At 43.4% G+C, this 45,873-nt stretch carries 42 protein-coding genes; 13 read left to right on the top strand and 29 right to left on the bottom strand.

Features of this window, described 5'->3' with window-relative positions:
* The 5 genes from PG840_RS09575 to PG840_RS09555 all read right to left on the bottom strand — a co-directional run.
* The coding region (locus tag PG840_RS09575) for a caspase family protein (RefSeq protein ID WP_270613548.1) at positions 1-858 on the bottom strand (858 nt) is incomplete at its 3' end.
* Between the two features lie 166 nt (positions 859-1,024).
* Positions 1,025-1,396 (bottom strand): TnpV protein, encoded by a 372-nt coding sequence (locus PG840_RS09570; protein WP_270205661.1) that lies wholly within the window; start codon positions 1,394-1,396, stop codon positions 1,025-1,027.
* Positions 1,397-1,427: 31 nt separating this feature from the next.
* The gene (gene rlmD, locus PG840_RS09565; protein ID WP_270205662.1) at positions 1,428-3,098 is read right to left on the bottom strand and encodes a 23S rRNA (uracil(1939)-C(5))-methyltransferase RlmD; all 1,671 of its coding nucleotides are present in this window, start codon (positions 3,096-3,098) and stop codon (positions 1,428-1,430) included.
* 31 nt (positions 3,099-3,129) lie between these two features.
* On the bottom strand, positions 3,130-4,071 hold the full coding sequence (locus tag PG840_RS09560; RefSeq protein WP_008368874.1) for a 3'-5' exoribonuclease YhaM family protein: 942 nt from the start codon (positions 4,069-4,071) through the stop codon (positions 3,130-3,132).
* 56 nt (positions 4,072-4,127) lie between these two features.
* The gene (locus PG840_RS09555; protein ID WP_270205663.1) at positions 4,128-5,411 is read right to left on the bottom strand and encodes a S1C family serine protease; all 1,284 of its coding nucleotides are present in this window, start codon (positions 5,409-5,411) and stop codon (positions 4,128-4,130) included.
* 158 nt (positions 5,412-5,569) lie between these two features.
* Between PG840_RS09555 and PG840_RS09550 the strand changes: the two genes are divergently transcribed.
* From PG840_RS09550 to PG840_RS09540, 3 genes are read left to right on the top strand one after another with little or no spacing between them, the layout of a single operon-like run.
* A complete protein-coding gene (locus PG840_RS09550; protein WP_270205664.1) occupies positions 5,570-7,945 on the top strand; it encodes an endonuclease MutS2 in 2,376 nt (791 codons plus the stop codon).
* Positions 7,946-7,962: 17 nt separating this feature from the next.
* Positions 7,963-8,664, top strand: coding sequence for a response regulator transcription factor (locus PG840_RS09545; RefSeq protein WP_008368880.1), 702 nt, complete (start codon positions 7,963-7,965; stop codon positions 8,662-8,664).
* The gene (locus PG840_RS09540; RefSeq protein ID WP_270205665.1) at positions 8,664-10,076 is read left to right on the top strand and encodes a sensor histidine kinase; all 1,413 of its coding nucleotides are present in this window, start codon (positions 8,664-8,666) and stop codon (positions 10,074-10,076) included. The genes PG840_RS09545 and PG840_RS09540 overlap by 1 nt, the downstream gene beginning before the upstream one ends.
* 106 nt (positions 10,077-10,182) lie before the next feature.
* On the opposite strand, the gene PG840_RS09535 is transcribed toward PG840_RS09540, so the two are convergent.
* Positions 10,183-11,403, bottom strand: coding sequence for a substrate-binding domain-containing protein (locus tag PG840_RS09535; RefSeq protein WP_270202944.1), 1,221 nt, complete (start codon positions 11,401-11,403; stop codon positions 10,183-10,185).
* 346 nt (positions 11,404-11,749) lie between these two features.
* Between PG840_RS09535 and PG840_RS09530 the strand changes: the two genes are divergently transcribed.
* Together PG840_RS09530 and PG840_RS09525 are read left to right on the top strand one after the other, a co-directional pair.
* Entirely contained in the window at positions 11,750-11,920 is a 171-nt protein-coding gene (locus tag PG840_RS09530; protein ID WP_008368888.1) for a DUF362 domain-containing protein, read from the top strand.
* 234 nt (positions 11,921-12,154) lie between these two features.
* Positions 12,155-12,766: a helix-turn-helix domain-containing protein gene (locus PG840_RS09525; RefSeq protein ID WP_117557964.1), complete on the top strand. Its 612-nt coding sequence runs from the start codon at positions 12,155-12,157 to the stop codon at positions 12,764-12,766.
* Between the two features lie 60 nt (positions 12,767-12,826).
* Here PG840_RS09525 and dnaB read toward each other — a convergent pair whose 3' ends face one another.
* From dnaB to srtB, 10 genes are all read right to left on the bottom strand, one after another.
* Positions 12,827-14,182, bottom strand: coding sequence for a replicative DNA helicase (gene dnaB / locus PG840_RS09520; protein WP_270205666.1), 1,356 nt, complete (start codon positions 14,180-14,182; stop codon positions 12,827-12,829).
* Between the two features lie 13 nt (positions 14,183-14,195).
* Entirely contained in the window at positions 14,196-14,642 is a 447-nt protein-coding gene (gene rplI, locus PG840_RS09515; RefSeq protein WP_008368899.1) for a 50S ribosomal protein L9, read from the bottom strand.
* A gap of 1 nt (position 14,643) precedes the next feature.
* Positions 14,644-16,692 (bottom strand): DHH family phosphoesterase, encoded by a 2,049-nt coding sequence (locus PG840_RS09510; RefSeq protein ID WP_270613547.1) that lies wholly within the window; start codon positions 16,690-16,692, stop codon positions 14,644-14,646.
* 114 nt (positions 16,693-16,806) lie between these two features.
* A complete protein-coding gene (gene galE / locus PG840_RS09505) occupies positions 16,807-17,823 on the bottom strand; it encodes a UDP-glucose 4-epimerase GalE (RefSeq protein WP_022221100.1) in 1,017 nt (338 codons plus the stop codon).
* Positions 17,824-17,965: 142 nt separating this feature from the next.
* Positions 17,966-18,889 (bottom strand): nucleotidyltransferase family protein, encoded by a 924-nt coding sequence (locus PG840_RS09500; protein ID WP_270205667.1) that lies wholly within the window; start codon positions 18,887-18,889, stop codon positions 17,966-17,968.
* 148 nt (positions 18,890-19,037) lie between these two features.
* Positions 19,038-19,301 (bottom strand): 30S ribosomal protein S18, encoded by a 264-nt coding sequence (rpsR, locus tag PG840_RS09495; protein ID WP_008368909.1) that lies wholly within the window; start codon positions 19,299-19,301, stop codon positions 19,038-19,040.
* A gap of 21 nt (positions 19,302-19,322) precedes the next feature.
* Complete coding sequence (locus tag PG840_RS09490) at positions 19,323-19,763, bottom strand: single-stranded DNA-binding protein (RefSeq protein WP_055155542.1); 441 nt, start codon at positions 19,761-19,763, stop codon at positions 19,323-19,325.
* Between the two features lie 13 nt (positions 19,764-19,776).
* Positions 19,777-20,064 (bottom strand): 30S ribosomal protein S6, encoded by a 288-nt coding sequence (gene rpsF / locus PG840_RS09485; RefSeq protein ID WP_008368913.1) that lies wholly within the window; start codon positions 20,062-20,064, stop codon positions 19,777-19,779.
* A 100-nt stretch (positions 20,065-20,164) separates the two neighbouring features.
* Positions 20,165-20,359 (bottom strand): DUF951 domain-containing protein, encoded by a 195-nt coding sequence (locus PG840_RS09480; RefSeq protein WP_022221102.1) that lies wholly within the window; start codon positions 20,357-20,359, stop codon positions 20,165-20,167.
* A 15-nt stretch (positions 20,360-20,374) separates the two neighbouring features.
* Positions 20,375-21,205 (bottom strand): class B sortase, encoded by an 831-nt coding sequence (gene srtB, locus PG840_RS09475; protein WP_117824224.1) that lies wholly within the window; start codon positions 21,203-21,205, stop codon positions 20,375-20,377.
* 221 nt (positions 21,206-21,426) lie between these two features.
* Between srtB and PG840_RS09470 the strand changes: the two genes are divergently transcribed.
* The 5 genes from PG840_RS09470 (at position 21,427) to PG840_RS09450 (ending at position 25,645) form a co-directional block, all read left to right on the top strand.
* Positions 21,427-21,822: a hypothetical protein gene (locus PG840_RS09470; protein ID WP_022221103.1), complete on the top strand. Its 396-nt coding sequence runs from the start codon at positions 21,427-21,429 to the stop codon at positions 21,820-21,822.
* 21 nt (positions 21,823-21,843) lie between these two features.
* Positions 21,844-22,563 carry a J domain-containing protein gene (locus PG840_RS09465; RefSeq protein ID WP_195502476.1) on the top strand — a complete coding sequence of 240 codons (720 nt, stop codon included), beginning with the start codon at positions 21,844-21,846 and terminating at the stop codon, positions 22,561-22,563.
* Between the two features lie 20 nt (positions 22,564-22,583).
* The gene (gene bilS, locus PG840_RS09460; protein ID WP_195502475.1) at positions 22,584-23,114 is read left to right on the top strand and encodes a flavodoxin family protein BilS; all 531 of its coding nucleotides are present in this window, start codon (positions 22,584-22,586) and stop codon (positions 23,112-23,114) included.
* Between the two features lie 181 nt (positions 23,115-23,295).
* Entirely contained in the window at positions 23,296-25,131 is a 1,836-nt protein-coding gene (locus tag PG840_RS09455) for a Na/Pi cotransporter family protein (RefSeq protein ID WP_022221105.1), read from the top strand.
* 28 nt (positions 25,132-25,159) lie between these two features.
* Positions 25,160-25,645 (top strand): gamma carbonic anhydrase family protein, encoded by a 486-nt coding sequence (locus tag PG840_RS09450; RefSeq protein ID WP_117835162.1) that lies wholly within the window; start codon positions 25,160-25,162, stop codon positions 25,643-25,645.
* A gap of 93 nt (positions 25,646-25,738) precedes the next feature.
* Here the strand turns inward: PG840_RS09450 and PG840_RS09445 are convergent, their stop codons facing one another.
* Together PG840_RS09445 and PG840_RS09440 are read right to left on the bottom strand one after the other, a co-directional pair.
* Positions 25,739-26,941 carry a class I SAM-dependent rRNA methyltransferase gene (locus PG840_RS09445; protein ID WP_173692361.1) on the bottom strand — a complete coding sequence of 401 codons (1,203 nt, stop codon included), beginning with the start codon at positions 26,939-26,941 and terminating at the stop codon, positions 25,739-25,741.
* A 42-nt stretch (positions 26,942-26,983) separates the two neighbouring features.
* Positions 26,984-27,451 (bottom strand): HAD family hydrolase, encoded by a 468-nt coding sequence (locus PG840_RS09440; RefSeq protein WP_022221108.1) that lies wholly within the window; start codon positions 27,449-27,451, stop codon positions 26,984-26,986.
* Positions 27,452-27,567: 116 nt separating this feature from the next.
* Here PG840_RS09440 and PG840_RS09435 point away from each other — a divergent pair, with 116 nt between their 5' ends.
* The gene (locus PG840_RS09435; RefSeq protein ID WP_055247917.1) at positions 27,568-28,278 is read left to right on the top strand and encodes a gamma-glutamyl-gamma-aminobutyrate hydrolase family protein; all 711 of its coding nucleotides are present in this window, start codon (positions 27,568-27,570) and stop codon (positions 28,276-28,278) included.
* A 232-nt stretch (positions 28,279-28,510) separates the two neighbouring features.
* Here the strand turns inward: PG840_RS09435 and PG840_RS09430 are convergent, their stop codons facing one another.
* Entirely contained in the window at positions 28,511-29,152 is a 642-nt protein-coding gene (locus tag PG840_RS09430) for an HAD family hydrolase (RefSeq protein WP_008368935.1), read from the bottom strand.
* A gap of 120 nt (positions 29,153-29,272) precedes the next feature.
* Positions 29,273-30,397 carry a trigger factor gene (gene tig, locus PG840_RS09425; RefSeq protein ID WP_270205668.1) on the bottom strand — a complete coding sequence of 375 codons (1,125 nt, stop codon included), beginning with the start codon at positions 30,395-30,397 and terminating at the stop codon, positions 29,273-29,275.
* Between the two features lie 237 nt (positions 30,398-30,634).
* Here tig and PG840_RS09420 point away from each other — a divergent pair, with 237 nt between their 5' ends.
* Positions 30,635-31,075: a hypothetical protein gene (locus PG840_RS09420; RefSeq protein WP_022221110.1), complete on the top strand. Its 441-nt coding sequence runs from the start codon at positions 30,635-30,637 to the stop codon at positions 31,073-31,075.
* Positions 31,076-31,126: 51 nt separating this feature from the next.
* Here the strand turns inward: PG840_RS09420 and PG840_RS09415 are convergent, their stop codons facing one another.
* The 9 genes from PG840_RS09415 to PG840_RS09375 all read right to left on the bottom strand — a co-directional run bounded on the left by PG840_RS09415 (position 31,127) and on the right by PG840_RS09375 (position 44,934).
* A complete protein-coding gene (locus PG840_RS09415) occupies positions 31,127-31,600 on the bottom strand; it encodes a DUF1934 domain-containing protein (protein WP_055247913.1) in 474 nt (157 codons plus the stop codon).
* Between the two features lie 24 nt (positions 31,601-31,624).
* Positions 31,625-32,602, bottom strand: coding sequence for a 6-phosphofructokinase (gene pfkA, locus PG840_RS09410; RefSeq protein WP_055247911.1), 978 nt, complete (start codon positions 32,600-32,602; stop codon positions 31,625-31,627).
* An 85-nt stretch (positions 32,603-32,687) separates the two neighbouring features.
* Positions 32,688-36,167, bottom strand: coding sequence for a DNA polymerase III subunit alpha (locus tag PG840_RS09405; RefSeq protein WP_195250203.1), 3,480 nt, complete (start codon positions 36,165-36,167; stop codon positions 32,688-32,690).
* 268 nt (positions 36,168-36,435) lie between these two features.
* The gene (locus PG840_RS09400; protein ID WP_270205669.1) at positions 36,436-37,839 is read right to left on the bottom strand and encodes an alanine/glycine:cation symporter family protein; all 1,404 of its coding nucleotides are present in this window, start codon (positions 37,837-37,839) and stop codon (positions 36,436-36,438) included.
* A 358-nt stretch (positions 37,840-38,197) separates the two neighbouring features.
* On the bottom strand, positions 38,198-38,842 hold the full coding sequence (pcp, locus tag PG840_RS09395; protein ID WP_270205670.1) for a pyroglutamyl-peptidase I: 645 nt from the start codon (positions 38,840-38,842) through the stop codon (positions 38,198-38,200).
* A 23-nt stretch (positions 38,843-38,865) separates the two neighbouring features.
* Positions 38,866-39,855: a peptidase gene (locus PG840_RS09390; protein WP_243002857.1), complete on the bottom strand. Its 990-nt coding sequence runs from the start codon at positions 39,853-39,855 to the stop codon at positions 38,866-38,868.
* 109 nt (positions 39,856-39,964) lie between these two features.
* Positions 39,965-40,918, bottom strand: coding sequence for a DUF979 domain-containing protein (locus PG840_RS09385; protein WP_008368959.1), 954 nt, complete (start codon positions 40,916-40,918; stop codon positions 39,965-39,967).
* A 14-nt stretch (positions 40,919-40,932) separates the two neighbouring features.
* A complete protein-coding gene (locus PG840_RS09380; protein WP_008368960.1) occupies positions 40,933-41,625 on the bottom strand; it encodes a 5-oxoproline transporter, DUF969 family subunit in 693 nt (230 codons plus the stop codon).
* 33 nt (positions 41,626-41,658) lie between these two features.
* Positions 41,659-44,934 carry a M14 family metallopeptidase gene (locus PG840_RS09375; RefSeq protein WP_243263246.1) on the bottom strand — a complete coding sequence of 1,092 codons (3,276 nt, stop codon included), beginning with the start codon at positions 44,932-44,934 and terminating at the stop codon, positions 41,659-41,661.
* Positions 44,935-45,173: 239 nt separating this feature from the next.
* Between PG840_RS09375 and PG840_RS09370 the strand changes: the two genes are divergently transcribed.
* Entirely contained in the window at positions 45,174-45,761 is a 588-nt protein-coding gene (locus PG840_RS09370) for a TetR/AcrR family transcriptional regulator (protein ID WP_195250205.1), read from the top strand.
* Positions 45,762-45,873: the final 112 nt, after the last annotated feature.

The following is a 45,873-nucleotide window of genomic DNA, read 5'->3' as shown; positions in this document are numbered from 1 at the left end:
AAGACATATATGATTTTTAATAATTGGTATATGATATTTATTATAGGCATCTATATATGGCAAACATTCAATATCATAAATATTATCCGAAGCATTCTCATAAGATTTTCGACGAGCACATATGAATTCATATATTTTCTCATCAGTAACCTGTTCATTGACTGGTTGTGGCGTAACAGAAAAATAAAAGTCTCCCACTAACGAAGAATATTCCCATGAAAGCTGTTCTTCTCCGTATTGGCTAATTGATATTTCTGACACTTTATTTCTAACAAATTTAAACATTTCTTCAATTTTCAAATTTGGAATAAGCATAGCATCTTTTAAAACTTGTGTATATAATCCATTACTACATTGTCCATCAAATGCACTACAGTCAGCGCTTGTAGAATAAGCAATCATAGTACCTTTAGGTGGATTATTAAATGGCGCAAAGCCTGTTAAAAATCCCCTCCCCATAGCAAAAGGATTATCTCGACATGCATCCAATATACATATTAATGTTTTTCCCTTATATGAAGATGCACCTTCTAACAGCGAATTTAAACAATAACAAGAGACCATTGTCTTGCTTTTATCACTTAACTTTAAATCAATAGGAACGATAAAATTTTTACCGTCGATTTGCATACCATGCCCTGCATAAAAAAATACCCCTACAGCATATTCATCTAATGCCTGTAAAAAATCATTAACAGATTTTTGAATATCTATTAAATTTGCATCCATTATTTTTGTAACATCAAAATTTAATTTATTCAAAATACTAGCAATATCGTCAGCATCATTCTTAGGATTATTCAATTTCCCTACATTTGAATAATCAGAATTACCGATTACTAATGCAATTCTATCCATTATTCTCACCTCTGAAATTATCTTACGTTTTATTTCATAATTAAAAATTTTAAATTCATTTCTTAATATAAATTTTAATCTGTTATTTTGATCATACCACCTTCTTAGCCCATTTTATATAAACTCTTACAAACACTGAAAAGCTCCCGAAGGAGCTTTCCACGCTTTAAATATACACTAATTCTTTCAACACAATCTCTTCTGCAGCATTCCGGGCATTATTTACCGCTCTAACCCATTCCATCTGGTCACGAGCTTTCAATTCTTCCGTAATGCCCTGCTTCTCCATCATCTGACTCATCAGAATATCCATTCTCTCCTGTGCTTCATCGTCCACAGTATTCAGATGTTCTGTCAGTCTGTCTTCCAGCATATACAGTGAATACATTGCCGGACGATGCTCTTTCAGATATGTTTTCCGCATCATTCCATATTTCCCATAATGCGGTTCTTCATCTGTACTGACAAGATTCGAATAGTAAATTCCGTCTGCGCCAAGTGTGTAGGTTCCACCCATTTTTCCAAATGTGCTTTTCATGTGTTATTCCTCCTTGAAATCAGCGATGTCCTTAAATCATCGCAAAATATTTCAGGGCAGCCTTGATAGCATCTTCTTTCTCTTTCGGGCATTGTGGAACTCTTGCATTTTCTGATTTTGGAAGATTATGGTTTTCTCCCACTTCAATTCCACATTTGCGTTTTACCTGAGAAATATATAAACTTGAAACCTTCAAGCCAAATTCTTTCAGCACATAATCTTTGATTTCCTGATAGGTTGCTTTCAACTCGGCACTGGTGGCATCCAGCTCGTCCAGGTCTAAGTCGATCTCTATCGTGTCATCTGGTTTTTGTTGGGACAAAAGAACAACCGTCTCAACGTGCACACTCATCGGAAACATATCAGTCGCCTTCACCTTCCTGATCTCATACCCATTCTCCCGCAGATACTTCACATCCCGAGCCAAAGTTGCTGAATCGCAGCTCACATATACGATCCTCTCTGGCTCCATCTGAACCATCGTATCCAGTACGCTTCTCTCACATCCTTTTCTCGGTGGATCGATTACGATCACATCCGCTCTCGCATGCTCTCCCGGATGCTCTTTTGCATAATCCGCATAATACTCCGGCAGCACTTCTTCTGCCTTTCCTACAAAAAACTCCGCGTTTGTAATCTCATTGATCTTAGCATTATGCTTTGCATCTTCAATTGCCTGCGGCACGATTTCCACGCCGTAAACTTTCTGTGCTTTCTGCGCAAGGAAAAGGGAAATCGTCCCGATACCACAATACACATCCCAAACCGTCTCTTTTCCAGTAAGCCCGGCGTATTCCAGTGCGGTTCCGTAAAGTACCTCTGTCTGTACCGGATTCACCTGATAGAAAGACAGCGGTGAAATCTGGTATTTGACATTACCGATATAATCGGTGATATACGTCTGTCCCCAGAGCGGACAAACCTTTGATCCCATGATCACATTCGTCTTTTCTTTATTGATATTATAAGTAATACTTGTCATTCCCGGAATCTTTGTCAGCTTTTCCAACAATTTTTCACTGCTGGGAAGCTTATCCCCGTTAATGATCAGACAAACCATGATCTCTTTTGTTGTAAATCCATACCGGACCAGGACATGGCGCACCAGCCCTTTGTGCCGTTCCTCATCATATGCAGAAATCTTCTCTTCCCGCATGTAGTCCAGAATCTGATCCAGGATCACTTTATTCTCCGGTACTCCAAGTACGCAGTCCCTGTTCGGAACCGGGATGATCTGATGGGTTCTTCCGGCATAGAATCCGGCAATCAGATTCCCTTCTTTATCCACTCCGATCGGGAACTGTGCTTTATTCCGGTAACGGAACGGTTCCTCCATTCCTGCGATCGGCTCCATAATCTGATCCAGCAATTCTTCTTCCACACTGCCAAGACGGATCAGGTTATTTCTTACTTTTGTATTTTTAAACTCCAGCTGTTTCCGGTAATCCATCTCCTGAATCTGGCATCCGCCACAGCGTCTTGCCTCCGGACAGCGTGCAGATACACGAAATGCGGATTCTTTTACAATCCGCATTAATCTCGCATATCCGTAGTTCTTTTTTGCTTTCATTACTTTTACTTCAACGGTATCTCCAATGACTGCATCCTTGATAAACAGAGTATATCCATCAACCTTTCCGATTCCTTCACCACCGATTCCGATATCTGTAACTTCTACCGTCACTACGTCATTTTTCTTCATTTTTATACTCATCTTTCTTTCAGAACTTCTCTTAGATACTGGTCTTTCTTAAGTTAGATTCAAACAGACGGTTATAACCTAACCAGTCCTTTGTATCTTTTGCCTTAAAAATCTCTGTCAGTGTCTGCATCTTTGCATCAGCATTATCTGCACAATTAAGTGCCATTGCTTCAGCAAGCGCCGGTTTCTTCGGCGAACCGTATTCGAGTTCTCCGTGATGCGCTACGATACAGTGCTTTAATTCGCTGGCAAGCTTCTTTGGGAAATCCGGGATCTCACGAATTGCATCATCCAGCATTTCCACACCGATCACAATATGACCGAGTAGCTGCCCATCATCGGTATAATCATTATCCGGGAACAGGGAAAGTTCCTGTGTCTTTCCGATATCATGACACATTGCCGCTGTATACAGAAGATCCTTATTCAGGATCGGATATGCCCCTGCCATATATTCACAGAATTTCACTACGCTTAATGTGTGCTCCAGAAGTCCTCCGGCAAATCCATGATGTACACTCTTTGCTGCAGAATGTGCCTTGAAGCTCTTGATAAACTGTTCATCATTCACAAAATAATACCGGATCACCTGCTGCAGATACGGGTTTTTCACCTGCTTTCCATAACGCATCAGTTCTTCATACATTCCATCCACACTTTTCTCGCTGGTCGGCATATAATCCGCCGGATCGTATTCTCCCTCGTCTGCTACACGGAGCTGCTTGATGTTCATCTGAAGATTGCCGTTATAGCTGATGATCTCCCCGTAAACTTCAATAAAATCTTTTTCGCTGTAATCTGCAATTCCATTTGAATTCGGATCCCAGATTTTTCCATCTAAAGTTCCTGTCTTGTCCTGAAGGATCAGGTTGTCATATGGTTTTCCGTTCCTTGTCTCCGCACTTCTTTTCCCTTTGCAAAGATACGTATTTCTGATTGTCTCGCCTTCGTGTAATGTCTCAATATATCTCATGTCATTCCTCTTCCTGCTCTATATTTTAAATTTATGGTTGCTTTTTATCTGCAAATCTATTCTTTACTTCCAACTGTCACATCAAATGTTACATCGACATAACCATCTGCGCCACGCCTCTGCCCTTTGATCCTGATCTGTGTACCGGTTCCGGCTTCTGCGATCTGTTTATGAAATCCTGCTATACCGGTGATATCTGTCTTGTTAATCTCTGTGATCACATCACCATTCTGGATCCCCGCCTGCATCGCAGGCGAATCAGCCTCTACTTCCCTGACATAAATGCCTTTCGGGATTCCCTGTTCACCGGCAAGCTTCTCCGTCACTACAACTCCGTGAACGCCAATATACGGAACTCCCTGTCCATTTGCCAGAAGTTCGATCTCTTCCTTGATATCCGAAATCGCATAAGCACTTACAAGATTTCCGTCTCTCTGCAGTTCTGACTGGTCACAGATTCCAATCACTTCACCCGCCGTGTTAAACAGAATTCCGCTCCCTTTTTCACTTCCTGCAATATCTGTATCAAGCAGCCGGTACTGCCCGTCCGCCACTGTCCGGTAATTTCTGGTGGAACTGATGATCCCATATCCGACACCACCTGCATATCCAAACTGCTCACCAAGAACGATCACGCCGTCCCCACGGTTCACTGCATTAGAATTACCAAGCATCGCCGTCTGGATCTGGTTCCTCGTACTATCCGACAGATCTGATCTCTTGATCGCAATGATCGCAAGTCCAAGATTCCGGTCCTGCTTTTTCAAAGTTGCGTTATATGTAGTATTGTCTGAAAATGTGGCTTTCAGTGCTTCTGCATCTTTTACAATTCTTGCCGGTGCCGCAATCAAAAGATCTGCTCCATTATCCCAGAAAATAACTCCCGATACAGCCTGCTCCCCTGCATTCTCCCAGCCTTCATCCCGGTGCACGGCATAGATCTCAACCACACTTTTTCCTGCTGACAATGCCACCTGGTATAATGCATGGTTCATCTCCTGATAATCTTCGACAGTCAGATCCGGATACTGAATCTCTTCCTCCTGTGCTTCCTGATCCTTGGTATCCGTCTCATTCTCAATCGGAGTTTCCTCCTGATCTAGCGGAATCGTTACCTTCTCTCCGCCCAGATGTGTCATCGCCCATGGGCGAAGGGCATAAAACGCAAGGCCTGCTGCAAGTCCAAAAATCAGTCCTCTTCCTGCAAGCCTGCACAGATTTCCCATGATTCCTTTTTTACTTCGTTGTTCATCTTTTACTGTTTCCTGCAAAAACGAATATTTTTCTTCCTCACTATCGTGCGGTTCTTCGTTATGCTTATTCTCCCGATTATCAGACATTGTGCTTCTCCTTAGGCCTCCGGAGTGCTTTCAGCCACACCTGGTTTTAGTATACATGATTCCCCGCAAATGTTCAACGAAATTTCACCTTTCCACTTTCATTTAGACGGTAAATAAGTTAGAATAGAACCAGACAAAATATGAGGTATAAATGTATTATGAATCAAAAATCTTTAACAAAATTGGAATTTCCAAAAATTATAGAGATGCTGACCGATCACGCTTCTTCCCCTGGCGGAGCTTCATTCTGCCGACGGATCAAGCCGATGACCGACCTTAACAAAATCATCACTGCACAGGAACAGACTGCCGCAGCATTTACCCGCATTGTAAAGAAGGGAATTCCTTCTTTCAGCGGCTGCTATGCTGTCTCCGACTCTCTTAAGCGCCTGGAGATCGGAAGTGCCTTAAGCGCACCGGAACTCCTCCGGATCGGCAAGCTTCTTCAGACAACCGCCCGGATCAAATCCTACGGCCGTCATGAAAATGCAGACGATCAGGCAGATTGTCTGGATGTATATTTTGAACAGCTTGCGCCGCTTACACCACTTTCTGCCGAAATTGATCGCTGTATTCTTGGTGAAGATGAGATCAGCGATGATGCCAGCAGCAAATTAAAGCAGATCCGCCGCAGTATTAACGGCATGAATGACAAGATCCATTCTACCATGACCGGACTTTTGAACGGTTCCATGCGCACCTATCTCCAGGATGCCATTATTACCATGCGTGGCGATCGTTACTGTCTCCCGGTAAAAGCCGAGTACCGCAGCCAGGTAAATGGTCTGATCCATGACCAGTCAGCAACCGGCTCCACACTTTTCATTGAGCCGATGGCCGTTGTCAAACTGAACAATGATCTGAAAGAATTATATGCCCAGGAGCAGGAAGAAATCCAGGTGATCCTTGCCCGCCTCAGTGTGAATGCAGCTGAATATATTGAAGAAATCCGTCTGAACTACAAAGCACTTGTAGAACTGGATTTTATTTTTGCAAAAGGTGCACTGGCACTGGATATGAACGCCAGCCGCCCAGTCTTTAACACCGAAGGCCGGATCCGGATCCGTGAGGGAAGACACCCTCTTCTGGACCGTAAAAAAGTTGTTCCGATCAGTCTGACACTTGGAGATACCTTTGATCTTCTCGTCATAACCGGTCCGAACACAGGTGGTAAGACCGTTTCCCTCAAAACTGTGGGACTTTTTACCCTGATGGGCCAGGCAGGTCTGCACATTCCTGCACTTGACCGTTCAGAACTTGCTGTATTTAACCAGGTTTATGCTGATATTGGTGACGAACAGAGTATTGAACAGTCTTTAAGTACCTTCTCTTCTCACATGACAAATGTGGTTTCTTTCCTAAATCATGTGGATGAGAATTCATTAGTCCTTTTCGATGAACTTGGTGCGGGAACCGATCCGACTGAGGGTGCTGCACTCGCTATCGCCATTCTGTCACATCTGCATAACCGTGGAATCCGCACTATGGCAACGACACACTACAGCGAACTGAAGGTATTTGCTCTTTCTACTCCGGGAGTAGAAAATGCCTGCTGTGAATTTGACGTGGAGACATTGAGCCCGACTTACCATCTTCTGATCGGTATTCCTGGAAAAAGTAATGCTTTCGCGATTTCCGAAAAACTCGGCCTTCCGGATTATATCATCCAGGATGCCAAAACGCATCTGACCGAGGAGGATGAATCTTTTGAAGATCTCCTTACTGATCTGGAACAGAGCCGCAAGACCATCGAGAAAGAGCGGGATGAGATTGCTTCTTACCGCCGCGAGATGGAACGTCTCAAGTCCGAACTCAAGCACCAACAGGAAAAGCTGGATACACAGCGCGACCGGATCATTCGTGAGGCAAATGCCAGAGCGACCGACATTGTTCAGGAAGCCAAAGATTTTGCAGATGAGACGATGAAGAACTTCCGCAAATTCGGCAAAGCCAGTATTTCTGCTTCCGAGATGGAAAAAGAAAGAGAACGGATCCGTAAGCAGCTTTCCAAAACTGAAAATAAAAACCGTCTGGAAAAGAAAAAACCTTCCAAAGCTTACAAGGCAAGCGATTTCCATCTGGGCGATTCTGTAAAAGTACTGAGCATGAATCTGACCGGAACGGTAAATTCACTACCGGATGCCAAAGGCAACCTGTTTGTCCAGATGGGTATTCTCCGGTCACAGGTCAATATTTCCGATCTCGAACTGATCGAAGAACCGCTTACGGTTACTGCAAAACAAATGCGCAGAACCAGCAGTGGCAAGATGAAGATGGGCAAATCCATGCATGTCAGTCCGGAGATCAATCTTCTCGGCAAGACAGTCGATGAAGCAGTTGCCGAACTTGACAAATATCTGGATGATGCCTATATCGCACACTTAAGTCCGGTACGAATTGTACACGGGAAAGGAACCGGCGCACTCAGAAACGGAATCCATCAGTATCTGCGCCGCCAGAAACACATCAAATCCTTCCGGCTGGGAGCTTTCGGGGAGGGCGATGCCGGTGTAACTATCGTAGAATTCAAATAATCATTGGGGGAACTATCATGGTGACTAAACAGAAAATCTTAATTGTAGATGACGACGAGAATATTGCAGAATTGATTTCTCTCTACCTTACAAAGGAATGCTTCGATACGATGATCGTACACGACGGGGAAGAAGCTCTTACCGCATTTGAATCCTATCAGCCAAACCTGATGCTGCTCGACCTGATGCTTCCGGGCATCGATGGCTATCAGGTCTGTCGCGAGATCCGCAGTAAGCACAATACCCCAATCATTATGCTTTCCGCAAAAGGAGAAGTATTTGACAAGGTGCTCGGTCTGGAGCTTGGTGCTGATGATTACGTCTTAAAACCATTCGATTCCAAGGAGCTTGTCGCAAGAGTAAAAGCGGTACTCAGACGCTATCAGCCTGCCAAACCAGAAACTCCTGCCGCCAGCCGCGGAAAGGTTGTTGACTATCCGGGAATCGAGATCAATCTTACCAATTACGCAGTAACCGTTGATGGTAAGAATGTAGATATGCCGCCAAAAGAACTGGAACTTTTGTATTTCCTCGCCTCTTCACCAAACCAGGTATTCACACGCGAGCAGCTCCTTGACCAGATCTGGGGCTATGAGTATGTCGGCGACACCCGTACCGTTGATGTTCATATTAAGCGTCTGCGCGAGAAGATCAAGGATCATCCTTCCTGGGGACTTAGTACCGTCTGGGGAATCGGTTACAAATTTGAGGTGAAGTAATGAAAAGTACTCTTTACCTTAAATTTATCCTCTTATATATTATTCTCGGATTTTTAAGTATTTTTACAGTGGCATCCCTGTCATCCACACTGACAACCCACTATCTGGAAAGCAGCATTTCCGGCAATATGTATCAGTCGGCGAATCTGCTTGCATCCAATTATCTGCCGGACTATTTTTCCGAAACCATTACTCTGGCAGATGTTTATACACAGCTCAATGGTATGAGCGATTATCTGAATTCAGATATCTGGTTTGTTGATAATGAGGGATCTTTGCTTGCATCTGCCAAATCCGGCGATGTATCGTATGCCCCTTCCCGAATTGAAAATTTTGATCCTGCCGAATCCGGCGGCTCCACTTATCTGACCGGTGATTATCACGGGTACTTCAACTCAGAAATGATCACCGTGATTGCTCCGGTCACAGAGAATTTTTCAACTCACGGATATCTACTTGTACATAAGCCTTACTCGCAGATCACAGACGCACATTCTGTTCTGATGCGTAACACGTATATCGTGATTCTGATCATTTATGTGCTCTCATTCATTATTTTGCTGGGTGTACATTTTCTGATCTACCGCCCGCTCGTCAAGATTACGAATGCAGCAAAGCAGTATGCTTCCGGCAATCTGGATGTTGTCATCCCGGTTAATACGCAGGATGAGATAGGATATCTTTCCGCATCTCTCAACTACATGTCTTCCCAACTGAAAGATATGGAGGATTACCAGAAGAAATTTGTGGCAAATGTATCCCATGATTTCCGTTCTCCTCTGACTTCCATCAAGGGCTATGTTGAAGCCATGGCGGATGGCACGATTCCACCTGAAATGCAGGGCAAATACTTAAATATCATCTTATTTGAAACAGAACGTCTTACTGACCTTACACGCGATCTGCTGACATTGAATGAATTTGATACGAAGGATCTTCTTCTTAATAAAACAGATTTTGATATTCACGAAGTGATCCGTAACACAGCAGCTTCTTTCGAAGGTACCTGCACTGCCAAAAAAATTTCTATCGAACTTCTTCTGGCAACTCGTACCCTGTATGTACATGCTGACCGGCACAAAATCCAACAGGTTCTATACAATCTGCTGGACAACGCGATCAAATTCAGTAATCCGGAGTCTACGATCACGATTGAAACCACACCGCGCGGTGACAAAGTATATACTTCCGTCAAAGATTATGGAATTGGCATTCCGAAATCAAGTATCAACAAAATATGGGAACGTTTTTACAAAAGCGATCTCTCCCGCGGAAAAGACAAAAAAGGAACCGGACTTGGGCTTTCGATCGTAAAAGAAATTATTCAGGCACACAATGAAAATATCAATGTGATCAGTACCGAGGGAGTTGGAACAGAATTTATCTTCTCCCTTCCACTGACGAAAAAATAGCAAAAAGAAACGGTTGTAGCCGGCATAAATAATATGTCACTCACAACCGTTTTTATATAAAAATGTCTGAAACCCATTTTCCACAGATTTCAGACATTTCTTCTTACTAATAAAGCATCTTCTTAATCGAATCTTTATTCATATTATCTTTTGTAACCCAGGTATATCCGGTACTTACCATTGCTTCATTTCCCTGACCAAGCACTGCTCTTGCGCAGGCAACAACCGTTGCATAGCCGATTCCGTATGGGTTCTGAACGATCAGTCCATCAATCTTCCCATCTTCCAGAAGCTTCATCTGATCCTCCCCGCCGTCAAAGCTCACTACCTTGATTCGGTCTTCCCCCGTTATTTTGTCCATAGAGTCCAGAACATTCACCACAAGGTCTGCTACTGTTTCATTGGTTGCAAAAATTCCTTTTACATCCGGATACTTTTCAAGAAGATACTTGATTGCATCCTGCTGTGCCGTCTGGGTATCCCGGCTATCTGCGTTCTCTTCCTCTGCTTTTTGCACATTATCTGCAGTCTCCTGGGAATTCTTTTCAGATGAATCTGCATTGATCTCTTTCGAGATCGCATCCAGATCATCCAGATGCCAGATCTCTGCAACCGTTACATTCGGATCATTCTTTTCCACTTCCTGTACAAATCCCTGCTCTCTTTCTTCAGAAGAAGTAGACTTGGAGTCATGTGCGATTACAAGGATCTGACCACTCTCACCGATACTGTTGCACAGCTTACTTGCTGCTGTTGCAGCGGCAGTTGTATTATCTGTATCAATCATGGATACAATATTCTGATAATCGGTCCCGGAATCAAATGCTACGATCGGGATCCCATTCTCTGCAGCAAGATCAAACTGAACCTCACATGCCCCTGAATCAACTGCTGCGATCCCGACCGCAACCGGATACCGTGCAAGCTCCTCATCCAGAATATTTACCTGATCATCTACATCATTCTCTGTCTCCGGCGCAGAATAAACAAGCTTTACTTTATCATTCCCTTTATATCCCAGGTTTGTATTAATATCCGCTACCGCCTGCTTTGCACCTTCCTGAACAGCTTTCCAGTATGCGGAAGAACTTCCTCTTCCTATAATAGAAATCGAGCTTCCTTTCTCCAGATTCAGTCCCTGCACATTGCCATATGCAGATGGCTGTAAAACATCCAGGTTACTCTGATGCTCATTCTCTTCCCTTGTCTCATGGCTGAATGTCTGCTCTTTTCCTGTACCTGCATCATTCTTGCTTCCAGTTCCACATCCACCAGTCAAAAGTGCCACACAAAGTACAGCCGAAAGTATACTCCACCGTTTTTTCATAAATCCACTCCACTTTCTCTATCTTAAAATCAGTTTCATTATTGGTTATAAAATGATACAGTACCCACTATACACCAAATCGCCCTGGAAAGGTAGAAAAATTTCTTAAGATTTCATAAATTCTTTTTGTTTTCATTTGTAAGTTTTATATTACTAACCTTTTGGTTTTATATTTCTAACCAAAGAAATGCCCATTTCGCGCTATTAGTTTGACATTTCTAACTCGATTGTATCTATTTTTAAGCATAAATTCCTCTTGTATATTTTCAAGTTCTGTATTAGAATAAAGTTATGCGAAAGGCATATCGATTTTAACTTTTTCATAATAATAAGGAGGATACATATCATGGCACACGTAATTTCAGACGAATGTGTAAGCTGCGGAGCTTGCGAAAGCGAATGTCCAGTAGGAGCAATCTCTATGGGTGCAGATCATATGCAGATCGATGCTTCTGCATGTGTTGACTGTGGCGCTTGCGAATCAGCATGTCCTACAGGAGCAATCAGCGCTGAGTAATCAGAACACGTAGATTGAATAAGACAGTAAGAAAGAGACGGTTTTCATCTGAAGATCGTCTCTTTTTATGTATACGTCTGAATCAAATACAGATCCAGTAAGCATCATCCTATCTGACATTCTTCCCTCTGCAACATTTGTCGAACGATTTTTCTTTCCATCTCTTCTTCTTATGCTACAATAGACTTGTACTCAATCTATATCACATACTTATTTTAATAAGGGGGTTATCGTATGGGCGACGTTCATTACATGATCTCAGAAGCTGCCAAACACGTTGGCGTAGAATCACATGTTCTTCGCTACTGGGAGGAAGAGCTTGATCTTCCGATCGGACGCACTGAGATGGGACATCGGCACTATACGGAAGAAGATATACAGCTTTTTAGCTGTATCAAAGAACTCAAAGAACAGGGACTACTCCTGAAGGAGATCAAACAGCTCCTTCCGGACATGCTTCGCACAAAAGCACTTCTGAAGGCCAGAAAATCGGATGCACCAAAGGCTGCCGCTTCGATAAACGAAGTTGCTGACCCCCAGGATCCGGCTCTTTCTGTTTATACAGCAGACAACCTTTCTCTTTCTGTTTATCAGCCTCTGCTCGAAGAGTCTCTCCGAAAAATTCTTTTGGAAAACAACCAGATCCTGGAGGGATCTCTCGGCAAATCCGTATCTGAAAAAGTAACAAAGGAAATGGATTTTCTTTTACAGGCAAAAGAACGCCTGGAAGAAGACCGTTACCGGAAGCTTGATCATTTACTTCGTCAGCAGCAGGCGCTCCGGAAAGAAGCTTCAAAATCTGGCGCCGGACATTACCTGCGGAAATTATTTGGCGAAACCACATAAAAGTCAAAAGACAGCGAACAGTTTTGATTCTGTTCCCTGTCTTTTTCATTTCATAATTTCTCATTCCCCATCCACAACTTTTCGTTCTGAATTGGCAAATTTCGTGTACTGCGGAAGCCATGTAAGCGTTACGGTTCCAATCGGACCGTTTCTCTGTTTGGCAATAATGATCTCTGCCTCATTGACATGCTCCGTATCCTTATTATAATAATCATCTCGATAAATGAACATAACCACGTCGGCATCCTGCTCGATTGCTCCGGACTCACGCAGATCAGAAAGCATCGGTCTGTGATCTGGTCTCTGCTCAACCGCACGGCTCAGCTGTGACAGCGCAATGACCGGCACACTTAATTCTCGGGCAAGCGCTTTTAAGGAACGGGAAATATCGGAAATTTCCTGTTGACGGGACTCATTACGTCCACCAACACTTCCGCTCATCAACTGCAGGTAGTCGATGATGATCAGATCAAGATTATATTCCATTTTATATTTTCTGCATTTGGAACGCATTTCCGAAATCGAAATACCCGGTGTATCATCAATGATCAGGTTCGATCTTCCAATTGTTCCGGCACCTTCGATCAGCTTTTCCCAGTCAGAATCCTTCAGATTACCGGTTCTTAAAAGCTGTGCATCTACATAGGATTCCAGCGAGAACAGACGGTTTACCAGCTGTTCCTTTGACATTTCCAGACTGAATATGGCAACTGTACGGTTCTGTTTAAACGCCACATGCTGTGCAATGTTCAGTACAAACGCCGTCTTACCCATAGAAGGACGGGCTGCGACCAGGATCAGATCGGAGGGCTGCAGACCGGATGTCTTGTAATCCAGGTCAATAAATCCAGTCGGAATTCCTGTAACAGTTCCCTTACTCTTAGATGCTTTCTCAATTTTCTCAAGGGCATTTAACACTACCTGCTTGATCGGCACGTATTCACCGTTTCCTCCGCGGTTTTGCACCAGCTCAAAAACCTGCTTCTCTGTCCTTTCAAGGATCGCCTCCAGCGGCTCCTGTCCCTGATAACATTCATCCGCAATCGCTTCATTCATCTTGATCAGATGCCTCAACGTTGCTTTTTCAGAGACGATCTCAGCATAATACTTTACATTTGCCGAGGTTGGAACTGCTGTTACCAGATCCCGGACAAATTCAAGACTACTGATCTCTTCCGGAACAGCTTTTTCACGCAGACGGTTCTGCAGTGTAATCAGGTCAACGGGTTTTCCCTCATTAAAAAGTTCTACCACTGAATCGAAAATTACACCATATGCCTTTTGATAAAAGTCGTCTCCACAAATGATCTCGGCAGCTACTGTAATCGCATCCCGGTCCATCAGCATCGCTCCGACAACAGACTGCTCTGCCTCTATGCTGTGTGGCGGTACTCTCTTAATGAGTGCTTCATCCATGTCTCAGATCCTCCTAAGCTTCCCCAACGTGCACTTTTAATTCAGCAGTCACTTTCTGGTGAAGTTTGACCGGTACAAGATGCATTCCAGGTGTACGGATCGCTTCTTTGATCTGGATCTTTTTCTTATCAAGATCATATCCAAGCTGTTCTTTTACTGCAATTGCAATTTCCTTTGAAGACACAGAACCGAATGTTCTTCCACCTTCCCCGGTCTTGATCTTGAGTTCTACTTTTGCTGCCTCTAATTTTTTTGCAAGTTCCTGCGCTGCTTCCAGATGCTCCTGTGCAACCTTTTCTTCATTCTGTTTCTGAAGCTTTAAGTCATTTAAATTCTTTCCATTTGCTTCCAGTCCAAGGTTTTTTTTGAAAATGAAGTTTCTTGCATATCCGTCACTTACATTTACAACCTCGCCTTTTTTTCCAAGGGATTTTACATCTTCCAATAAAATAACTTTCATCTTAAATATCTCCTTCTTCTATCATAATATCGATTGTCTTTTTCAGAGTTTCAATCGCTCTTTCCATATCGGAATATGGGAACTGGGCACCGGCAGTGTTGATATGACCGCCTCCGCCGAGCCGCTCCATAATGATCTGTACATTGATCTCATCAATGGAACGTGCACTGATGTAAATCTTACCATTATATTCAGTCAGTACAAAAGAAGCCTTGATCTCCTCAATATTGAGAAGCTCATTTGACGCCTGTGCTCCGATAATAGTGGGACTTTCAATTCCCAGATGTTCGCCTCGCGCGATCGCAAATACATCCCGATATACCTCAGCACTGCTGATTACTGCAGCTTTTGCCCGGTAAGATGCCATATCATCACGGAGGAGTTTTCTTACATAAGTAACATCTGCGCCACATCTTCTCAGGTACGCAGCTGCCTCAAAGGTCCGGACTCCTGTTCTGGACATGAAATTGTTGGTATCAACCAGAATACCTGCATACATACTGTTCGCTTCCATGGAATTCAAACGCAGATCATCGCCGATATACTGAAGAACCTCTGCTACCATCTCACACGCCGAAGAAGCATATGGCTCAATATACGACAGAACCGCATTCTCAATCACTTCATCACTCTGTCTGTGGTGATCCAGAACTGCAATCGTCTTCGTCAGACGAAGCAGGCGTTCACATTCTGTCATCTTTGGCTTATTGGTATCAACAACAACTACCATTGTATTGTCATCTGCCAGTTCCTCCGCCTCATGGGAAGTCACAAACAGATCATCCGGATACTTCGGATCATCAGTAAATGCTTCATAAAGCGGTCTGAGTGTCATAGAAATATCGTTCAGGACAATATTGACTTTCTTTTCCATCGCACTTGCTGCCCGGTAAATACCGATTGCCGCACCAAATGAATCCACATCTGCCATCTTATGTCCCATTACGATCACACGCTCTTTTCCGGTGATAAACTCCCGGAGTGCTTCTGCTTTTACTCTTGCTTTTACCCGGGTATTCTTAGAAGTCTGCTCACGCTTTCCGCCATAATAGCTGATTCCCTTGTTATTCTTCACAACTACCTGATCTCCGCCTCTTGCAAGTGCAAGATCGATCGCTATACGGGCATAATTATATCCTGCAGCATAGGTATCTGTACTGAGTCCAAGCCCAATACTTAGTGTAACCGGAATCTGATTGCCGATACTGACTCCTTTTACCTCATCAAGTAAAGAAAAACGGTCTTTTTCCATTCGATTGAAGCTTTCTTTTTTAATTACAACAAAATATTTGTCTTTCTCAAGCTTCTTCACAATACCGGAAAAATCCGCAATATACTGGTTGATCTTACGGTCGATCAATGCCACCAGAAGAGACTGCCTTACTTCCTCGACACTTTCCATGACCTCTTCATAGTTATCAATATAAACCAGTCCGGCCACCAGCCGCTGCTCTTCATTCGCCCGGATATACCGGTTCAGCTCTGTCACATCCTGAAGATGTATCGCAATAAAATATTCCTTTTCCTCCGGTATCTCCAGAAGCTGCTCTGTCTCACTGAAACCTTCGACCGATACGCACTGGATCTCAGCCTGATAATCTCTGTCAAGATAATTGAATTCCAGGCTTACCGATTCATTGTCTTCCTTTGGAAATACGCCCCGGTTCAACTCCGGAATATATTTACTCAGATAGGTATCCTTCCGGATAGTCGTCCCAAGGACTTCCCGGAACTGTGTGTTCGTCCAGATGATTTTTCCATCATCCAGTAAAATCGCATACGGAATCGAAAGTTCCTTCAGAAGTGTATTCTGGACAATTCCGTACTGCGCTGCAAACTCTACCATGTCTGCCAGAATCAGAGACTTGTTGTAAAAATACATAATGCCAATGACGACTGCATAAACCAACACAAACGCACTCATAAGCAGCCCGGCCTTTCGATCCATCCTGAAGATCCAGATATTCATCAGGATAAGGAAAAGAATCATAATTCCCGGCCATTGCATATACAATTTCAGTTGTCCCTTTAACTTTATATCCTTTTTCATCTTTCAGCCCTCTTAAAACCTATAGATATTTGTATTATATCACCTTTCCGGATATTAGGGAACTAAAAAATGTGCCAGGGCAACGTTCACCCTGACACATTTTTCTTTCTTTTTTTAAGCTTCGTATCCATTCGGATTCATTGTCTGCCATCTCCATGAATCCTCACACATCTTGTCGATTCCGCGTTCTGCAACCCATCCGAGCTCGTTCTTTGCTTTTTCTGCATTACAGTAGCATGTTGCGATATCTCCGGCTCTTCTTGGCTTGATCTGGTAAGGGATCTCTTTTCCACATGCTTTTTCAAATGCATGCAATACATCCAGTACTGAATATCCTACTCCGGTTCCAAGATTGTAAATGCTTACGCCTGATTTTTCCTGGATCTTCTTCAGCGCCTTTACGTGTCCAATTGCAAGGTCAACTACATGAATGTAGTCTCTCACACCTGTTCCGTCCGGTGTATCATAATCATCACCAAATACACCCAGGCATTCCAGCTTACCGATCGCAACCTGTGCAATATATGGAAGCAGGTTGTTCGGGATACCCTTCGGATCTTCTCCCATCAGTCCGCTCTCATGTGCGCCGATCGGGTTGAAGTAACGAAGAAGAACAACATTCCACTCCGGATCAGCCTTATGCAGGTCTGTCAGGATCTGCTCAAGCATCCATTTTGTCCATCCATAAGGATTCGTGCAGGTTCCCTTCGGGCATTCTTCTGTAATCGGGATAAATGCCGGATCACCATATACCGTTGCTGAAGAACTGAAGATGATGTTCTTCACATTATGGTTACGCATAACATCACAGAGTGTAAGTGTACCTGCAATATTGTTCTGATAATATTCAAGTGGCTTTGCAACAGATTCTCCGACTGCTTTAAGTCCTGCGAAATGAATGACACATTCTACACTTTCTTTGTCAAAAATCTGATCCAGTGCTTCTTTATCTCTGATATCTGCTTTATAAAATGTAACGTTCTTACCGGTGATCTTCTCTACACGTCTGATTGCTTCTTCAGAAGCATTGCAAAGATTATCTACTACAATAACTTCATATCCTGCATTCAGCATCTCTACACATGTGTGACTGCCGATAAATCCGGCTCCGCCTGTTACTAAAATTGCCATGATTTTTTCCTCCTGAAATTAGAATCATTTACTTTTCTTTACACACTATAGCACACATTCTGCCTATATGGAAGTGTTTTTACTAAATTATTTGTATTTTTTAGTAAATCAAATGAACTATTTACTAAATTTTAACACATTTCTACTCTTCCCAGAGATTTTCCGGATAAAGACCTTCTTTTTTCAGATTGCGGATCGCTTCTACGACAACCGGTTTGTCTTCTTTATAAGTTACGCCGTACCATTTATCTGCCGACGGAAGAACCGCTGCTGTTGCGCGGTCTGCCTCCAGAAGATTGCTTACGACTGCCGGCAGGAAATATTCACACTTCATCGGATTTTCAGTAAGTCCTTTCTTCAGGAACTGTGGAAATTCTGCTTTCAGCTCGTCCAGTATGCTTCTCGTAAATCCCCACATATTCATGGAAACCAGTGTATCCTCTGGTAAATTTTCCCAGGTTTCTCCATCATTTTCAGTAAATGCAATCTTACCGTCACGCTTCTCAATGCGGGTTCTTTCGGTAATATTTACCAGTTCCCCCTCTTCATTGGTCATACAGATTCCTCTTGCCACATGACCATTGTCTGTTACTGTATTCTTCAGAAGATATCCGACCATCGCATAACGATACTTATCATCATCCTCATGCTCAGACAGATAATTATAAATTGCTTCAAACGCATGTTTTCCATAATAATCATCTGCATTGATAACAGCAAATGGCCCGTCGATCTCATCAATGCAGCTGAGGACTGCATGTCCGGTTCCCCACGGTTTCACTCTGCCTTCCGGAACTTCAAAACCTTCCGGAATATTGTTGATATCCTGAAATACATAAGAAACCTCCATATATTTTGCCATACGGTTTCCTACTGCTTCTCTGAAACTGTCTTCATTTTCTTTCTTTATAATAAAAATAACCTTCTCAAATCCGGCTCTTTTTGCATCAAACAGGGAAAAATCCATAATGATGTGTCCCTCTTTATCAACTGGATCGATCTGTTTAAGTCCGCCATAACGGCTTCCCATTCCTGCTGCCATAATTACTAAAACTGGTTTTTTCATAATTGATTCTCCAATTCTTTTTTAGATTTCAAAACTTTCTCTTTCTTATTCTAACCCCAAATGACTCCTTTTTCAATCGTCTGCCAGACAGAAAAACAGTAAAAAAACAGGACTTCCAAAATGGAAATCCTGTTCTGATCATATTCGATTAATCCTGAACGTATGGCATTAAAGCGATATGTCTTGCTCTCTTGATTGCTACTGTAAGAGCTCTCTGATGTTTTGCACAGTTTCCTGTGATTCTTCTCGGAAGGATTTTTCCTCTCTCAGAAACATATTTCTTTAATTTTGCTGTATCTTTGTAATCGATTTCGTTGTTTTCTTTACCACAGAATACACAAACTTTTTTTCTTCTGCGTCCGCCTCTTCTCTTCATTGGAGAATCCGGTCTGTTTCCTTTTTCGAATGCCATTGTACACATCTCCTTTCAACCTTAATTAAACGGTAACTCCTCATCAATTCCGTCTGGAATGTTCATGAAACCGTCACCTGCATCAGCGCTTGGCGCCGGTGCCGGGGCTGCCTGATAAGACTGTGTATTAGCACTGCTAGCATTCTTACTTTCTGCGAATTCCTGTTCCTCAACAACAACTTCTGTTGTATAGACCTTTACACCATCCCTGTTGGTATAGCTTCCGGTCTGGATTCTTCCGCAAACCACTACGCGCATTCCCTGACGGAAATAACGTTCTGTAAATTCAGCACTCTTTCCGAACACAACACAGTTAATAAAATCTGCGGTCTGTTCTCCGTCACGCTTGAATCTGCGGTCTACAGCTAATGTATATCTTGCAATAGCGAGAGCGTTCTCACCTTGTGAATATCTCACTTCAGGATCTCTTGTCAGACGTCCCATTAAAACTACTTTATTCATACGTTGCCTCTTTCTAAGCTTCCTGTTTCACGCATAAATATCTGATTACACCATCCATGATACGAATTCTTTCTTCGATTTCGCCTGGTGTTGTTGTTTCAGATTCAAAGTGAATGAAGTAGTAGTAAGCTTCTTTCATCTTCTGGATTTCGTAAGCTAATCTCTTCTTTCCCCATTCGTCAACGTCAGTAATGTTACCACCGAAACGTGTAACAAGTGCTTTCACCTTTTCGATTACTTCTGCTCTGGCGTCGTCTTCGAGTTTTGCGCTGACAACAACTGCTAATTCATATTTGCTCATGTCCTGCACCTCCTTATGGTCTTTTGGCTCCCGGATCCGCCGGGAACAAGGATAAATAATATATCACAAGTTGGTATGATATCATAATTCAGGCTTTGTTTCAAGCCTTTTTCCTTATTTCTTTTGTATTTTTTTCAACCAGTCTGCGTGGTACCATTACCTGGTGTCCGCATCCCTGACATTTCAGACGAAAATCCGCCCCTACTCTCAGGATTTCCCACTCTGAGCTTCCGCACGGATGTGGTTTTTTCATCCGGATCACATCTCCGACTTCAAATTTTGCTTCTGCTGCCATCTCTTTACTCCTCTTTTATTCTCCTGCCGGCTGTACATTTACCCTGACACCGTGTACGATCGTTCTGTCATCATTTCCCTCCCGTGTACAGGTGGACAACGTCACGATCTGCGAATCATTTCCCACTTCCACACCTGTATCATACAAAGAAGACGCCTTCGTTGCTTCAAGGAAGGATGCAAACGCCGCATCATCTGCGAACTGATATGTATAGCCTTCGGAAGTATCTTTTACCACTCCAACAGAATAAATCTGATAAGTAGCCACATTGCCATCCGGTGTATAAATATAGAAGGAAGGGTATTTTTCCCAGAAACTTTTTTCGTGATACTGCTCCAGCTCATTAAACATCGTTCCATTATACATATAATGTCCGTAAATGATCGTGTTTCTGTCATTAAAATCCGCATGATTATAAGCATTTACAAAAATCGTTCCTACGGTATTGTCATATCCTTTGAATGTCTTACTCAGATATTCTGAATTATCACTTCCTTGCACAACCGGATAATTGATCACCGCCGGTTCATCAAAACGGATCCATGCAACCACATCCGGATTGATCTGTCTGAGTGCATCAAAATCCACGGAAAATCTGCTTCCATCCTGATCGTCCGTCCCGTTCTCCTGTTCCCCCTTATCTTCCGTAACCGCAAGCTTTACCAGATCATCATACTCACTTTCCCCTTTGTGATATCCGTTAAAGATTTTATACAGCTGAAAGGCAGAAAATGCAAACACACAGATTGCAACGATCAAAATGACCGTACTGATGATTCCACCTTTTTTCTTGCGCCGGTCACGCCTGGAATGCTTTCCATACCGACCATATTCTTTCCGTCCCATAATTTCCTCCTTGGCTTTTTATATATGATGTTCCCGGATTGCTCCATTGCCATGCAATCCCAGAAGTCCTATTTTCTTCCATATTTTCACGATATCAGCAGTATAACATACTTTTTAGAGTTTTTTAATAGAGAGTTTATTGATTTTTGTGTGTGCAGGCGTACAATGTGAACTATCGTATAGTATCATATTCTATAAATAAAAAAGATTGGGTGAATATTATGAAAGAAAAACTGATGCGTTTTATGTATGGAAGGTACGGAGTAGATACCTTCGGCAAATTTCTCTTATGGAGCGGCGTAATTCTGATGCTGATCACAAGCATCTTCCATTTTCGTATTTTTTATGTAATTGGGTGGGCATTCGTGATATACTCTTACTATCGCATGTTTTCACGTCAGACCTACAAGCGTGCACTGGAAAACCAGAAATTTCTCCAGCACACTTCAAAGATCCGTGGATTTTTTGCAAAACAGAAGTATATGGCAGCGCAGCGCAAGACACACCACATTTACAAGTGTCCAAACTGCAAACAGAAGATTCGTGTCCCAAAGGGAAAAGGTAAAATTGAGATCCGCTGTCCAAAATGCCAGACTACTTTTATCAAAAAAAGCTAATGATCAGGAGAATAATCAATTATGCAGGATCCTTACTCAATACTCGGCGTTTCACGGGATGCTTCCGACGAGGATATCAAGAAAGCCTACCGCAAATTAAGCCGTATTTATCATCCGGATGCCAATATCAACAATCCAAATAAAGATCAGGCAGAAGCCAAATTCAAAGAAATCCAACAGGCTTACCAGCAGATTATGAAAGAAAAAGAAATGGGTGCTTCCGGATATACCGGAACAGGCTCCGGAGGTTATGGTGATGCCGGAAGCGGATACGGAGGTTTTGGCGGTTTTGGTCCATTTGGCGGTTTCTACGGTCAGTATACCAATCAGAATCAGCAGACAACCGAGACAGAAGAAGATATTCATCTGCGTGCCGCCGCCAATTATCTGAACAGTGGCCATTATAAAGAAGCTTTAAATGTCCTTTCAGGGATCAAAGACCGTTCTGCCAGATGGTACTATTACAGCTCTATCGCCAATTCCGGCATGGGCAATAATGTCCTTGCCCTGGAGCACGCCAAAGAAGCACTTCGTCTGGAGCCGTCCAACTATCAATATCAGTCCCTTGTCAGCCGTCTTGAAAATGGCGGGAGCTGGTATCGTACACAACAGACAATGTATGGCGGTACACCAACGATCAACAATGATTTCTGCGTGAAGCTCTGCATTGCCAACCTCATGTGCAATCTCTGCTGTGGCGGCGGTGGATTCTTCTGCGGTTCTCCTTATACATACCACTAAATAACAGGAGGAAATATTATATGTTAGATTATCTTGTTGTCTATGAGAGTGAGACAGGAAATACAAAAAAAATAGCAACAGAAATTTTTGCATCTCTTCCGGGGATGTCCAAAGATCTGATAAATCTTCATGAACGTACCGATTTCCCAGAGGCCAAAATTTATTTTGTCGGTTTCTGTGTTCACCGCGGAACCTGTAGCCTCGAGATCGGCAACTTCCTTTCCGGTCTGTCGTACAAATCCGTTGCTCTCTTTGGAACCTGCGGTGCTGGAAACAGCCTGGAATACTACAAAAAGATCGCATCCAGTGTCCGGATCTGGCTTGAAGACGACAATCGTTATCTTGGTTCTTTTATCTGCCAGGGGAAAATGCCACTTGCTGTCCGTCAAAAATATGAATCCTTGCTGAATACACCAGAAGATTGCGATTGCCAGCAAATCCGCCGGCAATTACAGAATTTTGACGAAGCAATGATTCATCCGACACGCACAGATCTTGAAAATGCGGCCCTTTTTGCTACCGAATGTATAGAAAAAGTTAAGTCTATGTAAAAAAAGTGTAAAAAAATATCGTTTCAGTCTACCTATGGAAACTTTCTTGTTATATAATAAGGGTGTCGTATAGCGTCACTTTGTGTGATCTGCATGCAGACTTTTCATATTTAAAGTAGCTGTACGATATTTTTTTGCGACAAAATGTAAACTAATGCTTAAAGAAAAGGAAAACAAAATTATGGGAATTACAATGGTTTTGTCATTGCTCAGTGGGGTAGCCCTGTTTTTATACGGTATGTCACTGATGGGCGACAGTCTGAAGAAAGTTGCCGGCAATAAGCTTGAACTTATTTTATACAGGCTGACCAATACTCCTCTGAAAGGACTTCTGCTCGGTACTGTCGTAACCGCTATCATTCAGTCATCCTCTGCAACGACAGTTATGGTAGTCGGATTTGTAAACTCTGGTATGATGAAGGTCGCACAGGCAATTGGTATCATCATGGGTGCCAACATCGGAACCAGTATCACCGGATGGATCCTATGTCTCTCCTACATTGATGGTTCCAGCGGAATCGCGCAGCTTTTATCAACCGCTACAATTTCTGCAATCGTAGCAATCATCGGAATTATTTTCCGTACATTTATCAAGAAAAAACCGTATTCTGATATCGGTGACATCATGCTTGGCTTTGCGATCCTGATGATCGGAATGCAGACCATGAGCGGTGCTGTCTCTCCTCTGAAAGAGAATCCGCATTTCGTCAGACTTCTGACCATGTTCACGAATCCATTTATGGGAATCCTTGTCGGGATCGTATTTACAGCAGTTTTGCAGAGTGCTTCTGCTTCTGTAGGTATCCTCCAGGCACTGTCCATTACCGGATCGATCACCTTTGCAGCTGCACTTCCGATCACAATGGGTATCGGCGTTGGCGCCGCATGTCCGGTTCTTCTTTCCTCAATCGGAACGAACAAGAACGGAAAGCGTACTGCTCTGATCTATCTGCTGAACGATTTATTTGGTATGATTTTCTGGTCCATCGTATTCTATTCTGTAAATGCCATCGTGCATTTCCCATTTATGGGTGAAATTATGTCACCTTTCCGTGTGGCACTTTTGAATACGGTATTCCGGCTTCTGACGATCCTTGTTCTTGCTCCATTTATCGGCAAGATTGAAAAGCTTGTCTTCTTCCTTATTAAAGATACCGATGAAGACAACGAAGAGCAGGCAGATTTCGATCTTCTTGAGGAACGTTTCCTCAATTATCCGCCACTGGCAATCACACAGAGCCAGCTTGCAGTCAACGGAATGGCAAAGAAAGCATACAAAAATATCCGTCGTGCCCTTGCACTGCTGAAAGATTTTTCAGATAATAAGTTCAACAAAATTCAGGAAAAGGAAAATCTGATCGACAAATACGAAGATAAACTGGGAACCTATCTGATGCAGCTCAATATGCATGACCTGACACCGGAGCAGTCCAAACAGACCGCCAAGTTCCTTCATACGATCAGTGATTTTGAACGTCTGGGTGACCATGCAGTCAATATTTCCCGTGTTGCACAGGAACTTCATGAAAAATCACGTATTTTTTCAGATGCAGCCAAATACGAGCTTCATGTTCTTGAATCCGCATTAAAAGAGCTCCTTGATCTCACGATCAATTCATTTGTAGATGAAGACCTTGTAAATGCTGCCAAAGTAGAACCGCTTCGCGAACTGATCGGTATTTTATGCAATGATTTGAAAATGCGTCATATTAAAAGGCTCCGTAACGGGCAGTGTGATCTGAACACCGGATTTGCATTTAACGATCTGCTCACCAACTATGATCGTATTGCAGCCCACTGTTCTAACATTGCCGTTGCAATCCTGGAACTGGATTCTTCCAATTTCGATATGCACGAATACACTAAGAGTGTACGGAAATTGAAAGACAACAATTATGTATCCACCTTTGATTATTACGAGCAGAAATATAATATCAACGGTTATCAGCCGGAAGCGGAACAGGATACAAAAGCAGCCGCCAAAAACCCGGTCAAAGCTGTTGAAGCCAAAAAATAATCTTACAACGAGAAAGGAATCTGCTGTAATGTCTTCTTTAAATATTTCATCACAGGCGCACATTGCCAGTCAGTCCGTCATCCTAGGTGATGTCACCATCGGTGCAGACTCAAGTGTGTTCTATTATGCCGTTGTCCGCGGTGATGAATCGTCTATCACGATTGGCAAGCGAAGTAATATCCAGGATAACAGTACTGTCCATGTAGATTACGGTTTTCCGACCGTTATCGGTGATGATGTCACTGTTGGTCACAACTGTGTGATCCACGGCTGTACAATTGGTGACGCATCTCTAATCGGGATGGGAAGTACGATTTTAAACGGTGCAAAGATTGGAAAGCATTGCCTGATCGGTGCCGGAAGTCTGGTTACTCAGAACACAGTTATTCCGGATGGAATGCTGGTTATCGGAAGCCCGGCAAAAGTAAAAAGACCTCTTACCGAGAAAGAGATCCAGTCAATTTATAAAAATGCTGCGGATTATGTTGCATTATCGACTGAGCAGTTTGAATAGAATATCAAATCTGAAATATGTACACTAGTAAAAAAAGGTATCGAAAATCATTTATGTTTGATTTTCGATACCTTTTTTATTTACTACAACACTTTATTTTTCATCCACGATCTGGAACACATAGAATTTAAGATAATACGATTCTTCTGCAGACCACAGAATCGGATGATCCGGTGCCTGTGTCCGGTATTCTACCTGTCTGATCCTCTTATGCACATTCTGCGCTGCCTGGTGGATCGTCTTCGTAAAAAGCTCATAATCCATAAAATGCGAGCAGGAACAGGTTGCCAGATATCCGCCTGGTTTTACCAGCTTCATTCCGCGCATATTGATCTCACGATATCCCTTTGTCGCATTCTTGATCGTCTTACGGGATTTGGTAAATGCAGGTGGATCCAGGATTACCACATCATACTGCTTTCCTTCTTCTTCCAGCTTTGGAAGCAGGTCAAATACATCTGCACAGACAAATTCAACTCTATCCTCTAATCCATTGAGTCTTGCGTTCTCTCTTGCCTGTTCTATACCAAGTTCTGAAGCATCTACACCTGTCACATGCTTTGCCCCTGCAATCCCTGCATTCAGCGCAAAAGAGCCTGTGTGCGTGAAGCAGTCCAGCACCTCTGCATCCTTGCAAAGTCTCTGGATTGCCAGACGATTGTATTTCTGATCCAGGAAAAATCCTGTCTTCTGTCCGTCTTTGACATCAACCATATATCTGACACCATTTTCCACAATCTCAACTTTGGTATCAAATTCTTCACCGATAAAGCCTTTGACTCTCTCCATGCCTTCATTCTGACGAACCTTTGCATCGCTTCGTTCATACACGCCACGGATCGTAATTCCATCTTCTGAAAGTACCGCTTTCAAAATGTCCACGATTTCTTCTTTCATCCGGTCAATTCCGAGTGCAAGAGACTCTACAACCAACACATCCGAAAATTTATCAATCACCAGTCCGGGAAGAAAATCCGCTTCCCCGAAAATCACACGGCAGCTTGATGTATCTACTGTCTTTTTCCGGTATTCCCACGCATCTCTCACCCGCATTTCCAGAAATGCATGATCGATCTCCTGATCCTGCTTTCTTGTCATCATACGGATCCGGATCTTAGAATTCATATTGATAAATCCTCTTCCCATTCCGTACCCGTCAAAATCATGGACGATCACAATATCACCATTCTCAAATTCTCCCATAATCGAATCAATTTCATTATCGAATATCCAGGCGCCGCCTGATTTCAGCAGACGTCCCTCGCCCTTTTTCAATGTCACTATAGCCTGACGCATCTTTTCTCCTTCCACATACTCTTACGTATTCTTCTGCAAATATTATCCACGGAGTCCTGCAATGATCCGACCTGGATAGAGCAGAAGATCCAGTCCATCCTGCATAGATCTGACACAGAGATCCGCATTTTTCAATAATTTCCCATAGACCCCTTCCCGGTCCATAACAGCGATGGAAAGCGCCGCCTCTTTCAGCATCCACTCATCGTTTCTGCCATTACCGATTGCCACACAGCGTTTTGCACCGGTTGCTTTTACCAATTCCCTTTTATACTCCTTTGCATTACCTGTCGGAAATGTCTCCAGGATCACCGGAAGCCCTTCGCACTGCGCTTTCGCATTTCCATGCGTATCTGCAGTCAGTACATAAATTCGGAACTGCTCTGAAAGTGCGATAAGACGTTCCTTCACACTCGGCGGGATCACGCCGTCCACAGCGATCGTCCCGTTCATATCTAAAAATATCGTATCAAGTTCTAATGTTTTATATTCCGGAATAACCAGTTTCATAGGAACTCCTTTCCTGCCATCTGGCATGTTGCTTTTTCTATTATAATACATATTTCATACAGACTCCACATATTTTGTAACAACTGATTTATCTGATAAAGAGGAGGATTGTAAATATGAAACCAGTTGTTGGAATCTTATGCTGTGGCTTCGACGGCAAAAACCAGTTTGTAACCGATACCTATGTGCGGGCAGTCCGCATTTCCGGAGGAATCCCCCTACTGATACCGATTCTTCCTCAGGACTTCCCGATCAATTCTTATCTTGACATATGCGATGGATTTCTGCTCCCCGGAGGAGGTGATTTTACACCGTTTCTCTTCAATGAAGATCCACTTCCAGGTGTAGGACAGACCAATCTTTCTGTGGATCTTTTCCAGATTCATTTTGCAGAGGAAATCTTAAAACGTCATCTTCCGGTAATCGGCATCTGCCGGGGTATGCAGGTGCTCAACGCCGCCTGTGGCGGAAGTATCTACCAGGATCTTTCCTGTCAGCCCGGAGATCCTTTTCTGCATATGCAGACCTCACAGAACCGCAGCGATATGTGGCACCAGATTTTCATCACCAAAGACAGCCATCTTCATGAACTAACCGGAGACACTCTGTATACCAATAGTTTTCACCATCAGTCCGTTCATCTGCTCGGGAAAAATGTCCATGCATGTGCACACACTTCTGATGGCACAGTTGAGGCAATTGAAATCGAAGGACAGCCTTTTGCACTTGGCGTTCAGTGGCATCCGGAATCCATGTTTTTTACTTCTCCATGTATGCGGGAATTGTTTTCACTTTTCGTCCGGTCGATGCTTCCCGGAACAGACTAAATCCCTTTTGTCGGGCTGCAGACTCTGCTGTCTGCGGTCCCTTCAGAATATATGTATAATATGTTCACAAACGTTCATAATTCTTTCAAATTATAAACACACTTTTTTCACAAGATACGAGTATACTAATAATTGTCAAAAGGAAATAAACCTTTTCACATAATAAAATTTTTCTTTTTCATAAACGCCGATATTCGGGAAACCGGATATCGGCTCTCCTCATTTTCAGGGGTTATTTCAGATATTCCAGAAGTCCTCGCAGGTCTGGAACGACATGATCTGCCATCTTTTTGACCTCTTCGTCTGCAGGTGTCAGATCCGGAACCATCGTCACATGGCAGCCCGCCTGGTAAGCCGCATTTACCCCGTTTGGTGAATCTTCGACCGCCATGCACTCTTCAGGCTTCCGCCCGATCTTCTCACAGGCATAGAGATACACATCCGGTCTCGGTTTTCCCAATTTCACCATAGATGCACTGATGATCTCATCAAACAGCTCTTTAAATCCGACCATTTCCAGATAACGCACAGCCCTGTCTTCCGCTGTAGCCGTCACGACTGCCGTCTGATAACCACGTCTTTTCAGCTCCTTGATCGTCTCTTCCACATACGGTTTCTTCTCAATTCCGAAACGCGCAATGTGATCACTCATCAGTTCCTGTCTGCGCCGTCTGAGCTCATCGTATGGGAAATCCTCTCCAAAAATTCCCTTCATCTGTTCTCTTGCAAATACGGATGCACAACTGCGGAATTTGTATGCCGTTTCCAGATCCAACCGGTATCCCGCCTCCCGCATTGCCTTTTGTTTGTATACTGTCAGATATTTCTCTGTATCGATCAGGATGCCATCCATATCAAAAAGTACTGCTTTCATCTTGTCCTCCTGTAGTATATTTCATTTTGTAAAAACAATTACTTTCTATATCATACCATTCCCTTCAGGAAGAAAAAAGACGGAGATTTTATTCTCCGCCTTTTGAATGTTTGCTTATATCTATTTTGTACTTTCTGTGCTGCCGGTACTTCCTGTACTGTTTGAACCGCTTTTGCTGCTGTCAGATGAAGTACTTTTCACCTGCTTGCAGTTGTCTGCTACCCAGTCTTCTACGATATCCAGTCTTGCTGTCTTCTCCAGATTCTCCAGGTTTCCGGCATCTTCCAGTGCTTTTTTGAGTGCATCTACATCTTCGTATCCGTAAGCCTTTGCATACTCCTTATACTTCTTCTCAAGTGTCTTATCTGACACATTGATCTTTGCTTTCTCAATGATCAGATCTGCCGCAAGGTTGGCCTTTACCTGATCCTTTGCAGCCTGAGTTGCCTTTGAATTAAAAGTTTCCTCATCCATATTCATATACTGTTTAAGGAAATCTGCAAAATCAACGTTATAATAAGATGCCATATTCTTATACTGTGTCTTGATCGAACTGATCATATTCTTCAGATCCTTCTTCGGATACTTGTTCACAGTTGTGTTCTCAAGTACTGCTTTCCATGCATTTTCCTTGATTGTATTCTGCTGGTTTTCTTTGCTGTTTTTTTTCAGAGATTTTTTAATTTCCTTTTTGTACTCTTCCACCGTCTTGGAAGTATCAGAAACACTCTGTACAAATTCATCGGTAAGTTCCGGTAGATCGGTCTGGCTGATTCCCTTCAGTGTAACGGTAAATACAACTGCCTGACCTGCAAGATCTTCATTTCCATAGTTCTCCGGGAAAGTCAGATTCAGATCAAAAGTATCGCCAATATTGTGTCCGACAACGCCATCCTCAAATCCGTCAATAAACTGACCACTTCCTAATGTAAGCTGTGCATCTGTCGCTGTTCCACCATCAAATGCCACACCATCTTTCTTTCCTTCGTAGTCGATCGTTACCGTATCTCCGGTTTGTGCTGCACGGTCTGTAACTTCTGTTGTAGTTGATTTAGACTGAAGTACACTGTTGATCTGTGCTTCTACATCATTATCCGATACCGCATCCGCATCTACTTTATCAATCTCCACACCTTTATATTTTGTAATCGTAACATAATCATTGGAAATCTCACCGGAGCATCCGGTAAGAAATAATGACAATGCACAGATACCTGCTGCCAGTACTGCTAATTTCTTTTTCATTTTCTTTTACACCTCTTATATCTTCATTCTCTCTGACTGTCCGAATCACCCACATCAGAGCGCTACATATGATTATAACACATAATCCGTCATTGAAAAGGGATTTCCCAAAATTCACATTTATTTCAGATTTTCCATTACTTTCAAAAAGCCGCCAAAAACTTCAAATTACTTGCACTTGTCTACAAACAATGCTACAATAAGCTATGTGTAAATATGATTTGAGGAGGAAAACCCGTGAGTAAGATAACGATCGTATTACTGGTAATTCTTGCCGTACTGCTTATCGCCCTGGTTGTTCTGTATTTCCTCGGTAAGAAAGCGCAGAAAAAGCAGGCAGAACAGGAAGAGATGATTGCAGCTGCTGCACAGCAGGTCAACATCCTGGTTATCGACAAAGGTAAGATGAAGCTTAAAGATGCCGGTTTCCCGTCAGTTGTTCTTGAGAATACACCTAAGTATCTTCGTCGTTCAAAGGTACCTGTAGTCAAGGCAAAAGTCGGACCAAAGATCATGACTCTGATGTGTGATGCAAGCATCTATGATCTTATTCCAGTCAAAAAAGAAGTAAAAGCAACCGTAAGCGGTATTTACATCACTGCAGTAAAAGGAGTCAGAGGTTCTCTTGAGACTCCACCTAAGAAAAAAGGATTCTGGGCAAGACTGCGGAACAAGTAACAAAAAAGGGTAAATGATTCTGAGCTGATTGAATCATTTACCCTTTTTGTTTTATTTTCCTGAAATTGCTTCCTCTGCCTGTGCTTTCGGTCTTATGCTCATTGCGATCCGGCAGTCTGCCGTCGCTTCATGATTCACATCAAGCCCGTACTCCACAGCAATATCAATTCGCTCATCATCCACATTCACATCCAGCTTCCGTGTATGAATTCCGACATGAAGCTGCCCATACGGTGTATCATAATATGTGACATTCATCTGATTCTTCTCAAATACCATATGTGCATTCGTAATTCCGCTCTTCATGATCTCCATCGAATCTTCACCGGTGATCTTGATCTTATTCTTAACCACCCCCGGAATCCCTTCCATTACTTCATCATAAAGAATATAATGCTTTCCGTTCTTCCAGTAATAGCTCGCCGGAGTAATCACTTCGATCGGCTCATTCTCTTCATTTTCTTCCGGATCTGCAAATGCCATATCATGCAGTCCGGAAATCGTCAATAATACATCCTGTGTCATACACGTCATCCAATCTGTCTGTTATTAGATGGCAAGCTGTTTTGCGATATCGTACTGGTACTCCGGAATTCCTTTCTGCATTGCCAGTGCTTCGTTGATATCGAAGTCAATATACTCGCCATGTTTGTATCCTACTACACGGTTTGTTTTTCCTTCAAGAAGAAGATCTACAGCAAGAGATCCCATGATAGATGCATAAACTCTGTCTTTTGCTGTCGGGCTTCCTCCACGCTGCATATGACCAAGAATAGTAGCACGTGTCTCCATACCCGTCTCTTTTTCGATTCTCTTTGCCATATTCATAGAATCACCGATACCTTCGGCATTGATGATAATGTAATGCTTTTTACCGCGTTTTCTGCTTTCTTTGATGTCTGCAATAATCTTTGCTTCATCGTAGTCATGTTCCTCAGGAAGAAGAATCTTCTCTGCTCCATTGGCAATACCGCACCACAGTGCAAGGTATCCCGCATCACGTCCCATAACTTCGATAACACTACATCTTTCATGTGATGTAGATGTATCACGTACTTTGTCAATTGCTTCCATCGCTGTATTAACCGCTGTATCGAATCCGATTGTGTATTCTGTACATGCGATATCAAGATCGATCGTTCCCGGAAGTCCGATTGTATTTACTCCAAAATCAGATAATTTCTGTGCTCCCTTGAAGGAACCGTCTCCTCCGATAACTACCAGACCGTCAATTCCATATTTCTTACAGATTGCTGCTGCTTTCTGCTGTCCTTCTGGTGTACGCATTTCCTCGCAACGGGCTGTCAAAAGAATCGTTCCACCTCTCTGGATCGTGTCTGATACATCTCTGGCACTTAAATCAATAATTTCCTCGTTAAGAAGTCCTGAATAACCTCTTCTGATTCCTCTTACCTTCAGTCCTTTTCCCAATGCGGTTCTTACAACTGCACGGATTGCAGCGTTCATTCCCGGTGCGTCTCCACCACTGGTCAATACGCCGATAGTTCTGATTACTTTTTCTGCCATGATATGTCTCCTCCGTCTCTTCTACTTTGTAACTTTACTATCCTTTTGCTTAATTTATCTCAATCCACACGTTATTGTATAATATTCACCCCTTCATTTCAATGGGTTTTTCTATTACTTTTACACAATCTTCTCCAAAATAATTCGTCAATCTGCTCAAAATTCCAGGTTCTACCTGGATATTTGCGTTTTTAGGAAGTCTTTTTACCGCTCTCTCCGCTTTGCAGAAGATTACAACCTGGTCCTCACCCTCACTTTCCGCGAGCATCCGGAACAGATTCTGCTCATCTTGAAGGTAACTCTGTTTGTCGGTATACTGGATCCACAGTTCTTTTTTCATCATCTCAAACGGAATCACCTCTTCACAGATCAGCTTACTTGCATTATCATCTTCTTCCGATACACGTCCCCGCACAAATACTTTGCTGTCCTCCTGCAGATACTGCTGGCTTTTCTCATAGCTCTGCGGGAAAATGACAACCTCTACCGTTCCAAGAAGATCCTCTACGGTAATAAATGCCATCGTTTGATTCTTCTTTGTATATTTGATCGTCTTCGATGTGATCATACCACCGATGATCTCCCTTGACCCGTCACGCACTTTTGTCCGTCCGGTCTCTTCATCAAGCTGAAAATCCAATGTCGTTGCGGAAATACTCTTGCGCCATTTCTCTTCATATTCTTCCAATGGATGTCCGCTGATATACACGCCGAGTACTTCTTTTTCAAATGCAAGCATCGTTTCCTTCTGGTATTCTCCCACATCCGGAAGCGTGACCTCAAATTCTTTTTTCTGTTCGTCATCTACAATATCAAAGAGCGACATCTGTCCGGCAAGCGAATTTTTCTTGTTCTGTGCTACCTGATCCATGATCTGTACATAAATGATCATAAACTGCTTTCTGGTCCCTTTCAGACTGTCAAATGCGCCGGATTTGATAAAGTTTTCTACCGCACGTTTATTGACTTCCTTACCGGAAAGCCGTTCCAGAAAATCCTTCAGATCACGAAACGTGCCATGCTCTTCTCTGTCCCGGATGATTTGCTCAATCACCGGTCTTCCAACCCCCTTGATCGCCGCAAGTCCGTAACGGATATTACCGTTATCTACAGAAAAATCACCAACCCCACGATTGATATCCGGCGGCAGGATAGAAATTCCCATCTGTCGGCAAGTGTAAATGTATTCGGCAACCTTTCCCGGATTGTCGATGACAGAAGTCATAAGCGCTGCCATATATTCTACCGGATAATAATATTTCAGATACGCTGTCTGGTATGAGACAACCGCATACGCTGCCGCATGTGATTTGTTGAACGCATACTTCGCAAAATCGATCATTTCATCATAGATCTTATTCGCAACCTTTTCATCGATTCCATTTTTGACACAGCCCGGAATGCCTTCTTCTTCATTACCATATACAAAATTCTGACGCTCTCTCTGCATCACGTCGCCCTTTTTCTTACTCATGGCACGGCGTACAAGGTCGCTTCGCCCAAGTGAATATCCGGCAAGGTCACGCACGATCTGCATAACCTGTTCCTGGTATACAATGCAGCCATAGGTCGGTGCCAGGATCGGCTTTAACTGCGGGCATTCGTAAGTAATCAGCTCCGGATGGTTCTTTCCTTTGATATACTGTGGAATGAAATCCATCGGACCTGGCCGGTAAAGAGAAATTCCGGCGATAATATCTTCCAAACTCTGTGGACGAAGTTCCTTCATGAAGCTCTTCATCCCTGCACTTTCTATCTGGAAAATACCGTCCGTCTTTCCGGTTCCGATATAGTCAAGCACTGCTTTATCATTATAATTTAATTTTTCTGTTACCAGCTTCACACCGGTACTTTTTTCAACCAGTCTGATCGCATCCTGGATGACGGTCAGGGTACGAAGCCCAAGGAAATCCATTTTCAGAAGTCCCAGTTCTTCCAGCGTGGTCATGGTAAACTGTGTGACTACATTGTTGTCCGCTCCAAGTGCCAGCGGAACATATTCATCCACATCCTTCTGGCTGATCACGACTCCCGCGGCATGCATGGATGTATGCCGTGGCAGACCTTCCAGTCTCTTTGACATATCGATCAGCTCTTTTACCTGTGGGTCTTCATCATAGAGCTTCTTCAGCTCATGGTTCATCTTCAGGGATTTATCCAGTGTAATATTCAGTTCTTTCGGAATCATCTTTGCAATTGAATCCACAAAAGCATACGGAAGATCCATAACTCTTCCCACATCCCGCAGCACCCCGCGCGCCTGCAGTGTACCAAAGGTTACGATCTGCACTACCCGGTCTTTGCCGTATTTACGCACAACATAATCAATGACTTCCTGCCTTCTTTCAAAACAGAAGTCCACGTCGATATCGGGCATGGACACACGTTCCGGATTCAGAAAACGCTCGAACAGCAGCTGATACCGGATCGGATCGATATTGGTGATCGCAAGTGTGTACGCCACAATGCTTCCTGCCGCAGATCCACGCCCAGGTCCAACCATGATTCCGTTGCTTTTTGCAAAATGAATGAAATCCCATACAATAAGGAAGTAATCCACGTAACCCATGCTTTTGATAACGCCCAATTCATAATTCAGGCGCTCCACAAGGGCTGGATCCGGGTCTTCTCCATATCGTCTTTTTAGTCCGTCAAAACAGAGCTTATTCAAATATTCCCATGAGGTAAATCCTTCCGGCACATCGAATTTCGGAAGCTTTGTCACACCAAATTCAATCTCTACATGGCATCTGTCTGCAATCTTCTGTGTATTTTCCAGCGCCTCCGGTGCATATGGGAAAAGTGCTGCCATCTCTTCTTTGGACTTCACGTAGTACTGTCCGCCTTCATAGCGCATCCGATCCTCGTCTGCGAGCTTTTTCCCTGTCTGAAGGCAAAGCAGGATATCATGTGGCTTTTCATCTTCTGCGTAAGTATAATGCACGTCATTTGTCGCCACAAGGTCGATTCCAATTTCCTGCGACAGACGCATCAACTGCTGGTTAACGGTGCGCTGTTCCGGGATCCCATGATCCTGCAGTTCCAGGAAAAAGTTGCCTTTCCCAAAAATCTGTTCATAATGAAGCGCAGCTTTTTTTCCTTCTTCATACATCCCTCTCGCCAGGTTTCTCTGTACCTCTCCGGCAAGACATGCACTGAGGGCAATGATTCCTTCGTGATAGGTCTCCAGAAGCTCATAATCTACTCTTGGCTTATAATAGTAACCTTCCGTAAATGCACGTGACACGATCTTCATCAGATTGGCGTATCCTGTATTATTCTCGGCAAGAAGTACCAGGTGATAATATCGGTCCTCATCGCGTCCTACGGCTGTTTTATCGAATCTGGATCCCGGTGCCACATAGACTTCACATCCCAGTACAGGATTGATTCCTGCCGCTCTTGCGGCTCTGTAGAAGTCAATGACGCCATACATGACACCGTGGTCTGTGATCGCAGCCGCTGTCATCCCCAGTTCTTTGACTCTGGCAACATATTCTTTAATTTTATTCGAACCGTCCAGAAGGCTGTATTCCGTGTGGACGTGCAAATGCGCAAAATTCATATTGTGTTCGCTCCTTTTCTCTGTGTTCCATTTTAGCAGAAATGATGGGGATTTCCAACTGGTGTGGGGAAAATTTTATAGGTTGGTGGGCGGCGGATTTTCAAATATATGTACTCCGGTTCCCCTCGGCAAAACATTCCGATGAACCCCTGAAAGCGGGAATCGTGTTAACTTTCTTTTTGGGGCGTTGGTGTCACAACCTTATTTATCCTCTAACGCAAAAATACCGCCGCATCAGATCTCATTTCCAATGCGGTGGTTTCTTTTCTTACTCCACTGCTTTTACCGCAGCAGACATTTTTTCTTCATTTCGTTTTGAAAAATACAGTTTTGTTTCCCCAATGATCACTTTTCTAAGTGCAATGATTGCGATCAGGTTTGGAATGATCATCAGCGCATTCGTGATATCTGCAAGAAGCCAGATTGGTTCCAGTGATAAAAACGGTGCCAGTGCAATCGCTGCAATGTAGATGATCTTATATGGTTTGATCCATTTTGTTGTGCCGGTCAGATAAACCAGGCAGCGTTCTCCGTAATAATTCCATCCCAGAATAGTGGTAAATGCAAAGAACATAATTCCTACTGCGATCAGATGCATGCCTATATTGTGTGGCAGACACATGTTATAAGCAGCTGTAACAAGTGTGCTTCCGTTCATATCCGAACTGTCCATCAGCCCGCTGCTGATGATAACTAGTCCTGTCATGGAACAGGTCAGAATCGTAGTAACAAACACACTTGTCATGGAAAGAAGGCCCTGTCTTACACCGGAATTCGTCTTCGCCGCTGCTGCCACGATCGGTGAACTTCCAAGTCCTGCCTCATTTGTATAGACACCTCTGGCAATCCCGGTTCTCATAACCGTCATAAACGTAATGACACCTGTTCCTGCAGTTCCTCCTATTACCGATTCTTTTGCAAATGCACAGGTAAAAATGGCCTTAAAAGCACCCGGTACTGCAGCCCGGTTAATCACCAGCGCCACTACCGAGCCTCCGAGAAAAGTAAGCGCCATGATCGGCACTACAATTTCAGCAACCTTTGAAATACTTTTAATTCCTCCGATCGTTACAACTGCAGTAAGCACTGTTATGATGACTCCTGCTACAATGATCGGTATATGAAATGTCACATTGACAGATTCTGTGATCGCATTTACCTGCGGGAACGTTCCGCAGCCAAATAACGCTGTACACATGCCAAACACAGAAAAGACTTTTGCAAGCCAGATAAATCTCTCTCCCATACCATTTTGGATATAAAACATCGGTCCGCCGGCCATCTGGTTATTCTCGTCCGTCACTCGGTATTTTACCGCTAAAAGACTTTCTGAGTATTTCGTCACCATACCAAGTATGGCTGAAATCCACATCCAGAATAACGATCCCGGTCCACCAATTCGAAGCGCCGTTGCAACTCCAACAATACTTCCCGTTCCTATGTCTGCTGCCATCGTTGTACATAGAGTCGCAAATGCCGATACATCTCCTTCTCCGCTTCCGGTCCCACTTTCTTTTTCAAAAATGGCCCTTACTGCACGTGGAAATTTTGTGATCTGCAGTCCTCTCAATTTAATCGTAAAGTAAAGCCCTGTACCGATCAACAGCAACAATGTCGGAGGTCCCCATACATAACTTTGGATAGTCGTCAGCATCCCCATTAAATTACTCATTTCACTTCTCCTTCGCCTCTGTTATTGTTTTCCATCCATATTCTATTTTTACGATAATCTTTTCCCCACTAGATTTTTTTCTTCACCTTCTTAATCAACTTGTTTTTTGAAAAAGCTCTCTCCGTTCATAAAATTGTTCATTTTTCTTATTTCCGCTTCGACTTTCTTTATGCATATTATACATAACATTCCTGCCCGTGACAAATCAATTCTTTTTCTTTATAATAGAATTTCTTAACATATAATGAACGTCCATTTTCATTAAGCGACATGAAATTATATTTCCAATAAAATTTTTACAAAAAAACCGCCGCATCAGCTTCATTCTGACACAGCGGTACTTTTTTCTTTCATAAAACTAGTGGGTAGTTCCCATAGTCTCTTTTATATCTTCTGTATTATTCACTACAGCTTCAACACAATACTCCAGAGACTTTGCGATTGTCTCAAGCGGCATACTTGCCATTCCGTTCGCCTTATCTACAACCTGATCGCAGGCATATGGTACATGGATAAATCCGGCACGGATGTTAGTGTATTTGGTTGCACACATATGCAGTACATTGTACATTACACAGTTGCATACGTAGGTTCCTGCCGTGAAAGATACATGGCATGGAAGTCCGTGAGCACGTACATTCTGAACCATTGCATTTACCGGAATTGTTGCAAAGTATCCGGTTGGACCGTCTGCCTGAAGTGGCTCATCAAGTGGCTGGTCACCTGCATTGTCCGGAATCCGGGCATCTGCAAGGTTGATTCCTACTTTTTCTACAGTGACGCAGGAACGTCCGCCTGCCTGACCTACATTGATCACTATATCCGGGTTATGTTCTTTGATTGCCGCTTCAACTGCCGGTGCACTTTTCTTGAATTCTGTAGGGATCTCTACATATACGATCTCTGCCCCCGCAATTGTTGACGGAAGAAGCTTGATTGCCTCGAATGCCGGGTTTACGCTTTCTCCTCCAAATGGATCAAATCCTGTTAATAAAACCTTCATGTTAATTTCCTCCTTTATATCTCTTAGTATAACACAGGCTCCGGGATAATAACCTTCCCCTGCTGCATAATCTGTCGGTTGTCCGTGTAGATATCCGGTTCCATACATACCAAATCAAAATGTCCTTTGGCGTTCTGAATACCTCCAAGAGCAATATTACGCCCAAGTCCTACATGGAATGTCCCATAAGCAGATTCATCTTCAATATAGCAGTTTCCAAGGCATTGTGAGCATGAATTAAGCCCGATTCCGAGTTCTCCCGCAATATAGATCCGGGAATCCTGATAATCTTCCATGTATTTTTTCAACCGAATACCGGTCGGAGTCTCTTCAATCTCCGTAATCCGTCCGCCTTTAAATAAAATCCTTGTCGGTTCCTCTGCGCGACCAATATATCCCAGAGAACCGTCAAGCACCATCACACCTTCTGTCTTTGTCTCCTCGATCGGGACATAGACCTCAATACTGGAAGAAGAATATCCCTTTCCATCCTTTAGAACTCCGTTAAAAAATCCCGGATCTCTGCCCACTTTGTAGAACATCATATCCGTTCCTGCCGGAGTTGTCACACGGACTTTTTCTGAATACTTGAGATATTTGATAAATGCCTTTGCCATCAGCCGGCTCTTCTTCGTATCCATCGTCAGGAAATCGTATTCCAGAAAAGATCTTCCGTCATTGGTTGCCAGTGGCAAGGACAGAAATTTCTTGTGTCTTTGTATCGCACGCTTTGCGGCTTTCGTTGTCACCAGCGAATACTCTGTCGCCGCGATAATTGCCGTATAAGGATCAAAAACTGCTTCATTATCATCAAAAAAGATTCCCACATGGCGCCCCTTGTTCTCGACAAGCAGTGTATTCACTGACCGTGCTTTTCCGGAAGCCTCTTTTTCCATTGCTTTTGCTTCTGCAAGATATTCCTTCGATGTCACGATCAGTACTTTGTCCCACGCCCTTACTTTTACCCATTCGTGAATAATGATCCGGGCACCCCGTTCCATATTCGGTGTCATATGTCCCTCTTCTTTCTCCATACCAAAAACTAGAATAAGCTTACGAATTCTAAGGCCATTATTTTCTGCCTTTCCAGTGAAATAATGACCTTAGCTACTTATGTCTTATTTACTTTAATACTATCATATAACAGATCTGGAACACAAGCATAAAAATTGCAACCAGAACCTGATTTTTGATAGCGCCCCAGCGGTCCTTCATGTTCAGGATCGCAACCGGCAGGATGTTGAAGTTCGCTGCCATCGGTGTAAGCAGAGTTCCACAGTATCCACATGTAAGTGCGAGCATACCGATCACCACCGGATTAGCACCGTAAGCAAGAACGAACGGTGCACCAATACCAACTGTCATAACGGTGATAGCTGCGAATGCATTTCCCATGATCATGGTAAAGAGTACCATACCGATTGCATAAACGATGATCCCGATATTTACATTTCCCTTTGGAACAATCTTTTCAACAAGCTGTGCGATTACATCGCCAACTCCTGCAGCGGTAAATACACCTCCAAGACATCCAAGCAGCTGTGGCAGCATACTGAGAGGTCCTGTGATTCCAAGGAATCTTTCAGAATCATTCAAAAAGACTGCCGGTTTATTCTGTTTTGCATCGAATGCCATCAGTAAGATCATAGCTACAATCACACCAACGGTAATTGCGACCATAGAACTCATATTACTGAATAATGCAAAGAACAGAGAGCATACCGCTACGGAGAATGCCGGGACAAATATCTTCATTCCGATCTTCTTAAACTGCTGTTCTGTGTGTTCCTTTGTCGGATTATCTGTTTTTCCGATTTTTACTTTCTTGAAGATTGGCGGCAGGCACATGATCAGAACAAGCGCACCAGAAACCTTTGCCGGGAGCCATGAACCAAATCCACAAACGATACCGAAAGAGCACCAGAAAACAGCGGTTCCGACTCTTGACGGATTCTCTTTATCCAGCAGGTTCTTGATTCCTGCGTAAATCGTGATCAATCCGATAATTACCCATACTACATTCAGTCCGATTGCATTAAACGAATCGCCGACCTGTATAAATTTTAAATTACTCATCTGTCTTCCTCCCTCTATTTCTTAGTATCTGTTGATTTTCCATAGTATTTCTTCATCAGTTTGTTATCTTTCACAATAACAAATGCGCAGGAAACAACAAGTGCAACTAATGCTACCGGGATTTCAGCTGCTGCAAGGTCGATCAGTTCTACTTCGTATCCAAGACCTGCAAGTGTTGTCTGTACAAGGATTCCGCCGGCACCACCTACGAACAGTACCTGGAAGAAGAACCATGTGAAGTTCTGCATAGCAACAGCAAGTCCTTTTGCTTCTTCTACGTGATCTTCATTTGCTTTTCCTTCTTTATTGCTGATCGCACCTTCGATCATCGGAAGCAGTACCGGACGGATAAATCCGGCAACTCCACCGAAGCTGACATTGAATGCTCCAAACAGAGCATTCAGCATACCATATACAGCAACAAGCTTACCTGCTGTCGCACTTTTTACTTTACGGATCAGGTTTGCCGCTGCTTCACGCAGACCGTTTCTTTCCAGTGTACCTGTAACCAGCAGGATCATGATAAAGATTGCCATACTTCTGTTCGCTACAAAGTTTGTACCGATTGTTTCCAGAAGTCCGCCCACTCCAAGTCCTCCAACAATCCCTGTCGCGATAAGGGCCAGGAAAATAATGAGGATTGAATCCAGTTTCAGCGCGAATCCAACGATTACGATTAACACGCCAAGTAATTTGATGAGTTCCATACCTAACTCCTCCTTTAGAAAAGTATTAAAAAGTTATTTATTTTTTCCAGTCACTTTGACAATCATCGGACGCTGTCTTATGTAACTGGTCAAAATCTGTCCATCCTGCTCTTCCAGATGACATTCCATCACATGCACTGCTTCCATCAACATCCGGATAGTCGCCTCGTCATGTGCCACATGAGCCCTTGCACACAAATTCAGGTATTCACCCTGTGCGGTCTCATCTGCAACCTCGCTGGTATAAGCAACCGTTGTGATCCACGGAAAACGGATCGACGGATAACGATGGTTTGGATCTGCCGCGAACGGGATCCAGTAGTTGATCATTTCTTTATAATAGTTTGCCGGGAACAATTTCGGCATCCATGCATGTGCATATTTTTCAAACTGAGCACTCCATTCACGGTTCAATTCTCTCATCTCCGGATACTCGGCAATCTTGTCTGCAATCACATCTTCCATTACCTTATTGACCGGGTAATTGTCCTTGTACTCTGGATTGGTCACATACCAGAAATAACCATAAAGCAGAGATCTCGGAAGCCAGAAGCCTTTGTAAGACGGGGAGGTATAACCTGAAAACTGCTGCTCCCATTCATGGCTCGGTACTCCGTGATTGTCCACGATCATATCCGGGACATACCGGTCATAAATACGGGTTAATCCCATCGCCTCGCTGTGGATCGTATCCTGCTGGAAATGTTCATAGTAGAACTCTTTTCCAAGCGAATTAAATCTTGCCACATGGAATTTCCAGGTTGGATGCTCTTTCTGCAATTCATAATGGATTGCCGCACCATCCACATTTTCCATCGGAACGATTACCAGATTCAGTTTATCCGGTAAATCTTTGTAAACATCTTCTGTCAGCAGCTTCTTGATCAGGATAAATGCTGCATTTGTCGAAGATACTTCATTTGCATGATGTCTTGCATTGATCATCTCGCCAGGAATTCTTGATATACGCTTCGTCATGGACAGATAACCTTCGTATTCCGGTTTGATCCATACTGCATAGAGTTCACGTCCTGTATAAGATACCGCAGTCCGGAACACTTCGATTCCAGGAACCTGCTTCAATTCTTCGATGATCTCACGGTAAGTATCATATCCGATCAGTTCATGCTCATGCAGGTCAATCTCTTCAATCCGTTTCGTCTTTGGTTTTTCTTCTCTTTCCGGTGTAAGTGCTGCATACTGTATCTCGCCCTGCTCACTTTCAAACAAAAGCTTCGTACCTGCTGCAACACTTTCACACTCTGCTAGTACACCCTTTGACCACAATGTTGAGTAAGTGTGTAATACATTAGATTGTACCCCATTTGTGCGGATATGGAAAGTAAAATTATCATTTTCCCATGAAATAGCACGAATCCATGCATCTGCTTCTTCCCGTTTTCTCTGTAAAAGAACCGTTTTTCCATCTTTTACAATGCATGCTTCTTCTTTTAACGGCTCGGTCAGTGTCACCTTAAATACCGGTCTGCCTTCTTTTTCATGGATCACCGGAAGGATCAGTCCCGGCGCATCCAGCATGACATCTGCTTTCTTCACACCGTAATTTTTAAAATAGTCGCTTCCGACAAAATACATATCTTCATGCAAAGCATCCAGTGAAGAGATCAGATCCTCTCTTGATCCGGTCGCATAGTCCGGTTCACTTGCGGTCACGTCCAGACGCAGTTCATGGAAGAACGGCTGCAGGTCTGCGGAAATCTTTCCGCCTGTCTTTTCCTCAATATATCGTCTGCAATCCGGAAGAACTTCCTTCTGGTAAACATCCCAGATCTCTTCCATATCGGTACGGACGGTCTGATAAAATACTTCCTGTCCGTCAATCTCTGCTTTTACATAACCGGTTGCCGGATGAACCTTTCCCATCTGCGGATATTCATCCATATATGGTCTTTCCGACCAGACTGCTTTGTAAGTATCCTCACAGCAGACCTTTTCGTCCTTGATCCCCTTGCAGAGATAAGTGATATCTTCTTCGCCTTCATAAACTTTGAAAATGACTTTATCTCTTTCAATTCCAAGCTCTTTTACCAGAATATCTTCTACCGGATACAGTTCCTGCAGATAGCGGATCGGAAGATCATACCACTTGTCCGGAGTGTCTGCATTCAGATTGTGATAGGACGGGGTTGCACCGTTCTCATCCAGCCAGTCTGTCTGACCTTCCGGCAGGAACGGTTTGAAATAAATCTCAACCTGATCTGCCTGCGCTTCCTTCATCACCGGAAGCATCTCTTCAACGATCCAGGAATATCCCTGTTTGTATGCACAGATAACGGAGGTATCCTCAGGCTTGGCACCTAACATCTGGATTCTGTCTTCGATTTTTTCTTTTATCTTCTGGCGTACTTTTATATTTTCACTTACCGCACCGGTAATCTTTACCTTGCTTCCTTTCCTAATCTGCGGATAAACCTTTTCTTCCAGAAGTTTTTCAAAAACTTCCACTTCCCACGGAAGCTCATACACCTTCTCGTACATCTTCTGTCCGGATTTGTAATTATATACCTTTGCATCCCCGGCTTCTTTTTTCTGTGTATCATTCCAGAGCGGAGATCCGTACACTTCGTATTCTCCTGTCTGCTCTTTCTGCATCGCTTTCAAAGCTGCAAGCTGTCCATCTGCGCTGCGCAGTACAAAGTCATCCACCATATCCATCAGCAGGTCTTTCCAGCTTCTCTGACCATTGATCTGTGGAAATTCCATACAGAGTCGGGAGGTAAATGCGATTAGTTCCTCTCCGTCACCGCGAAGAGATACTTTTACACTTTCTCCTTCTTTTTCCCGTACAAGCTCTGTCTGCTCTGCTTTTTCCAGAACGAGCCGGTTGCCTGTATAAGCTGCATCTGCCGTAATATTTCCTTTATATCCGGTTGTCTCCATACCGAAACGCCATGCCAGGTTACATGCTGCAACGAGCATCGCATCATCTGCATCCTCCGGAAGTACAATCTTCACATCCAACACATCCGGAAGAAGATCCTGATTCTCGTCTTTCAGGAAATCCCCTTTCTGAAGCATCGTCTCCAGCCCTTTTTCCTTACGGAAATCCAGATCAAAGATCGGACCTGTATGCTTTGATGCTGATTCGTACTCTTCCGGTGTCTCCCCTGTACTCTTTTTCCACAGGGCTTTCAACTCTTCCATATTCTCCGGCACCGGAATCTCACCGTCCGCTGTGATCACCGGAAATGTAGCTGTCTCTGTCTGAAATCCCAGAAGCAGTGCTGCTTCAACCGCATAACGCTTCTGTTCTCCTGTCATGCCGGCTGCAAGTTTTAATTTTTCCATCTTACACCTCCAAAAGCACCGTAGTTCGTTTTCGTACTACAATCTAAAAAGATACTGTATTCCGAACTACGTTCTGCTTTTTATATCCTTCATTCTACTAAAGTGTTCAAATAAAGTCAACCATATTATCCTTATATGGACATTTTCAATAAAATGTATGCAGAAACAAAACATTGCGCTCTCCACATCCCTGTGTTACAATAGCTTCAATACTTTTAAGAAGGCAGGAACGATCAATTATGACAACACACGGCAAACGACATGCAAAACAGGACATCATGGATGCAGCATGGAAGCTTTTCACAGAACAGGGCTATGACGAAACTACGATTTCCCAGATCATTGAGCTTTCCGGCAAATCCCGCAGCACCTTCTATCATCATTTTCGCGGAAAAGATGAGCTTCTCTTCAGCCTCGCCTATTCCTACGACAGTGACTATGATAGCTGGCTTCAGACCTGCGACCGGACGCTTCCTGCCGCCGATCTGCTGCTCGCCTTCAACCATTTTGTGCTGAATAACCTGGAGCACTCACCATATATGGATCTCTTTGCGTCCCTCTACGGTCTTCAGGTAGCTACTACCGGAACCAGACATATTTTAAACCCGGATCGTAATTATTATAAGATCCTGCGCAAGATCCTTTTCGACGGGATCAAATGTGGAGAACTAAAGTCAGACTACTCCTACGTCGAGCTCTCCCAGATGATCACCTCTGCCCAGATCGGTCTCACCTACTCCTGGTGTCTCACCCAGAGAAGCTTCTCCCTGCTTCAATACGGCGAATCCCTCCTGACACCATTTATTGAATCTTTACGCGTCAACTAACCTAACCCACCCTCAATATAAATACCCTCTCGCATATACCAGGAAACTATCTCTCTATAGTTTCCTGAATTTTTATGTTTAGCAACCGCCAGGTCTGCGCCAAAGTCTTGAG

Origin of the sequence: Coprococcus sp. AM97-35, assembly GCF_027697525.1 — a bacterium.
Classification (GTDB): domain Bacteria; phylum Bacillota; class Clostridia; order Lachnospirales; family Lachnospiraceae; genus Allocoprococcus; species Allocoprococcus comes.
This window is presented reverse-complemented; position numbering and strand designations above follow the sequence as displayed.

Coding starts and splice junctions, on each gene's coding strand:
- PG840_RS09465 (WP_195502476.1), top strand. CDS start 21,844: ATGCAGGATCCTTACTCAATACTCGGCGTTTCACGGGATGCTTCCGAC.
- PG840_RS09405 (WP_195250203.1), bottom strand. CDS start 36,167: ATGAATTTTGCGCATTTGCACGTCCACACGGAATACAGCCTTCTGGAC.
- PG840_RS09560 (WP_008368874.1), bottom strand. CDS start 4,071: ATGAGATATATTGAGACATTACACGAAGGCGAGACAATCAGAAATACG.
- PG840_RS09445 (WP_173692361.1), bottom strand. CDS start 26,941: ATGCGTCAGGCTATAGTGACATTGAAAAAGGGCGAGGGACGTCTGCTG.
- rpsF (WP_008368913.1), bottom strand. CDS start 20,064: ATGAGCAAATATGAATTAGCAGTTGTTGTCAGCGCAAAACTCGAAGAC.
- PG840_RS09525 (WP_117557964.1), top strand. CDS start 12,155: ATGGGCGACGTTCATTACATGATCTCAGAAGCTGCCAAACACGTTGGC.
- PG840_RS09510 (WP_270613547.1), bottom strand. CDS start 16,692: ATGAAAAAGGATATAAAGTTAAAGGGACAACTGAAATTGTATATGCAA.
- PG840_RS09480 (WP_022221102.1), bottom strand. CDS start 20,359: ATGGCAGCAGAAGCAAAATTTGAAGTCGGAGATGTGATCCGGATGAAA.
- PG840_RS09545 (WP_008368880.1), top strand. CDS start 7,963: ATGGTGACTAAACAGAAAATCTTAATTGTAGATGACGACGAGAATATT.
- srtB (WP_117824224.1), bottom strand. CDS start 21,205: ATGGGACGGAAAGAATATGGTCGGTATGGAAAGCATTCCAGGCGTGAC.
- PG840_RS09370 (WP_195250205.1), top strand. CDS start 45,174: ATGACAACACACGGCAAACGACATGCAAAACAGGACATCATGGATGCA.
- PG840_RS09450 (WP_117835162.1), top strand. CDS start 25,160: ATGTCTTCTTTAAATATTTCATCACAGGCGCACATTGCCAGTCAGTCC.
- PG840_RS09390 (WP_243002857.1), bottom strand. CDS start 39,855: ATGACACCGAATATGGAACGGGGTGCCCGGATCATTATTCACGAATGG.
- PG840_RS09440 (WP_022221108.1), bottom strand. CDS start 27,451: ATGAAACTGGTTATTCCGGAATATAAAACATTAGAACTTGATACGATA.
- PG840_RS09555 (WP_270205663.1), bottom strand. CDS start 5,411: ATGTCTGATAATCGGGAGAATAAGCATAACGAAGAACCGCACGATAGT.
- PG840_RS09550 (WP_270205664.1), top strand. CDS start 5,570: ATGAATCAAAAATCTTTAACAAAATTGGAATTTCCAAAAATTATAGAG.
- PG840_RS09380 (WP_008368960.1), bottom strand. CDS start 41,625: ATGGAACTCATCAAATTACTTGGCGTGTTAATCGTAATCGTTGGATTC.
- PG840_RS09470 (WP_022221103.1), top strand. CDS start 21,427: ATGAAAGAAAAACTGATGCGTTTTATGTATGGAAGGTACGGAGTAGAT.
- PG840_RS09415 (WP_055247913.1), bottom strand. CDS start 31,600: ATGACACAGGATGTATTATTGACGATTTCCGGACTGCATGATATGGCA.
- tig (WP_270205668.1), bottom strand. CDS start 30,397: ATGAAAAAGAAATTAGCAGTACTGGCAGCAGGTATCTGTGCATTGTCA.
- PG840_RS09435 (WP_055247917.1), top strand. CDS start 27,568: ATGAAACCAGTTGTTGGAATCTTATGCTGTGGCTTCGACGGCAAAAAC.
- PG840_RS09385 (WP_008368959.1), bottom strand. CDS start 40,918: ATGAGTAATTTAAAATTTATACAGGTCGGCGATTCGTTTAATGCAATC.
- PG840_RS09375 (WP_243263246.1), bottom strand. CDS start 44,934: ATGGAAAAATTAAAACTTGCAGCCGGCATGACAGGAGAACAGAAGCGT.
- bilS (WP_195502475.1), top strand. CDS start 22,584: ATGTTAGATTATCTTGTTGTCTATGAGAGTGAGACAGGAAATACAAAA.
- PG840_RS09540 (WP_270205665.1), top strand. CDS start 8,664: ATGAAAAGTACTCTTTACCTTAAATTTATCCTCTTATATATTATTCTC.
- galE (WP_022221100.1), bottom strand. CDS start 17,823: ATGGCAATTTTAGTAACAGGCGGAGCCGGATTTATCGGCAGTCACACA.
- rpsR (WP_008368909.1), bottom strand. CDS start 19,301: ATGGCATTCGAAAAAGGAAACAGACCGGATTCTCCAATGAAGAGAAGA.
- rplI (WP_008368899.1), bottom strand. CDS start 14,642: ATGAAAGTTATTTTATTGGAAGATGTAAAATCCCTTGGAAAAAAAGGC.
- PG840_RS09535 (WP_270202944.1), bottom strand. CDS start 11,403: ATGAAAAAACGGTGGAGTATACTTTCGGCTGTACTTTGTGTGGCACTT.
- PG840_RS09490 (WP_055155542.1), bottom strand. CDS start 19,763: ATGAATAAAGTAGTTTTAATGGGACGTCTGACAAGAGATCCTGAAGTG.
- PG840_RS09455 (WP_022221105.1), top strand. CDS start 23,296: ATGGGAATTACAATGGTTTTGTCATTGCTCAGTGGGGTAGCCCTGTTT.
- pcp (WP_270205670.1), bottom strand. CDS start 38,842: ATGAAGGTTTTATTAACAGGATTTGATCCATTTGGAGGAGAAAGCGTA.
- dnaB (WP_270205666.1), bottom strand. CDS start 14,182: ATGGATGAAGCACTCATTAAGAGAGTACCGCCACACAGCATAGAGGCA.
- pfkA (WP_055247911.1), bottom strand. CDS start 32,602: ATGGCAGAAAAAGTAATCAGAACTATCGGCGTATTGACCAGTGGTGGA.
- PG840_RS09570 (WP_270205661.1), bottom strand. CDS start 1,396: ATGAAAAGCACATTTGGAAAAATGGGTGGAACCTACACACTTGGCGCA.
- PG840_RS09500 (WP_270205667.1), bottom strand. CDS start 18,889: ATGAAAAAACCAGTTTTAGTAATTATGGCAGCAGGAATGGGAAGCCGT.
- PG840_RS09430 (WP_008368935.1), bottom strand. CDS start 29,152: ATGAAAGCAGTACTTTTTGATATGGATGGCATCCTGATCGATACAGAG.
- rlmD (WP_270205662.1), bottom strand. CDS start 3,098: ATGAAGAAAAATGACGTAGTGACGGTAGAAGTTACAGATATCGGAATC.
- PG840_RS09400 (WP_270205669.1), bottom strand. CDS start 37,839: ATGAGTAATTTAATGGGGATGCTGACGACTATCCAAAGTTATGTATGG.
- PG840_RS09530 (WP_008368888.1), top strand. CDS start 11,750: ATGGCACACGTAATTTCAGACGAATGTGTAAGCTGCGGAGCTTGCGAA.